Annotated in this window: 57 protein-coding genes (2 of these 57 only partly in view); 47 read left to right on the top strand and 10 right to left on the bottom strand. The window is 62.6% G+C overall.

Annotated elements, in window-relative coordinates; translation table 11 throughout:
* The 5 genes from FKM97_RS14865 to FKM97_RS14845 form a co-directional block, all read left to right on the top strand.
* Window positions 1–917, top strand: partial view of a TonB-dependent receptor plug domain-containing protein gene (locus FKM97_RS14865; RefSeq protein WP_144293214.1) — the 3' portion only. Its footprint begins 1099 nt before the window's first position; 917 of the gene's 2016 nt are visible here — the last part of the coding sequence; its start codon lies beyond the left edge, outside the window; it ends in the stop codon at window positions 915–917.
* Between the two features lie 89 nt (window positions 918–1006).
* Window positions 1007–1756, top strand: a complete 750-nt coding sequence (locus tag FKM97_RS14860) for an ABC transporter substrate-binding protein (protein ID WP_205015041.1) — start codon at window positions 1007–1009, stop codon at window positions 1754–1756.
* A gap of 8 nt (window positions 1757–1764) precedes the next feature.
* A complete protein-coding gene (locus tag FKM97_RS14855) occupies window positions 1765–2775 on the top strand; it encodes a FecCD family ABC transporter permease (RefSeq protein ID WP_246105098.1) in 1011 nt (336 codons plus the stop codon).
* Entirely contained in the window at window positions 2772–3554 is a 783-nt protein-coding gene (locus FKM97_RS14850) for an ABC transporter ATP-binding protein (RefSeq protein WP_144293211.1), read from the top strand. Before FKM97_RS14855 ends, FKM97_RS14850 begins: the two co-directional genes overlap by 4 nt.
* A gap of 11 nt (window positions 3555–3565) precedes the next feature.
* Window positions 3566–4540, top strand: a complete 975-nt coding sequence (locus tag FKM97_RS14845) for a DUF6925 family protein (protein ID WP_144293210.1) — start codon at window positions 3566–3568, stop codon at window positions 4538–4540.
* Between the two features lie 89 nt (window positions 4541–4629).
* On the opposite strand, the gene zwf is transcribed toward FKM97_RS14845, so the two are convergent.
* Window positions 4630–6096: a glucose-6-phosphate dehydrogenase gene (gene zwf, locus FKM97_RS14840; protein ID WP_144293209.1), complete on the bottom strand. Its 1467-nt coding sequence runs from the start codon at window positions 6094–6096 to the stop codon at window positions 4630–4632.
* 185 nt (window positions 6097–6281) lie between these two features.
* Between zwf and FKM97_RS14835 the strand changes: the two genes are divergently transcribed.
* From FKM97_RS14835 to FKM97_RS14790, 10 genes are all read left to right on the top strand, one after another.
* Window positions 6282–7103 (top strand): MurR/RpiR family transcriptional regulator, encoded by an 822-nt coding sequence (locus tag FKM97_RS14835; protein ID WP_170240925.1) that lies wholly within the window; start codon window positions 6282–6284, stop codon window positions 7101–7103.
* Between the two features lie 88 nt (window positions 7104–7191).
* Window positions 7192–8379, top strand: a complete 1188-nt coding sequence (locus tag FKM97_RS14830; protein WP_144293207.1) for an ABC transporter ATP-binding protein — start codon at window positions 7192–7194, stop codon at window positions 8377–8379.
* A complete protein-coding gene (locus FKM97_RS14825) occupies window positions 8376–9302 on the top strand; it encodes a carbohydrate ABC transporter permease (protein ID WP_144293206.1) in 927 nt (308 codons plus the stop codon). Before FKM97_RS14830 ends, FKM97_RS14825 begins: the two co-directional genes overlap by 4 nt.
* Window positions 9302–10153, top strand: a complete 852-nt coding sequence (locus FKM97_RS14820) for a carbohydrate ABC transporter permease (protein WP_144293205.1) — start codon at window positions 9302–9304, stop codon at window positions 10151–10153. The genes FKM97_RS14825 and FKM97_RS14820 overlap by 1 nt, the downstream gene beginning before the upstream one ends.
* A 34-nt stretch (window positions 10154–10187) precedes the next feature.
* Window positions 10188–11468, top strand: a complete 1281-nt coding sequence (locus FKM97_RS14815) for an ABC transporter substrate-binding protein (RefSeq protein WP_144293204.1) — start codon at window positions 10188–10190, stop codon at window positions 11466–11468.
* Between the two features lie 9 nt (window positions 11469–11477).
* Window positions 11478–12215: an HAD family hydrolase gene (locus FKM97_RS14810; protein ID WP_144293203.1), complete on the top strand. Its 738-nt coding sequence runs from the start codon at window positions 11478–11480 to the stop codon at window positions 12213–12215.
* A 27-nt stretch (window positions 12216–12242) separates the two neighbouring features.
* The gene (locus FKM97_RS14805) at window positions 12243–13163 is read left to right on the top strand and encodes a CehA/McbA family metallohydrolase (protein ID WP_144293202.1); all 921 of its coding nucleotides are present in this window, start codon (window positions 12243–12245) and stop codon (window positions 13161–13163) included.
* Between the two features lie 83 nt (window positions 13164–13246).
* Window positions 13247–14263 carry an NADP-dependent oxidoreductase gene (locus FKM97_RS14800; RefSeq protein WP_144293201.1) on the top strand — a complete coding sequence of 339 codons (1017 nt, stop codon included), beginning with the start codon at window positions 13247–13249 and terminating at the stop codon, window positions 14261–14263.
* A gap of 75 nt (window positions 14264–14338) precedes the next feature.
* Window positions 14339–14908 (top strand): thiamine pyrophosphate-binding protein, encoded by a 570-nt coding sequence (locus FKM97_RS14795; protein ID WP_144293200.1) that lies wholly within the window; start codon window positions 14339–14341, stop codon window positions 14906–14908.
* Entirely contained in the window at window positions 14902–15510 is a 609-nt protein-coding gene (locus FKM97_RS14790) for a thiamine pyrophosphate-dependent enzyme (protein WP_246105097.1), read from the top strand. Before FKM97_RS14795 ends, FKM97_RS14790 begins: the two co-directional genes overlap by 7 nt.
* Window positions 15511–15523: 13 nt before the next feature.
* On the opposite strand, the gene FKM97_RS14785 is transcribed toward FKM97_RS14790, so the two are convergent.
* Window positions 15524–16252 (bottom strand): FadR/GntR family transcriptional regulator, encoded by a 729-nt coding sequence (locus FKM97_RS14785; protein WP_144293199.1) that lies wholly within the window; start codon window positions 16250–16252, stop codon window positions 15524–15526.
* A 166-nt stretch (window positions 16253–16418) separates the two neighbouring features.
* Between FKM97_RS14785 and FKM97_RS14780 the strand changes: the two genes are divergently transcribed.
* The 10 genes from FKM97_RS14780 to FKM97_RS14735 all read left to right on the top strand — a co-directional run bounded on the left by FKM97_RS14780 (window position 16419) and on the right by FKM97_RS14735 (window position 27832).
* A complete protein-coding gene (locus FKM97_RS14780; RefSeq protein ID WP_144293198.1) occupies window positions 16419–17600 on the top strand; it encodes a M24 family metallopeptidase in 1182 nt (393 codons plus the stop codon).
* A gap of 104 nt (window positions 17601–17704) precedes the next feature.
* Complete coding sequence (locus FKM97_RS14775; protein ID WP_144293197.1) at window positions 17705–18994, top strand: NAD(P)/FAD-dependent oxidoreductase; 1290 nt, start codon at window positions 17705–17707, stop codon at window positions 18992–18994.
* A 97-nt stretch (window positions 18995–19091) separates the two neighbouring features.
* Window positions 19092–20096: a dipeptidase gene (locus FKM97_RS14770; RefSeq protein ID WP_246105096.1), complete on the top strand. Its 1005-nt coding sequence runs from the start codon at window positions 19092–19094 to the stop codon at window positions 20094–20096.
* A 79-nt stretch (window positions 20097–20175) separates the two neighbouring features.
* Entirely contained in the window at window positions 20176–21264 is a 1089-nt protein-coding gene (locus tag FKM97_RS14765) for an extracellular solute-binding protein (RefSeq protein ID WP_170240924.1), read from the top strand.
* Between the two features lie 56 nt (window positions 21265–21320).
* Window positions 21321–22160, top strand: coding sequence for an ABC transporter permease (locus tag FKM97_RS14760; protein ID WP_144293195.1), 840 nt, complete (start codon window positions 21321–21323; stop codon window positions 22158–22160).
* Window positions 22157–22951: an ABC transporter permease gene (locus tag FKM97_RS14755; protein WP_144293194.1), complete on the top strand. Its 795-nt coding sequence runs from the start codon at window positions 22157–22159 to the stop codon at window positions 22949–22951. Before FKM97_RS14760 ends, FKM97_RS14755 begins: the two co-directional genes overlap by 4 nt.
* Window positions 22948–24090: an ABC transporter ATP-binding protein gene (locus FKM97_RS14750; protein ID WP_144293193.1), complete on the top strand. Its 1143-nt coding sequence runs from the start codon at window positions 22948–22950 to the stop codon at window positions 24088–24090. Before FKM97_RS14755 ends, FKM97_RS14750 begins: the two co-directional genes overlap by 4 nt.
* 10 nt (window positions 24091–24100) lie before the next feature.
* The gene (locus FKM97_RS14745) at window positions 24101–25783 is read left to right on the top strand and encodes a hypothetical protein (RefSeq protein ID WP_144293192.1); all 1683 of its coding nucleotides are present in this window, start codon (window positions 24101–24103) and stop codon (window positions 25781–25783) included.
* Window positions 25764–26384 (top strand): DUF3726 domain-containing protein, encoded by a 621-nt coding sequence (locus FKM97_RS14740; RefSeq protein ID WP_144293191.1) that lies wholly within the window; start codon window positions 25764–25766, stop codon window positions 26382–26384. Before FKM97_RS14745 ends, FKM97_RS14740 begins: the two co-directional genes overlap by 20 nt.
* Before the next feature lie 20 nt (window positions 26385–26404).
* Entirely contained in the window at window positions 26405–27832 is a 1428-nt protein-coding gene (locus FKM97_RS14735; RefSeq protein ID WP_144293190.1) for an aldehyde dehydrogenase family protein, read from the top strand.
* Window positions 27833–27848: 16 nt separating this feature from the next.
* On the opposite strand, the gene FKM97_RS14730 is transcribed toward FKM97_RS14735, so the two are convergent.
* Window positions 27849–28793, bottom strand: a complete 945-nt coding sequence (locus tag FKM97_RS14730) for a LysR family transcriptional regulator (protein ID WP_170240923.1) — start codon at window positions 28791–28793, stop codon at window positions 27849–27851.
* Window positions 28794–29050: 257 nt separating this feature from the next.
* Entirely contained in the window at window positions 29051–29935 is an 885-nt protein-coding gene (locus FKM97_RS14725; RefSeq protein ID WP_144293188.1) for an EamA family transporter, read from the bottom strand.
* Between the two features lie 346 nt (window positions 29936–30281).
* On the opposite strand from FKM97_RS14725, the gene FKM97_RS14720 reads away from it, so the two are divergent.
* Complete coding sequence (locus tag FKM97_RS14720; RefSeq protein WP_144293187.1) at window positions 30282–32006, top strand: catalase; 1725 nt, start codon at window positions 30282–30284, stop codon at window positions 32004–32006.
* A gap of 56 nt (window positions 32007–32062) precedes the next feature.
* On the opposite strand, the gene FKM97_RS14715 is transcribed toward FKM97_RS14720, so the two are convergent.
* Both FKM97_RS14715 and FKM97_RS14710 read right to left on the bottom strand, forming a co-directional pair.
* A complete protein-coding gene (locus FKM97_RS14715; protein WP_144293186.1) occupies window positions 32063–33616 on the bottom strand; it encodes a sensor histidine kinase in 1554 nt (517 codons plus the stop codon).
* Between the two features lie 182 nt (window positions 33617–33798).
* The gene (locus FKM97_RS14710) at window positions 33799–34257 is read right to left on the bottom strand and encodes a BA14K family protein (RefSeq protein WP_144293185.1); all 459 of its coding nucleotides are present in this window, start codon (window positions 34255–34257) and stop codon (window positions 33799–33801) included.
* Window positions 34258–34434: 177 nt separating this feature from the next.
* On the opposite strand from FKM97_RS14710, the gene FKM97_RS14705 reads away from it, so the two are divergent.
* Window positions 34435–35418 (top strand): YihY/virulence factor BrkB family protein, encoded by a 984-nt coding sequence (locus FKM97_RS14705; protein ID WP_246105094.1) that lies wholly within the window; start codon window positions 34435–34437, stop codon window positions 35416–35418.
* Between the two features lie 26 nt (window positions 35419–35444).
* Here FKM97_RS14705 and FKM97_RS14700 read toward each other — a convergent pair whose 3' ends face one another.
* Complete coding sequence (locus tag FKM97_RS14700) at window positions 35445–35774, bottom strand: hypothetical protein (protein ID WP_144293183.1); 330 nt, start codon at window positions 35772–35774, stop codon at window positions 35445–35447.
* A gap of 237 nt (window positions 35775–36011) precedes the next feature.
* Here FKM97_RS14700 and FKM97_RS14695 point away from each other — a divergent pair, with 237 nt between their 5' ends.
* Window positions 36012–36317: a hypothetical protein gene (locus FKM97_RS14695; RefSeq protein ID WP_170240922.1), complete on the top strand. Its 306-nt coding sequence runs from the start codon at window positions 36012–36014 to the stop codon at window positions 36315–36317.
* 27 nt (window positions 36318–36344) lie between these two features.
* Window positions 36345–36767 carry a DUF1810 domain-containing protein gene (locus FKM97_RS14690; protein ID WP_144293398.1) on the top strand — a complete coding sequence of 141 codons (423 nt, stop codon included), beginning with the start codon at window positions 36345–36347 and terminating at the stop codon, window positions 36765–36767.
* Window positions 36768–36880: 113 nt separating this feature from the next.
* On the opposite strand, the gene FKM97_RS14685 is transcribed toward FKM97_RS14690, so the two are convergent.
* Genes FKM97_RS14685 through pxpB form a run of 3 tightly spaced genes read right to left on the bottom strand, consistent with a single transcriptional unit; the run spans window position 36881 to window position 39439 of the window.
* Entirely contained in the window at window positions 36881–37651 is a 771-nt protein-coding gene (locus FKM97_RS14685; RefSeq protein ID WP_144293181.1) for a LamB/YcsF family protein, read from the bottom strand.
* Window positions 37648–38700, bottom strand: a complete 1053-nt coding sequence (locus FKM97_RS14680; RefSeq protein WP_144293180.1) for a 5-oxoprolinase subunit C family protein — start codon at window positions 38698–38700, stop codon at window positions 37648–37650. Before FKM97_RS14680 ends, FKM97_RS14685 begins: the two co-directional genes overlap by 4 nt.
* Entirely contained in the window at window positions 38693–39439 is a 747-nt protein-coding gene (gene pxpB, locus FKM97_RS14675) for a 5-oxoprolinase subunit PxpB (protein WP_144293179.1), read from the bottom strand. The genes FKM97_RS14680 and pxpB overlap by 8 nt, the downstream gene beginning before the upstream one ends.
* A gap of 190 nt (window positions 39440–39629) precedes the next feature.
* On the opposite strand from pxpB, the gene FKM97_RS14670 reads away from it, so the two are divergent.
* From FKM97_RS14670 to FKM97_RS14585, 18 genes are all read left to right on the top strand, one after another.
* Window positions 39630–40160 carry an acyl-CoA thioesterase gene (locus FKM97_RS14670; RefSeq protein WP_144293178.1) on the top strand — a complete coding sequence of 177 codons (531 nt, stop codon included), beginning with the start codon at window positions 39630–39632 and terminating at the stop codon, window positions 40158–40160.
* On the top strand, window positions 40157–40954 hold the full coding sequence (locus FKM97_RS14665) for an enoyl-CoA hydratase (RefSeq protein ID WP_144293177.1): 798 nt from the start codon (window positions 40157–40159) through the stop codon (window positions 40952–40954). Before FKM97_RS14670 ends, FKM97_RS14665 begins: the two co-directional genes overlap by 4 nt.
* A complete protein-coding gene (locus FKM97_RS14660) occupies window positions 40951–41619 on the top strand; it encodes a TetR/AcrR family transcriptional regulator (protein ID WP_144293176.1) in 669 nt (222 codons plus the stop codon). The genes FKM97_RS14665 and FKM97_RS14660 overlap by 4 nt, the downstream gene beginning before the upstream one ends.
* 241 nt (window positions 41620–41860) lie before the next feature.
* Window positions 41861–43123 (top strand): ABC transporter substrate-binding protein, encoded by a 1263-nt coding sequence (locus FKM97_RS14655; RefSeq protein ID WP_170240921.1) that lies wholly within the window; start codon window positions 41861–41863, stop codon window positions 43121–43123.
* 53 nt (window positions 43124–43176) lie between these two features.
* Complete coding sequence (locus FKM97_RS14650) at window positions 43177–43932, top strand: SDR family NAD(P)-dependent oxidoreductase (RefSeq protein ID WP_144293174.1); 756 nt, start codon at window positions 43177–43179, stop codon at window positions 43930–43932.
* A 15-nt stretch (window positions 43933–43947) separates the two neighbouring features.
* Complete coding sequence (locus FKM97_RS14645; RefSeq protein WP_144293173.1) at window positions 43948–44718, top strand: SDR family NAD(P)-dependent oxidoreductase; 771 nt, start codon at window positions 43948–43950, stop codon at window positions 44716–44718.
* 26 nt (window positions 44719–44744) lie between these two features.
* A complete protein-coding gene (locus tag FKM97_RS14640) occupies window positions 44745–46010 on the top strand; it encodes an ABC transporter substrate-binding protein (RefSeq protein ID WP_144293172.1) in 1266 nt (421 codons plus the stop codon).
* Window positions 46011–46027: 17 nt separating this feature from the next.
* Window positions 46028–47671, top strand: coding sequence for an AMP-binding protein (locus FKM97_RS14635; protein ID WP_144293171.1), 1644 nt, complete (start codon window positions 46028–46030; stop codon window positions 47669–47671).
* On the top strand, window positions 47668–48396 hold the full coding sequence (locus FKM97_RS14630) for an SDR family NAD(P)-dependent oxidoreductase (RefSeq protein WP_144293170.1): 729 nt from the start codon (window positions 47668–47670) through the stop codon (window positions 48394–48396). Before FKM97_RS14635 ends, FKM97_RS14630 begins: the two co-directional genes overlap by 4 nt.
* 91 nt (window positions 48397–48487) lie before the next feature.
* Entirely contained in the window at window positions 48488–49684 is a 1197-nt protein-coding gene (locus FKM97_RS14625) for an acyl-CoA dehydrogenase family protein (protein ID WP_144293169.1), read from the top strand.
* Window positions 49685–49735: 51 nt separating this feature from the next.
* A complete protein-coding gene (locus FKM97_RS14620) occupies window positions 49736–50869 on the top strand; it encodes an acyl-CoA dehydrogenase family protein (protein ID WP_144293168.1) in 1134 nt (377 codons plus the stop codon).
* Window positions 50866–51660 carry an enoyl-CoA hydratase/isomerase family protein gene (locus tag FKM97_RS14615; RefSeq protein ID WP_144293167.1) on the top strand — a complete coding sequence of 265 codons (795 nt, stop codon included), beginning with the start codon at window positions 50866–50868 and terminating at the stop codon, window positions 51658–51660. The genes FKM97_RS14620 and FKM97_RS14615 overlap by 4 nt, the downstream gene beginning before the upstream one ends.
* Before the next feature lies 1 nt (window position 51661).
* Entirely contained in the window at window positions 51662–52492 is an 831-nt protein-coding gene (locus FKM97_RS14610; RefSeq protein ID WP_144293166.1) for a VOC family protein, read from the top strand.
* On the top strand, window positions 52483–53364 hold the full coding sequence (locus tag FKM97_RS14605) for a branched-chain amino acid ABC transporter permease (protein WP_246105093.1): 882 nt from the start codon (window positions 52483–52485) through the stop codon (window positions 53362–53364). Before FKM97_RS14610 ends, FKM97_RS14605 begins: the two co-directional genes overlap by 10 nt.
* A complete protein-coding gene (locus FKM97_RS14600) occupies window positions 53361–54359 on the top strand; it encodes a branched-chain amino acid ABC transporter permease (protein WP_144293165.1) in 999 nt (332 codons plus the stop codon). The genes FKM97_RS14605 and FKM97_RS14600 overlap by 4 nt, the downstream gene beginning before the upstream one ends.
* Window positions 54356–55132 (top strand): ABC transporter ATP-binding protein, encoded by a 777-nt coding sequence (locus FKM97_RS14595; RefSeq protein ID WP_144293164.1) that lies wholly within the window; start codon window positions 54356–54358, stop codon window positions 55130–55132. Before FKM97_RS14600 ends, FKM97_RS14595 begins: the two co-directional genes overlap by 4 nt.
* Window positions 55119–55823: an ABC transporter ATP-binding protein gene (locus FKM97_RS14590; protein WP_144293163.1), complete on the top strand. Its 705-nt coding sequence runs from the start codon at window positions 55119–55121 to the stop codon at window positions 55821–55823. Before FKM97_RS14595 ends, FKM97_RS14590 begins: the two co-directional genes overlap by 14 nt.
* 21 nt (window positions 55824–55844) lie before the next feature.
* Window positions 55845–56026 carry the 5' portion of a GMC family oxidoreductase gene (locus FKM97_RS14585; protein WP_205015069.1) on the top strand. 1432 nt of this gene lie beyond the right edge of the window, so only the first 182 of its 1614 coding nucleotides appear in the window; the start codon lies at window positions 55845–55847; its stop codon lies beyond the right edge, outside the window.

Below are 56026 nucleotides of genomic sequence, written 5' to 3'. Positions count from 1 at the left end.
CCACGCCTTCACTCCTGGATGCGAGCCATACGCTGACGTTTGCCGTCGAGCGTGACGAGGACAGAGCGATCTCCAAAAGCATCTGGTCGAGTTTCGACGAGACGATCGGTACAACCGGCTTCGTGGGACAGTATCAAGCGCGTTTCTTCAAGGATCTGTCGATTACCGGCAGTGTCCGGCATGACGACAATGACGTCTTCAAGGATGCGACGACGTATCGAGCGACGGCAGCCTATGTCATCGCACCATCAGGCACGAAGCTCCGAGGCTCGTATGGAACGGGCGTCAAGAATCCGACCCTGTTCGAACTCTACGGGTTCACCAACAATTACCGCGGTAATCCGGACCTGAAGCCGGAGGCCGCCGAGGGATGGGATGCCGGCTTCGATCAGCCTCTGTTCGGCTGGGGGACACTCGACTTCACCTATTTCAACCAGCGGATCACTGACCTGATTACGGGATCCGGCCAGACCTCCATCAATCTGCCGGGCACGTCGAAGATTGATGGCGTCGAGCTCGGAGTCAGTGTCACGCCGATGGCAAACCTCACGGTGCGGGCGTCTTACACCTATACGGATGGTGAGGATGCCAATGGCGACACATTGGTGCGGCGGCCAAAAAACATCGCCAGTCTCGACGTCAATTATGTGTTCCTGGACAACAAGGCGCAGCTTAATATTGGCGTTGACTACAATGGTGAACAGAAGGATTGGGTCTATAACGCTGACTACAGCGAGCGTTACACCATAAATCTCAAGGATTATACATTAGTAAATATCGCGGGTTCCTACAAAATCAACGACAATCTGCAGTTCTATGGCCGTCTCGAGAATATTCTCGACCAGAAATACTATGAGGTTTGGGGTTACGGCACGTTGGGTTTTGGCGGATATGCCGGCGTCAGGCTTACCTTCTGATGGGAACATCAATTCAAAAGCTGTTGGCGGGGCTTGCTCTTATCTGCCTTGCATCGAGCGCCGCTGCGGCTCCGCAACGGGTCGTCTCAATGAACATGTGTGCTGACGAACTGGTGCTGCGGATCGCGGACCCCCGGCAGATCGTCTCCGTGACCAGCCTGGCTCAGGATCCGGCCAGTGCCAATCTGGCGGCGCCGGCGGCGCTCTTTCCTGCCAATCGGGGGCTGGCAGAAGAGGTCATCGCCCTCAGGCCCGATCTCGTGGTCGCGGGGAGATATACGACCCGCACGACTGTTGCCCAGCTTCACCGGAGCGGTATCGCTGTGATGGAGCTCGACGTACCAAGCAGTTTTGCCGAAACGGAAGCTCAGATCCGAAGGCTTGGTCATGTTTTGGGGCAGGGCGCGCGAGCGGAGCAGGTGATCGCCCAAATGACTGATCGCCTCAATGCCCTCAAACCCCCCGCGGAGAGCGGGCCTACCGCCATCGTCTATCAGCCCAATGGATTTGCAGCCGGCAAGGGCTCGCTCATCGATGCGCTGCTGGCGAGGGCCGGGCTACGAAATCTGGCCGCCGAACACAATCTCGAGCAGTACGGCGCCGTGCCGCTCGAAAAAATCGTTTCCATGCAACCGGATATTTTGATCATGAATGCAGAGGCTCACGACCCGGCCCTTGCATTGGAGATCCTGCGTCATCCGGTTCTGAAGGCTGCACCCACGTTGCGGGTCGTGAACATACCCACAAGGCTGTGGACTTGCGCAGGACCGGAAATGGTAGAGGCGGTGACCCTGCTGGCCACTGCCGCCCGGCAGGTTCAGTCAGACCGCCGGCGATGATGGCGGCCATGACGCAACGGCGCCGGGAGCTGCCTTATGCGCTGGTGATCGGTGGGCTCGCACTGGGCGCATTCGCCGTGTTCTGCCTGTCGCTCGAAGTCGGTTATGCCCCGTTGGACGTGGCTCAAGCTGTGGAGGATTGGAGTGCCAATCGAAACAGCCTCACTGCCATCGTGCTTGTGGAACTGCGGCTGCCACGCGCAGTGCTGGGTCTCCTGGTCGGCTTCACGCTTGGCCTCGCGGGTGCCGTAATGCAGGGATTCCTGCGCAATCCTCTCGCGGAGCCGGGCATCATCGGGGTTTCGGGAGCAGCCGCTCTCGGTGCCGTGATCATCTTCTATTTCGGCTTTGCCGCCAATCTGTCGCTGATGGTTCCCGTGGGCGGGATCCTCACGGCACTCGCTGCAGGCGCCATGCTGTTTGCGCTCGCAGGACGGGGAGCGGGCACCACGACACTCATCCTGGCGGGCATTGCCATCAACAGCCTTGGGGGCGCGTTGATCGCTCTGGCGCTCAATCTGTCCCCCAGCCCTTATGCGGCCATGGAAATCATGTTCTGGCTGATGGGCTCGCTCGCCGACCGGAGCCTCGAGCATGTCGCGCTCGCCTTGCCGTTCATGCTGGTGGGATGGGCGCTGCTGTTCTGGACCGGCAGGGGGCTCGATGCGCTCAGCCTCGGCGAGGACACAGCGACAAGTCTCGGCTTTCATCTGCCCTGGCTGCGGGCCGCGGTGGTCGGCGGCACGGCACTCTGCGTCGGGAGCGCCGTGGCGGTCAGCGGAGCAATCGGCTTCATCGGGCTGGTCGTGCCGCATCTCATGCGGCCCTGGGTCGGCCACGAGTCGCGGCGACTGTTGCTGGCGAGCGGTCTGGCCGGGGCGATCCTGACGAGCCTGGCCGATATCGTTGTGCGACTGGTGCCAAGCCAGCCGGAGCTAAAGCTGGGAGTGGTGACGGCCCTCGTCGGCGCGCCGTTCCTGTTTGCGCTCATCTGGCGGCTGCGCGGGGAGCACCCATGAGACTACAGGCCAATGATTTGAGCCTCACGCTCAAGGGCAGGCGCGTGTTGGACGGGATCAACCTGTCCATGGGACCGGGGGAAATGATCGGCCTAATCGGCCCCAATGGGGCTGGAAAATCGAGCCTTCTCTCGGTCCTGGCCGGGCTCCGCTCGCCTGAGAAGGGGACTGTGACCTATGATGGCCGCACAAGGTCGGTGCAAGGACGGCAAGAATTGTCGCGGCGCCTCGCCTATCTTGCACAATCGGCACCTGTCGAATGGGCCTTGAGCGTACGCCAAGTCGTTGCCCTGGGACGCCTGCCCCATCGCGGGCTGCTCGGCCCCCTTGATGCCACGAGGGACGCAGCAGCAATCACCTCGGCCCTGGCGATAACGGAGGTCACGGCGCTTTCGACGCGTCCGCTGCGCAGCCTGTCCGGCGGGGAACGGATGCGGGTGCTGCTGGCGCGCGCCCTTGCCGTCGAGGGCGAGGTGGTGCTGGCCGACGAGCCGACCGCGGGGCTCGATCCCTATCACCAGCTGCAGGTCATGGAGCTTCTGGAGGACACGGCCAAACGCGGTGCCGGTGTCCTCGTGGTGCTTCACGACCTGACGCTCGCGGCACGCTTCTGCAGAAGGATTCTGCTCATGCAAGAAGGGCGGCTGGTGGCCGACGGCCCGCCTGACGAGGTCCTCACGGAAGCCAGTTTGCGTCAGGTTTATTCGGTCATTCCGCTCATCGGACACGCGCATAACGAGCGCTTCGTCGTGCCGTGGCGACGAAGCACAAGACCTTAGAGGAGCTTCCCATGACTGACAGCGATGCGCATTTTCTTCAGATCATGCTCTCGAACCCGCGGACGGGATGGAGCATGGGCACGTTCGGTGCGATCGCGGAGTTCATCCGCGATGAAGCGGAGGCGGTGGAAATCGGGCCCCAGGGGGACTCAGTGGCCACAGCCCGGGGAGCGATCCGTATCGATCGGACGGCCGGGCTCAAGCTCTTTGCCTATGAGCTGCCTGCCAAGGACCCAGCCGGCTGGAACCACGCCGTAGCACTGTGCGTGCCGCAGGATCGCGCGCTCATGAACGGGCGGCAGGTCGTCACCGAACTCGGCGTCGACCGCCAAGCCATCCGAGCCGAGGATCAGGACGCCGTCTTGTTCGATATCGGCCTGGGTACAGCGACAGTCGATGTCTGTGTCCGGTCCGCGGATCCGTCCGTTCAAGCGAGGCTGCGCGCTGAGCAAGGTCGGTCAATCTTCGGAGCTGAAAGCACGCTGATGCGCGATATGCCAGCCTTGTCGCCGGCCCGCGTGTTCATCACCCGAGCAGGCCGAGCGGAGGTCATGCAAGCCGTGCCGGACACTCATGAGCGGAGCCCTGAAGGGCCCCATACCCATGTCCTGCCGCAGCTTCTGAAGCAAGGACGCACTCACAGCGCGAACGACCCCGTTCCCGAAGGCTTTGTTCCGTGTGCTCATCTCTACCCACCACATCCTTTGAAGGATTTGACGGGCGGCGGCACACCGTTCGATGCGAGAGCGCATGAGGCCTTTCAGGACATCCTGCGCGCCTATGGAGATCCATCGCTCGTCGCGCTCAAAACCGAAATCGAGGAACTGGTATGGAGCGGGGCCGGGCCTGAATATCTCGGATCCGTAAAGGGCCGCCACGCGCGTGCGACATTGCGCTGTACGCTGCGCCAACTGAGATATGAATCTCCTGCGGACTGCGAGATCCTGCGCCGCTGGACCGCTCAGTTCGAAGCCCCGACGGTCTAGAGGGTTGATAGAATTCTTGTACCTCCGCCATGACGGCCGGAACGACACTCGCGGATGGAGCGCTCACGCTTAGGGAATCTGAAAGCAGGTCAGGCCGGGGCAGGGGCGGCATCGCGCCAGACCCGCTCGAAGGGCAGGCGCCAAACATGGGGTGCGATCAGCTGGTGGATCGATCGCGGACCCCAATCACCCGGCTGATAGATGCGCACAGGCGGGGGATTCTCCAGGAGCGGCGTCGAGACCTCCCAGAGCCGCTCAATGCCCTCGGCCGTCGTGAAGAGGGTGTGGTCACCGCGCATGGCATCCAGGATGAGCCGCTCATAGGCTTCGAGAACGTCACCCACGAGGCCGGTGTCCGTCATGGCGAATTGCAGGCTCAGCTTATCGAGACGCATGCCGGGACCGGGCCGCTTGCCGTAAAAGGAAAGCGACATCTTCGAGGCATCGGCAAGGTCGAAGGTCAGGTGGTCCGGTCCTTGCGAGCTCACTCCGGACCCCGCCGGAAACATGCTCTTGGGTGGCTCGCGAAAGGCAATGGAGATGATGCGCTGCCCCTCGGCGAGACGCTTACCCGTGCGCAGGTAGAAGGGCACGCCTGCCCAGCGCCAGTTGTCGATCAGGCACTTCAGAGCGATGAAGGTCTCGGTATCCGACTCGGGGTCCACGCCCGCTTCGGAGCGGTAGCCGGCATATTGGCCCCGCACGACATTGCGGGGGTCAATCGGAAGCATGCTGCGGAAGACCTTGTTCTTCTCCTCGCTGATGGGGGCGGGCTCCAGAGACGTGGGCGGCTCCATGGCCATGAAACCGAGGATCTGGAAGAGGTGAGTGACCACCATGTCGCGAAAGGCGCCGGTCTGCTCGTAGAAGCCGGCGCGCTTGCCGAGTTCCAGGGTCTCGGGAACATCGATTTGGACGTGGTCGATGAAGTTGCGATTCCAGATCGGCTCGAACAGGCCGTTGGCAAACCGGAACGCCAGAATGTTCTGGGCCGGCTCCTTGCCCAGGAAGTGGTCGATGCGGAAGATCTGCCGCTCGTCGAAGACTTCGTGGAGACGCGCGTTCAGGCTCCTGGCGCTTTTGAGATCCGTGCCGAAGGGCTTCTCCATGACGATGTGGGAGCCCTCGACCAAACCGGCCTCGGCGAGCATGTGCACGGCGGGCAGGGCGGCACTGGGTGGCACGCTGAGATAATGGAGGCGACGGCTCTCCGTGCCCAGCTCTTCCCCGGCGGTCAGGACCGCCGCTCGGAGCGCTGCAGCACCCGCTGAAAGCGACACATAGTTCAACATCGCCGAGAACTCGGCCCAGACCTCCTCGTTCACCTTGCGGCTCGAGAATTCCTTCAGGGCCTGGCGGGCAAAGGCCCGGAAACCTTCGGCATCCATGTCGTCCAGGGAGACGCCAATGATGCGGCAGCCCGGAATGAAACCAAAACTCACGAGATGAAAGAGGCCCGGCAGCAGCTTGCGGCGCGACAGGTCGCCGGTGGCGCCGAAAAGGACGATCACCTGCGGATGCTGCGGGCCAACTCCGGGTATGATCTTGCGCGCCATTGCGTCCCCTCTTATCGCGTTCCCAGGATCTGGAGGCTGCCGCCGGCCTCGGTCAAGCGCAAATCATGCTCATGCCTAAGGCTTTGGCAGCGCCACCCGCGGCTGATGCCGGATCGGTTGCTGACATTTGCCTCATGATGGCCGATCTTCACGTGAACAGGATGACGACGCCAGGAAGGATGCCGATGCCCACAGATCTGTCGACACGCCCGAAGGTTCGGCCGCGCGACGAACCCTTCGGCACCCCGACGCTGCCCCGCATCCGACGCGCAATCGACCACATGCCGGACGGCCAATCGCGAATCGGCAAATATGTGCTGGACAATCCGGAGAAGATCATCCGCGCCTCGCTGGGGGAACTCGCTCTCCTGGCGCAGAGCGGCGAGGCCAGCATCGTTCGCTTTTGCCAGCAACTGGGTTATGGCGGCTTTCGGGAGTTCAAGATCGCGTTGGCGGCTGAAATCGCCACTTTGCAATCGCGGCCGGAGAGTTCTGGCGGCGATCGTCGAAACATCGAAATGACGGCGACGCGCCTGGCTGATGCTTTGCACGAGACCGCGCGGAACCTGCAGGACCGGCCGTTACGGGCACTGGCGAAACGCTGCAAGGCCAGCCGCCGAATCGACATCTTCGGCGCCGGCGTATCCGGCCTCGTCGCCGGATTTGCAGCCTATCGACTGATGCGGGTGGGGCTGGTCGCGCAGGCGTTCCAGGATGCAACCCTGGTGCATGAAGTCATGAACGGCCTCGATCCGTCCTGCATCGCTTTGGCGATCTCGGAGACCGGTCTCAGCCCTGATACGCTGCGCTTTCTCACCCGAGCCAAGGCGCAGGGTGCCTACACGGTGGCCTTGACCGGCCGACCGAAGAGTCCTCTCGCACGCTCGGCCGATTGCGTATTGGAAGCCAGCCCGGTCGATCCGCCCCCGATCGGCGGAGAAACGGTGGCGGCACCGGCCAAAATGCTGGTCATCGAAGCCCTGGCTGTGGCCATCGCAAAGTTATGACGTGAAAATGCGGAGCTTAGCTCCATTGATTGTCATGGCGATGAAATAAAACTCCTTCATGGTCCCGTCGGTGACGAAAGGGCGGGGCATGACAGCAACGGTATCCATCTCCAGGATCGAGAAGCATTATGGCGGGACACGAACCCTGAAGGGTGTTTCGTTGGACGTCGCCGCGGGAGAGTTTCTCACCCTGGTCGGGCCTTCCGGATGCGGAAAGTCGACTCTCCTGCGGATCATCGCCGGGCTCGTGGCGCAGGATGGAGGGCAGATCGCCATTAGCGGCGCGCCGGTCGACCATCTGCCGCCCAAGTCGCGCGACGTTGCCATGGTGTTTCAGAACTACGCGCTCTATCCGCATATGACGGTGTTCGACAACATCGCGACGCCGCTGCGGGTGCGGCATCTCCCGATCTGGGCGCGGCTGCCGGTTCTGGGATCCTTGATGCGGAAGAGCAGTCCCCGACGTCGCGCCGTCACCGAAGCCGTACACCAGGTCGCCTCCCAGGTCGAAATCGAGCCTCTGCTGGCACGACGGCCGGCGCAGCTTTCCGGCGGGCAGCGCCAGCGGGTCGCCCTGGCACGCGCCATGGTGCGGCAGCCTCGGGTCTTCCTGATGGACGAACCGCTCTCCAATCTCGATGCCCGGTTGCGCGTCCATATGCGCGGCGAGCTGTCGGAGCTGCACCGACGGCTCGGTGCCACCTTCATCTATGTGACCCACGACCAGGTCGAGGCGATGACCATGTCGAGCCGCGTCGCCGTGATGATGGACGGAGAGATCGTCCAGGTCGCAGCACCGCACCGGCTGTACCAGGACCCCGTGGATGTGCGTGTTGCGCGTTTCATCGGCAGTCCGGAGATCAATCTGTTTCCCGGACAAGCCAGCACGAGTGGCCGCATTTCGCTGCGCGGCCGGCTCACGGCCCTGATCGCCGCGGCCTCAGGACCCGTCACTCTCGGGCTCCGGGCGGAAGCCTTGCATTTCGCCCAAGGTCAGGACGAAGTCGCCATCGAGGGCCGGCTCCAGCGCATCGAAACGCTGGGCCATGACGTCCTCGTGCATCTCGCTCATGATTTAGGGGGAGACGGCCGGGCGGTGTTCCGCATCGGTGCGGCCGAGATGGAGCGCAGGCGGCAAGTCCCTGGCTTTGACGGCACGATGCTTCTGGGTGCCCGCGCCGCAGACCTTCTGGTCTTCGATGCCGATGGGCGGCGCGTCACCGCGCGCAGTCATGACTTCGAGGCTGCAGCCCCTGTGCTGCGGAAAGCCGGATGACCGCCGTCACTCTTCCGGAGACCGGAACTGCTACGGGCATGCGCCGACTCGGTGCCACAGTGGCGCCCGGCATTGCCTATTGGTTCGCTGCCCCTTCCGTCCTGCTGCTGATCGCGACATTGCTGGTGCCGATCGTCGTCGTGATCGGGCTGAGCTTCACCGATTACGAGCTCGGCGCCCTCGGCCTGTCCTTCCTCGGTTTCGACAATTACGCGGAGCTGGCAAAGGACCCGACCTTCTGGCGCAGCCTGAAGAACACGGCCTATTACACGGTCCTGGTCGTCCCCGGCTCGGTTCTCATCGCGCTCGCTCTCGCCGTTGTCATCTGCGATCTGTCGCGGGGCCGATGGTTCTACCAGATCGCCTTCTTCCTGCCGGTGACCTCGACCCTCATCGCCATGGCGACCGTCTGGAAATATCTGCTGCACGGGACAATCGGACCGGTGAACCATCTGTTCGCAGCCGTCGGCCTGCCGAGGATGGAATTCTTCGGCGATCCGACCCTGATCATGCCGGCGCTGGCGATCATCGGCGTCTGGCAGCTCATGGGCTTCAACATGGTGCTGTTCATCGCAGGCCTCACCGCCATTCCGGCCGATCTCTACGAGGCTGCTGCAGTCGATGGGATCGACAGGCCCTGGGAGCGCTTCCTGACGGTCACCCTGCCGCTGCTCGGCCCGACCACCCTGTTCGTGGTCGTCACCTCCTCGATCACGGCCTTCAAGGTCTTCGACACGGTGGCGGTGCTCACTCATGGCGCGCCGCAAGGGGCAAGCGACGTCTTGCTTTATACGACCTATCTCGAGGGCTTCCAGTATCTGCGCATCGGCCCTGCCGCTGCCATGACGGTGGTCTTCCTGGCTATCATCATGGTGCTCTCACTGCTGCAGACCCGGATCCTCGAGCGGAAGGTGCATTACTGATGCTGGCCCATCCGCTTCTGCAACGCCTGGGGATCACGCCGCGTGAGATGGTTCTTCATGCGATCCTGCTGACAGGGGTCTTCGTCACGCTCTTTCCCTTCTACTGGATGATCCTGACATCGGTCAGACCGGCTCAGGAAGTCTTCTCAGCAGGCTTTACCTGGCTACCGCAAGCCTTTGTGGGTCTTGATAATTTTGCCGCTGCCCTGGCGCAGGCTCCACTGTTGCGGTTCATGCTGAACGGCGTGATCATCTGCAGCGGCATCCTGGTGGTGCAACTGCTGACCGCCATTCCCTGCGCCTATGCGTTGGCGAAGTTCGAGTTCCGGGGACGCGAGCTGCTCTTCGCCATGACCCTGTTTGCGCTTTGCGTGCCGATCCAGGTGCCGGCGCTGCCGCTCTACGTGACCCTCGCCTATACCGGCACGCTCGACAGCTATTTCGCGCTCATGGTGCCGTTCTTCCTCTCGGTCTTCGCCATTTTCCTGTTCCGGCAGGTGTTCAAATCCTTCCCCGACGAGATCATCCAGGCGGCAAGGCTCGACGGTCTTAGCGAAATGGCGATCCTGTGGCAGATCGTGGTGCCCAGCGCCGGACCCGCCATCGCGGCCTTCGCAGTCTTCTCGGTGACCGCGCATTGGAACGATCTGTACTGGCCGCTGATCGTGGTCACGAGCAAGGAACTCGCACCGCCGCCGCTGGGGATGATGTATTTCGCCGACAACGAGACGGGTGCAAATTTCGGCGCCCTGATGGCGGCGGCCACGCTGCTGACCGCACCGCTGATGATCGCCTTCCTGTTCGCCCAACGCCACTTCATCCGGGGTGTGACCATGACCGGCGTGAAGTGAAATCGACTTCTGTTCAACCGAAGGGAGCTGACGAATGAAGACCCTGTTGCGGGCCGCACTGGTGGGTGCGGCCATGACCCTCGGCGCGCTCGCCGCCCATGCCGAGACCATCGTGCTCGACGTGGTGCATGCTTGGCCGGCGCACAACAAGTTTCACGAGGCGGTGGCTGACGCCTTCATGAAGCAGCATCCGGACATCCAAATCAAGTTCCGCTCCTCGCCGCCGACCTATGACGAAGCGCACCAGGCGCTGCTGCGTGGGGCGATCACCAACCAGCTGCCGGATATCTATTTCTCCGGCTATCACCTGCTTCCGGAAGTGGTGGCGGCGCTGAGCAAGCGGGGCCAAGTGGCAGAGCTCGACGGCTTCATGGCGAAGGAGGGTGCGGATTGGGCCAGCAAGAACTACGAGCCGGCCATGCTGAAGCTCGGTCAGGTGGACGGACGCCAATATGGATTGGCCTTCAACGCATCCACGCCGGTAATCTTCTTCAACGGCGATCTGGTGAAGCAGGCCGGCGGCGATCCTGAGAATTTCCCGACCTCATGGGCCGAGGTCATCGCGCTCGGGGCCAAAATCAAGCAGCTCGGCGACGGCGTCGACGGCATGGCCTACGACGTGCACGCTTGGCCCGACGACTGGCTGTGGCGGGCGCTGATCCTGCAGCAGGGCAAGCCGGTCATGAATCAAGACGGCCTCACCGTGGCCTTCGGCGGAGAGAGCGGGCTCGAGGCGCTGAAGCTCGCCCGCCGCTTCGTCACCGATGGCGGCATGCAGCTGCGCGACTTCGAGCAGTCCCGCCAGCAATTCGCCGCCGGCAAGATCGGCATCCTGTTCTCCTCCACCAATGGCGCGCGCGCCTTCTCCGATCTCGTGGGCGACAAGTTCCCGCTGAAGTCGGCCGTCTACCCGGTGGCAGACAAGGACAAGGGTACGGTGCCGACAGGCGGCAATGCCGGCATGATCCTCACCAAGGATGAAGCCAAGCAGCAGGCGGCGTGGGAGTATATCAAATTCGCCGCCGGGCCCGAGGGCCAGACGATCGCCGTGCTGGGTTCGGGCTACATGCCGACGAACAAGTTGGCCCTGGCTCCTGACCTGCTGGGCGATTTCTACAAGAAGAACCCGAACTGGGAGACGAGCCTCAAGCAGGTGTTCCGCGCCGGACCCTGGGGTGGCTATCCCGGAAATAACGGGGTGAAAATCTGGCGGATGCAGCGCGACATCATCGGCACGGTGATGCGCGGCGACGAGACCCCCGAGGCTGCGCTGGCGAAGATGGTGCAGGACACGGACAGTCTCGTCACCAATTGAGCCAGCCCGATGTCTTACGCCGTGCGCGGTCTTCCCCGCACGGCGCCCCAAACAGGTGACCTCTTGATTGATCTCATCATATTCGACTGCGACGGCGTGCTTGTGGATAGTGAAGTCATCGCCGCACGCGTGACGGCCACCATGCTCGGCGATCTCGGCCTCCCGATCTCACCGGAGGACGTCCTGACGGGCTTGGTCGGCCTCGATGCGGATGCGACGCGCCGGCGGATCGAGACCGAGCATGCCATTACCTTGCCTGCGGATTTCGACGATCGGGGGCATGTCCGGCTGGCCGCTGCCTTCCGCGAAGAACTGCAGCCCATGGCCGGCATCGTCGCTCTGCTGGGCGATCTCCGGTTTCCCTATTGCGTGGCATCCAACAGCGGGCATCAGCGCCTGGCACAGACCTTCGCCAGCGCGGGCCTCGGCCCTCTCGTTGCGGGGCGCGTGTTCAGCGCGGAGGACGTCGCGCGCGGCAAACCGGCACCCGATCTCTTTTTCCACGCCGCACAGACGATGGGCGTCGCGCCCGGTCGTTGCCTCGTCATCGAGGACAGCCTGACAGGCGTCACCGCTGCCCGAGCGGCGGGCATGCGGGTCATCGGCTTCTGCGGCGGCGGCCATATCCGACCCGGCCACGCGAGCCGGTTGCGGGCCCTCGGTGCGGAGGCGATCGTCGGCGATCATGCAAGCCTTGCGGCGATCCTCGCAGACCTTACTCACGAACCCGTCCGCGCGACGGGCTGAACCTCCCTCCGATTCCAGGACACGCTCATGAGCAGTCTCACACCCTTTGCCAGCCCCGGGCGCTTCCTGCGCGGCAATCTGCATACGCACTCGACGCATTCAGACGGGGCCATGGCCCTCGACGCGGTGATCGCAACCTATCGCCATGCCGGATATGATTTCGTCTCCATCACGGATCATTTTCTGGACCGCTACAAATGGCCGGTCACGGATACCCGCTCTTTCCGTGACGGGCGGTTCACGACGCTGATCGGGGCGGAACTCCATGCTCCCCGGACCGAGATGAGCGAAATCTGGCATATCGTGGCTGTCGGCCTTCCGTTGGACTTTGCCCCAACGACGGAAGCGGAGGATGGGCCGGCCCTGGCGCGTCGGGCACGAGAGGCCGGCGCCTTCATCGGCATCGCCCATCCGGCCTGGTACAGCCTGTCGCTGACGGATGCAGCGACCCTCGACGCCGCACACGCAGTCGAGATCTATAATCACGGCTGCCAGCTCATGCATGACAAGGGCGATGGCGCCTATCTGCTGGACGGCATGCTCGACAAGGGCGTGCGTCTGACGACCTATGCCTGCGACGACGCGCATTTCAAGGCACCGGATTTCGGCGGCGGTTGGATCGAGCTGAAGGCGGAGGACAATGAGCCTGAGGCCATACTGGAGGCGCTCAAGGCCGGGCAGTTCTACTCGACGCAGGGGCCGCGCCTCGAAGACGTCGCGCTGGGCGGAGAGACTGTCGACATCCAATGCTCGCCGGCCTCGGGCGTGGTGGCAGTGGGGCAGGGCTATCTTATGAGCACCCGCTTCGGCACGGGTCTGACGCGGGTCAGCCTGCCATTGGAGCCGCTGAAGGCCAGTCCATGGCTGCGCATCATCGTCATTGGTGCCGACGGCAAACGAGCCTGGTCGAACCCGATCTGGAAGGACGAAGTGGCCGGCCTCGACTGATCCACGTCGCTTGCGGATGGTTGCTTGCGGAGAAGGAGCATTCTAGGACTGTGTCCGGACATTACAGACCGGGAGAGACAGGCATGACCAGCGGCAAAGCTCAGCAGATCCTGCTGGTATCGAGGCCGGAGGGGCCGCCGACGCCGGAAAACTTCCGCCTCGAAGACATGGACATGCCGGTGCCGGGTCCGGGGCAGATCCTGGTGGAAGCCGCCTATCTGTCGCTCGATCCCTATATGCGCGGTCGCATGAGTGCCGCCAAATCCTATGCGCCCCCCGTCGAACTCGGTACCGTGATGGCAGGAGAAACCGTCGGCACGGTCCTCGCTTCTCAGCATCCCGATTTTCAGGTCGGCGACTGGGTGGCGGCGCGGACGGGATGGCGCAGCCATGCAGCCGTAAAGGGGACGGCGGCGCGCAAAATCGACGTCGAGGCGGCACCGGCAAGCACGTATCTCGGCGTCCTGGGCATGCCCGGCTTCACCGCCTATTGCGGGCTCATGGAGATCGGCAAGCCGAAGGCGGGAGAGACGCTGGTGGTCGCCGCAGCCTCCGGCCCCGTCGGGTCTTTGGTGGGACAGCTGGCGCGCCGTCTGGAGCTGACAACCATCGGCATCGCCGGCGGACCGGAAAAGTGCAAGGCGTTGACCGAGCTGTTCGGCTTCGACAGGAGCATCGACCATCATGATGCTGACCTCGAAGCGAACCTGGCCGAAGCCTGCCCAAAGGGGATCGACATCTATTTCGAGAATGTGGGGGGAAGGGTGTGGAATGCCGTCTTCCCCCTGCTCAACCAGTTTGCCCGCGTCCCGGTCTGCGGCGTCGTCTCGCTCTATTCCGGTGAGACGCCAAGCGGTTCGGCCACAGTGCCGGAGTTGATGCAGACCATCCTCAGGAAGAGCCTCACCCTGCGCGGCTTCATCAATTACGACCTGATCGCCTATTATCCGGCCTTCCTCAGGGAGGTCGTACCCGCGGTCCAGGACGGATCGATCCGTTACAAAGAGGATGTGGTGGAGGGCCTTGCCGCTGCGCCCGAGGCCTTCATGGGCATGCTGAAGGGCAAGAATTTCGGGAAGCTGCTCGTCAAGCTCGTCTAAGGTGATAGGGTGACATCGGTCTGGTGACGCCATTTCGGTCCCGGAGCGGGCTGGTCACGAGGAGGTTTTCTGGAAATGAGCGAAAGTAATGTCCGGCTTGTGAGCGGCGGGGCGCAGCCGGGGCTGGATGCTGGAACCGGCCGTGGCTGGCCGCGCCGGCTCTACGAGGTTCTGAAGCGCTCCGGAGTGTCGCAGGCCTCCTATGTTCCGGATGCGGGACATGCGGAGCTGATCACGCTGCTGGTGGATGATCCGGAGATCACCGCCACCGTGCTCACCACGGAAGAGGAGGGGCTCGCGATCAGTGCCGGTGCCTGGCTCGGAGGCAAGCGCAGCGTCGTGCTGATGCAGTCGAGCGGCGTTGGCAACTGCATCAATACGGCCTCGCTTTCGGCCATCGGACGGTTTCCCCTGCTGATGCTGGTGACGATGCGCGGCGAATGGGGCGAATTCAATCCGTGGCAAGTGCCGATGTCGCGCGCCACCGAGGCGACGCTGACTGCTATGGGCGTCAAGGTGATGCGGGCCGATGATCCGGAGATGCTGATCGAGATGGTGGAATCGGCGGCGACCTTCGCGCTCGAGGCAGATCAGCAGGTGGCCGTCCTGCTCTCGCAACGGATGTTGGGAGGCAAGAAATGGTAGGGCCCGTTCTCCAGGCGCCAGGACAGGTGATGGACCGGCGGGCAGTCGTCGCAGCACTGCTGGCCGATCGCGGCGAGATGCTGGTTGTCAGCGGCCTCGGCTCGCCCACCTACGACGTGCATGCGGCAGGCGATCATGAGGCCAATTACTATCTGTGGGGCGCCATGGGCAGCGCCGCGCTCATGGGTCTCGGGCTTGCTCAGGCGCAGCCCGAGCGGTCGGTGCTGGTGATCACCGGGGATGGCGAACAATTGATGGGGCTCGGCGGTCTTGCCACCATCGCTGTCGCCAAGCCTTCGAACCTGACCATCGCCGTGCTCGACAATGGCCATTACGGCGAGACCGGAATGCAGATCAGTCATACGGGCGCCGGACTCGATCTGGCGGCCATGGCGGAAGTCTGCGGGTTCACTCAGACCGGGGTGCTGCGCGATCTCGACGCCGTGACGAGCCTGGGCCAGAGGCTGAAGCGACCGGCCAATGGGCCAGCGCTCTATGTCTTGAAGATCAAGGCCGAGAACCCGCCGCGCTCGCTGCCGGCGCGCGATGCGGTGTTCCTCAAGAACCGCTTTCGAGCGCATCTGGGCTTGCCAGTCAGCTGACGCTCGAGACAGGCTAGAGATCGCCCATCATGGACTTGGCAGTCTGCCGAACTCCGCGCAGGTGATCGCCCAAGATGTCCCGGGCCAAACGGGCGTCGCGCTGCAGCAAGGCTTGCGCGATCGCCTCGTGCTCCTGTTGGTAGATGCTCCAGCGCTGAGTCGAAAATCCGTTCTCCTTGAGTTTCGTCCACGGGCCGTTGCCGCGGATGGTCGACACGGTCCGGCCGAGGTTCTGAAAGACGCGATTGGCGGTTGCAAGATAGAGCTTCTCGTGAAAGAGGCGGTCGGCGGCCTCCGCTTGCTGCCACGTCGTCACTCCAGCCCCGCGCTGGGCGATCTCCACGATCTCGCGCAATTGCGTATCGGTGGCGTTGATGACGATCAGGTCGATCATCGAAGGCTCGATGGTTGCCCGAAATTCCATCAGTTCACCCGGAGTGACGGGGTCTGACGAAATCGTCGCTGCCGGTCCATTCCCGTCTGCGACATAGGTGCCGCGGCCTACATGGCGGGACAGCCACCCCTCACGCTCAAGCTCCGCCAGCACGCCGCGGATCGTTGTGCGCGAAAGGCCGCTCTCCTCGGAGAGCTGACGCTCATTGGGAAGGCGATCCCCCGGCTTCAAGGCTCCGTCGGTCAAGAGCGACCGCAGCTGTTGCATCAGCTCAGCGCGCATGCGCACAGGCATGAGCAGGCCGTGTCTTACGACGCGCAATTCGACGCTTTCCCCCGATGTCGCCATACCAATTCACCCAATTGGACCAATTCTCATCAGTATTGCCTAAGATTCTTGCTTTACTCAACCGTTGCCTCGTGCTTCGATTGGCAAATACAAAGTCACTGATCCCGTACATTGGTTTGAATGGTATGAACCAAGAGGGTCTAGTTCGGCATAGAGGAGAGGCTTGATGGTCGTGACAAGGCCCAGCATACCGGCCGAGGAATTTGCCCAGCGACGAGCCCGCGCGGTGGCCGGTGCGAAGGCTGGGGGCTTCGATGCGCTGCTGGTGTGCTCCCGCGGCGGCGGGACCGTGGATCGCTTTGCCGACGTCATGTATCTCACGAATTTCTACACGTCATTTCCGTATACGCCCGACCATGCGGGTGCCTGGTCCGGACGTGCCCATTCGTTCCTGGTGCTTCCAACCGGAGGCCGGCCACGCCTCGTCATCGATATCCCGAACAACGGATCGGTGCATCTCGACGATGGCGAGATCATCTATACGGACTTCGTCATCGAGGCGGCGATCCAGGCGCTCAAGGATGCCGGGCTGGAGCGTGGCCGCATCGGTATCGTCGGAGAGGATACGCTTCCGGTGAGTTTCCATCGGAAGATCGTCACGGCACTGCCTGAGATGGTGCTGCTGCCCGCCGACGACATCCTCACCCGACTGCGATCGGTGAAATCCGCCGCGGAGATCGAGATGCTGCGATATTCCTCGCAGATCGGCTCGCGAATGATCGAAACCATGATGGCGGCAGCGGAACCCGGGGCCAGCCATGCGGAGATCGTCGCCGCGGGCATGCAGTCGCTGGTCCCGGCGGGCGGCATTCTCTACAATTCATTCATGGCATCCGGACGCGGCGGGGAAAATCCGAAGGCTGTGCGCCATGCCTTTCCCACCTGGGGGGCAACCGAGCGGCTCGACTCCGGCGACTGGATCCGGCTCGGCATCTCCGGCATCGTCGGAGGCTATGTGTTCGACCTGTCGCGATCCAAGGCGGTCGGGCCTGCCAGCAACCGGCAGGTCGCCCTGTTCGAAGCCGCAATTTCCTGCATCGAGGCCGGCATCGGCGCGATCCGTCCGGGGGCGACTGCCGGCGATCTGGCAAAGGCGGGGCTCGGCAAGCAGGAAGAGCTTGGATTCAAGCTGGAGGGCGTGTTTCCGGCGCTGGGCCACGGGATCGGCTTAGGCTGGGATTCGCCCTGGCTCTCCATCGGCGAGCCGACGCCGATCACTCCTGGCATGGTCCTGTGCTTCGAGCGGACAGTCACACAGGATGGTTATCTCGGCGACTTCGAAGAGACGGTCCTGGTGACCGAGACCGGCATCGAAATGCTCACCGACGCCACGAAGCGCTTCTGGTAGAAGGCGATGAGTCCGCTCCGGCTGCAGGCGACGATGGACAAAGAGACAGGCCAGGGACGGCTCCGTCTCGGCCGCGACGCCTGGTCCCGGCCTATGGGGGCTGCATGAGCGAAGGGGTCGACAGTCTCTGGATGGCGTCGAGCCGGACAGCTCCGTTTGCCGGCGAACCGTTATCCGGGACAGTGAAGGCAGATGTGGCGGTGGTGGGCGGGGGCTTTACCGGTCTCTCCACGGCGCTGCACCTGGCGGAAGGCGGCCGAGACGTGGTTGTGCTCGAGGCCGAGGAGATCGGCTTCGGAGCCAGTGGTCGCAATGGCGGGCAGGTCAATCCCGGTCTGAAGCATGACGAAGCCGCGCTGACGGCGCGATTTGGTCCGGAGGGAGCCAAATTCTACCGGCTTGGCCAGGAGGCGCCGGATTTCCTCGCCGCCCTGGTTGACCGGCTCAAGCTGAATTGCGGGTTCGAACGGCCTGGGCTGATCCGGCTTGCCCATAACGCCCGCGCCTTGACGGTGATGAACGCCGCCGGGGACAGCATGGAGAAGGCAGGGATCGCCGTGGAGCGGCTCCAAACTCCGTCAGCGGTGGCGCGTCGGACCGGCACTGAGCGCTATCTCGGCGGCCTCGTCGACCCGCGCGGCGGCAGCGTTCATCCCCTGGATCTCGCACGGGAAATGGCGCGGGCCTGCATGTCGGCCGGCGTGCGCATCTTCACCAGAACCCGTGTGTCGGCGCTGAGCCCGCAGAACGGGGGCTGGATGCTCGCGGCGGCCGGTGGCAGCGTGGCTGCGCGCGAGGTGGTGGTTGCCACCAATGGCTATACCGACGGGCTGATCCCCGGGCTTGCCGCATCGCTGCTGCCGGTCAACAGCTTCCAGGTCGCAACAGCGCCGCTCAGCGGTAACCTGGCAGAGACGATCCTCCCAGGACGCAACACGGTCTATGACAGCCGGAGACTGGTTCTCTATTTCCGGAAGACGCAAGACAACCGGGTGATCCTGGGCGGACGGGCATCTTTCAGCTCGGCCATGGGGATCGGCGGCGGGCGCGAGGACTATTCCGTGCTCGAGCGTGTCTTGAACGGCATTTTCCCACAGCTCGATGGGCAGAAGATCACCCATCGCTGGACTGGGCTCGTATGCATCACCGCTGACCATCTTCCGCATTATCATCAGCCGGCCCCCGGGCTGCATGTGGTGCTCGGCTTCAATGGCCGCGGCGTGGCGCTGAGCCATCGGGTAGGGGCCTGGATGGCGCATAAGCTGGTCGGTGAGGACGACAGCGGGGCCCTCCCGCCCAGCCCGATCCGACCCATCCCGTTTCATCGGTTCCGCGAGCCATTGCTCAATGTCGCCATGCACTGGAATCGCGTACTTGACATCTTCGGTCGCTAAATCGAGTTCAGGAAAACTGAAACAAACGTCAGAATTACGTGATTGATTTAAGTGGCGGCCTGACCACACCATTGGGCCTCACCACAGGGAGACTGAGATGCTGTTTGTTGACGGCTTGAATTGCAGCCGGTTTGACCGTGAGGTTTTCGAAGAGCTCCGCGATGGCGGCATGAGCTGCATCACGACGTGCCTCGGTTTCTGGGAAGACACGCTCGAGTCGATGGATGCGCTGGGCCGGTTCCGCGACATCGTTCAGGCCAATGCCGATCTCGTGGCCATTGCGCGTTCCGGTGCGGAGGCGGAGAGCATCATCGCGTCGGGTCGCTGCGCATTGATCGTGGGCTATCAGAACACGAACGCGCTGGCCGGGCGCCTACGCTTTGCAGAGATGTTCGCCGAGATGGGCGTACGCGTCATGCAGCTCACCTACAACAATCAGAACGAATATGGCGGCAGCTGCTACGAGCCCAATGACAGCGGGATCAGCCGGGCGGGTCGCGAATTGGTGCTCGAGATGAACCGCGTGGGGATCCTCATCGACCTGTCGCATGTGGGCGAGCGCACCAGCCGCGACGTCATCGCCGTCTCGGAGAAGCCGGTAGCGGTCACCCATGCCAATCCGTCCGCCCTCATCCCGCATGTGCGCAACAAGTCGAATGCGCTGATGACGGAACTGGCGGCGAAGGGCGGGGTCATCGGCCTTGCGACTTATGCGAATATCTGCGGCGACTACACGGCTACGGCCGAGAAATGGTCGGAGATCGTGGCATTCGCCGCCGATGTGATCAGCGTCGAGCACATTGCCATCGGGACGGATCATGGCCGCAATATCGGCATGCCAGAGCTCGAATGGATGCGCATGGGCCGGTGGTCACGGGTGACCAATTTCGGTGCCGGCAATGCCGCCCGGCCCGGCAAAGTGCCCGAGCCGGCCTGGCTGCAGTCGATGCGCGGCTTCGGCAACATCGCAGACGCGCTTCAGCGTCGTGGCTTCAGCACCGCCGATGTCGAGGCCATCATGGGAGGTAACTGGATCCGGCTCTACAAGCAGGTCTTCGACCAGTCGGCGCTCGCTGCACCGGCGTCGGCGAAAGCTGCTTGAGGGCCATAAAAAGAAGAAGCGCGGGACCGAGCGTCTCACAGGGGAAGTGATCTTAGATCGACAATTGGAGGGAGACATCATGAGCGACACGTTGAAGCCTGCGACCGGCCTTTCGCGCCGGACCTTTCTGACGACAAGTGCGGTTGCAGGTCTGGGGCTCAGCCTGGGCTTTCCCGCGGTTCACGGCGCAAAGGCACAGAACGCCGGCAAGGTGATCTATGCGACATGGGGCGGCTCCTGGGAAGCTGCCATCAAGAAGGCCTGGTTCGAGCCCTTCACGAAGGCGACGGGCATCGAGGTCGTGACCGCGCAAGACAATAACTACGGCAAGTTCCAGTCAATGGTCGAAAGCGGCTCCGTCGAATGGGACGTCGTGGAGACCAATCCGGACTTCCAATATATCGGAGCCGAAAAAGGCCTGCTCGAGCCGCTCGACTTCAGTGTGATCGACAAGTCCAAGATCATGAAAGGCGAGGGCTTCGTCACCGAATATTCGGTGCCCCAGGTGCTGTGGTCGAGGCTCATGGCTTATAATACCAAGGCGCTGGGCGACAAGGTGCCGATGGATTATACGGCGATCTTCAACGACGTGGCGGGCTTCCCAGGCAAGCGTGCGTTCCAGAGCGAGCCGAATTCCGGGGCCTTCGAGGCCGCACTCCTGGCCGCCGGCGTTGCACCGGACAAGCTCTATCCGCTCGATATCGACAAGGCGCTGGAGAAATGGACCGAAATCAAGGACCACATCTCCTTCTATGAGACCAACGCCCAGGCCCAGCAATATATCTCCGATGGCCAGGCCTCGCTGTCGATCATGCCCGACGGTCGCGCCATGGCGGCGATCAAGGACGGATCTCCGGTCGGCATCCAGTATAATCAGAGCATCATGACCTGGTCATCCATGGTCGTGCCGAAGGGTGCGCCCAACAAGGCCAATGCCATGAAGTTCCTGGCCTATACCATGACCCCGGAAGCCCAGGCAGCGATCGCCAATGAGTACACTTACGGCCCCGTGGTTCCGGACGCCTTCAAGTTTATTTCGCCTGAACGCGCGAAAATCCTTTCTGGCGGCCCACAGCAGCAGGGCAAGTTCATCATGGCGAACGAGGAATGGTGGGCTAAGAACCTGGAAGAGGCGACCGAGCGCCTCACCGAGTGGCGCTTGAGCTGAGGCTTACCCGTCGGGAGGGGGCTTCGGCTGCCTCCCGACAGCAAAGATCGTGATCCATGTCCGTGCTGATCCGACGCCACGCATCGTTTCTGCTGCTGTTGCCGGCGATTTTGCTGCTCGCGGCCTTCTTCATCCTGCCGACGTTGCAGCTGGTGGGGCTGAGCTTCGAGGGCGATGCCGGCGCAATGACCCATTACAGCCGCATCTTCGACCGGCCCGTCTATGTCCAGGTGTTGCAGCGGACGTTCCTCACCAGTGCGGCGACTGCCGTGCTGTGCGTGCTGATCGGCTACCCCGTCGCCTATCGGCTGGTCACCGGCTCCAACCGCACCCGGCTCGTCCTGCTCGCGCTCATCCTGGTGCCGTTCTGGACCAATTTGCTGGTGCTCTGTTATGGCTGGCTCATCGTGTTGAATCCGCAAGGTGCGGTGAACACGTTGCTGCTCGACATCGGTCTCATCAATACTCCGCTGCCACTGAGCGGCGGCATTGTCGCGGTGCTGATCGGCATGGTGCAGACGATGATGCCTTATCTCATTCTGCCGGTCGCCGCGAACATGGCGCGCATCGACAATCGGGTTCTGCAGGCGGCCAGAAGCCTTGGAGCTCCTCCGCTGCAGGTGTTCTTGCGGGCCTATCTCCCGATGACCCTGCCTGGTGTGATGGCGGGCGCTCTGCTCGTCTTCATCATGAGCATCGGCTTCTTCATCATCCCCGCCATTCTGGGAGGTACGCGGGATATCTTCATCGCGCAGTTGATCGAGATGAATATCAACAAGGTGCTGAACTGGGGGTTCGCCGCGGCACTGTCGACCATCGTCTTGGTGACAACCTTGGCCCTCTATGCCATCGGCGTCCGGTGGTTTCGGCTCGGCTCGATCTGGGGGCAGGCATGACCTCGTCGCGAAAGCTGGATCACGCCGTCACGCTCGTCGTCATCCTGGCGATGGTGATGATGATCCTGCCGAACGTGATCATCCTGCCCGCATCGTTCGGGGGGGAAGACTACATCATCTTTCCGCCACGCTCGTTCTCGACAAAGTGGTATCACACGTTCTTCGAGACCCCTGCCTGGCAAAGCGCAACGGTGAACAGCCTCATCGTGGCGGTCTGCTCGATGATCGCCGCGACCATCGTGGGGACGCTGGCCGCGCTCGGCATGGTGCGGCTGTCGCAGCGGTCGCGCGGGTTGATGATGAGCTTCTTCCTGCTGCCCACCATCGTGCCCACCATCATCACCGGCGTCGCTCTCTACGGCCTCCTCGCGCGTACCGGCCTGCGGGGCGGCGTCTTCGGCATCGTTCTCGGCCATACGATCATCGCCACCCCCTTCGTCATTATCAATGTAGTCGCGGCGCTGCAGCGGATGGACATGCGCCTGGAGCACGGCGCACGCAGCCTTGGTGCATCGCCGCTGAAAGCGTTCTATTACGTGACTCTGCCGATCATCTGGCCGGGCATTGCCGCCGGAGCGGCCTTCGCCTTCCTGACCTCGTTCAGCGAACTGGTGCTGGCGCTGTTTCTGACAAGCGGGGCCACGACGACCCTGCCTGTGCAAATGTGGAGCGGCATCCGCTTCGAAATCAATCCGACGGTGGCTGCGGCATCGACCCTGTTCGTGGTCGTCTCCTGCGTGATGCTGCTGGTCGTCGGACTGTTGCGGCGCAAAGGAGAGAGGACGGCATGAGCAGCGACATCTCCACAGTTGCGCCGTCATGGGATGCAGTCGGGGCAAGGCACGTCGTCGAGGAGGGGCATTCACGGATGGCAGCTGCGACAACAATCGACAATGCGCATATCGGCTCGAGCATCCAGGTCAAGGGCCTGAGCAAAATCTATAATGAGACTTATGCCGTCGATGATGTGTCCTTCACCGTCCGGGAAGGCGAGTTCCTCACGCTGCTGGGTGCGAGTGGCTCGGGCAAATCCACGACGCTGATGATGATCGCGGGATTCGTGGAGCCGACTTCCGGCACCATCCAGATCGCGGGTCAGGACATCGCCTCGCTGCCGCCGGAGAAACGCAATCTCGGCGTCGTCTTCCAGAATTATGCACTGTTCCCGCATATGAACGTCTTCGACAATGTCGCCTTTCCGCTGAAGATGCGCGGGTGGGACCGAAAGAAGATCGAGGCGAAGGTCAAGTCGGTCCTCGAACTGGTCGAACTGGACAGCCGTCGAGACTTTCGCATCTCCCAGCTTTCCGGTGGCCAGCAGCAGCGGGTGGCCTTGGCGCGGGCCCTCGTCTTCGAGCCTCCGGTGCTGCTCATGGACGAGCCCATGGGCGCTCTTGACCGCCGTCTGCGCGAGCAGTTGCAGCGCGAAGTCAAGCGCATCCAGCTCCGGCTTGGTCTCACCGTGATTTCGGTCACCCATGACCAGGAGGAGGCGCTGTTGATGTCGGATCGCATCGCCATCATGTCCGAAGGCCGCATCCAGCAGATCGATACGCCGACGAGGATTTATCGTGCGCCGAAGAACAGGTTCGTGGCTTCCTTCCTGGGCGATTCCAACTTCATCATGGTGAGCCCCGTTGACGGCAGGATGACACCGGTGGAGGAGGGGGCCGCAGCTCACGGCGCGCGCCACGCCATGGTGCGGCCGGAAGACATGCGGGTCGTGAAACCGGGTGAGGCCGCCGAGGTGATGGTCCAGGGAACGGTCACGTCGATCGAGTTTCCTGGCTCAGCCATGCGCGTCGCCGTGCAGACGCATGCCGGATCGGTTGAGGCGAGGCTGCATCGGGAGGATACGGAAGGGCTCTCCGAAGGCGCGCCGGTCACGCTCGGTTGGAAAGCCGACGACATGGTCCTGTTCGAGGAATGAGCGTCACCCCATGAGCCTGGCCGAGATCGAGAACACAACAGAAATCGCCCTGCGTCCGCCGGAGCACGTCATGCGCCTGCGCCGGCTGGGCTCCATGCATCTCTCGCGGTTGAGCTTCACGCGCAACCTGATCCGCACCGCGCGGCGGGAGCGCTGGAACGTGCGGCGCCACTTGTTCGATCTCGATGAAAACGGCTTTGGCCGCGCCGTCTACACCGTCTCGATCCGCGGTCGAGACTACAGTCTCGTCGCCTTCTCGCAGTATCTGGCGCCGGAAGACCGCATCGACCGGGTGATCGCCGTCGCTTGGGACACTTGTTATGTCCTCTATGATGGTATCCCAGACCAAGCGGAGCTCGACCGGCTGGCCGCCGCCGTGCCCTATCAGGAGGCGCGGCGCTATAGCGAACGAGAACTGGTGCTGGCGAGAGCCAACAAGAGCGAGCGATTGTTCGACCTGGTGAAGTCGGCGCTCGCGGCCGGGCAACAGCCAGAAGAGTCCGCGATCCAAGAGATCGGCTACCTGCTGCGCACCAGTGCCGTTTACGGAAACGGGAAATTCGGGATCGCCGACTACTCCGTGCTGGCGCAGCGCCCGGAGTTCAGCGGCTCCTTCGTCGCCGAGATGCTGACTGTCTGGCTGATCCGCAATTTCACCGTGGATCTGGTCGAGCATTGCGCGAAAATGGCGGCCCCCGACACGGCGGTGCGCCTCGATCCCCATCTGCGTCGGCAAGTCGGCGTCGGCAATTCGACCGGGCTCGGGATGGCGCCCTTCCTGGTCCGTCATCCGGCCTTGATCCACCGCTGGATCCATGCGCGCGAGGTTGCATTGGCGCGGGTTCGCGCGGTCCAGAGCCTCGATCCCGCGGTCCAGCGGGTGATCGTCGACCTGCTGGATGGCGCCCAGGACAAGCTCCGCCAATGGGTGACGGTCGATTTCCTGCAGGGCGAACGGATCGAGACGCTGAAGGGAGATCTCGTCCAGGTCCGGGAATGGGCCGCCGACCTTACGGCACAGGTGTTCCAGCCCTGGGACCTCCTTTATCGCCGAGCTGAGGCGACCCTCAGTCTCGAGGCTCAGGAATATCTCGTCTCCATCCTGCTTGAGCCGCATGGTGCGCTCGTCGATGAGCTGTGCAGCGCAATGGCCGTCCCCGGCGAGGAGATGCAGCGGTTGGTCGGCTCGATGAGCTGCGGCAAGCTGATGGGGCATATCAAGGCGCATTATGAGTGGGCGCTGGCGCTCGACTTCACCGACAGCGATGCCATGGCGCGCTTCTGGTATACCTCCCAGGAGAAACTCGAGCCCCGACTGGGGTGGCGCGGGGATGACGAGGGGGATGCCCTGGAACTGCCGCTCGGCTTCGCCCGGGATGTCTCGCGACTCGCAGCCATTCTGAGAGACTGGCCGGAGGATGCGCCGGTGAGCCGGGTGGCCATCGCACATCCTGAGCTGCGCCATGCAATCCGCCGGGTGCAGGTGGTGGCGGACCATCCCTATGGCGAGATCCACGACAACCTGCTGGGATCGACGATGCGGCCCATCGACCTGATGCGCTGCAAACTCGCCTTTTTCGGAGCCGAAGCCTTCGATCCCCGATCCGATCTGAGCCTCAGGATCCGGTTGTTTCAAGGGGCGCCCTTTGCTGACGAATTGCAGGAGGAGGGCGATGACGGCATCGGCTGGTGAGATGATCGACCTCTCGATGAATGAAATCGAGATGATTGCCTACAAGGCCGCACGCGGGGCAGGACTGTCCTGGGGCATTGCCGAGGATGTCGGGCGGTCGGCCCGCTGGCTGGCGGCGCGCGGCGGAGACTGGGCTCCATGGCTGTTGCGGGCGTTGGAGCCGGAGATCGCGCTGGACCGCGTTCATTCGCCGTTTTTTGTGGGGGCTGAACTCTGCGATCAGCTCGATGATCTTGCTGCTTTGCGGACCCTGGATCCTGTCCAGATCGAGAGCCCGATCTGGTCCACTGCCATGCTGGCGGTCAATACACCGGACGGCATGGCGTTCGACCTGGCTTTGGCCGCGGAGCGGGTCGCCTTCCGCGGCGATACCGTCTCAGCAACCACGGCGCTTTCGCAGCTAGGGGCACTCCCGACGGCGCAGTTGAAGATCTTGCCGCAAGCAGACGTCCGTGCCGGGCCGCTCATCGGCCTCTTAGCCAGCCGCTCGAGCATTGCAGTCGACGACCATGCTGCGCTCGACCTGCTGGTCTACAAGACCTATGTGCCGAACAGCGAGAAATCGCGCCTGCGCGGCGCAGGCGCCCGGCCCAGCCTTTAGCTTCTTCCAGAGGTGTTTTCGTGAAGCATGCAACGAAGTTCTATATCGATGGCGCGTGGGTCGAGCCCCTCAGCGCCGACCGGATTCCCGTCATCGATCCGTCGACCGAGGAGGCGTTCGGGGAGATTGCCGCCGGCACGGCTGCGGATGTTGAGTCTGCAGTCGCGGCCGCCAGTCGCGCCTTCCCCAGCTTTGCCGCCACGAGCAAGGCGGAGCGTATCCGCCTGCTGGGCCGCATCTTGGAATGCTACGAGGATCGCCGCAGGGAGGTCGCGGCTGCCTTAAGCCAGGAGATGGGCGCGCCAATCCGTTTTGCCCTCGAAGGCCAGGCGCAGACCGGTATCAACCATCTGAAGCACATGATCACCACGCTGGAGGCCTACGAGTTTCAGCATGCGAAGGGCACGACCCTCATTGTCCGCGAGCCCATCGGCGTCGTCGGGCTGATCACGCCTTGGAACTGGCCTATCAACCAACTGGTGCTCAAAGTCGCGCCGGCGCTGGCGGCGGGCTGCAGCATGGTGTTGAAGCCGAGCGAGATCGCGCCGTTCGGAGCCATGATCTTTGCCGACGTCATGCATGAGGCCGGCGTTCCGCAGGGTGTGTTCAACCTGGTGAATGGCGATGGGCCGACGGTGGGTCATGCCATTGCCTCGCATCCCGATGTGGCCATGGTTTCCATCACGGGCTCGACACGAGCCGGCAGAGCGGTTGCCAAAGCCGCAGCCGATACCGTGAAGCGGGTGGCGCAGGAACTGGGTGGAAAAAGCGCCAATATCCTGCTGGAAGGCGTCGACCCCACCTCCGCGGTGCCGCGGGGCGTCATGAATTGCTTCCGCAACACCGGACAATCCTGTACCGCGCCGGGGCGGATGCTCGTCCCGGCGAGCATGCTGGCTGAGGTGGAAGCCATCGCCCGGGACACGGCTCTGCAAATGAAGGTGGGAGACCCCGCCCAGGAGGAGACCGATCTCGGACCGGCGGTGAGCAAGGCGCAGTTCGACACGATCCAGCACTATATCTCCGTGGGGATCGAGGAGGGCGCGACCCTGATCGCCGGCGGGCCCGGTCGCCCCGAGGGCTTCAATCGCGGGTATTACGTGCGGCCGACGGTGTTCTCCAACGTCACACCGGACATGGTCATCGCCCGAGACGAGATCTTCGGACCGGTGCTGACAATCATGCCCTATCGGGATCTGGACGAGGCGGTCGCGATCGCCAACGACACCGTCTATGGGCTGTCCGGCAATATCCAAGGCGACCGTGAAACGGCGGTGAAGGTCGCCGCACGCCTGAGGACCGGTCAGGTTCTCATCAATTATCCCGCCTATGACGGAACAGCGCCCTTCGGCGGCTATGGCCAATCCGGCAATGGGCGTGAGCAGGGGATCTTTGGGCTTGAGGAGTTTCTGGAGATGAAGGCGGTGGTCGGCGCTCTCGCCGGCTGATCACTGGGCTGGAGCCTCAGGCCGGCCGCTTCGAGCCGGTGGAGCGCGTGCCGAGATATTCATAGCGCAGGTCGGCGGCGCGCTCCTCGATCACCTCCTGCACTGCGGCGGCAAAGATTGCGGTGCCCGGAAGCTGCCGACGGTCGCGCTTCGACAACATGCCCACAACCCGGTGGGCGCTGCCATCGGCTAAGGGAAGAAACGTCACGCCCTCTGCACCATGGACGCTGCAGAGGCGGGGGAGAACGCTGACTCCCAGACCTTCACGCACGGCTGCCAAGACGGCCGAAATACTGCGGACCCGAAGCGTCGAGCGGCGGATGATGTCGAGGAATTCAGGCGCCTCGATGGAATTGAAGCTGTCGTTCAGAATGAAGACCCGCTTGGCGATCATGGACCACGTGACCGGCTCCTGCTCCTGCACCAGGGGATCCGCATTGGCGCAGACGAGGTCGAGGCCATCCTTGAAGAGAGGATCGAATTGAAGCTCGTCGGAGAGCGAGAGGCGGGCGACGAAGGCGATGTCGACGACGCCATCCAGCACCGCGTTCGGGGCGCGGGGGGATTCGAGCTGATGGACCTCGACACCGAATTCCGGCATCCGCTGCTGCACCAGGCGAATGGCTCGCGGCAGGAAAGCCATGGATACGGACGTCACGCTGCCGACATCGCAGCGGCCGATCTGGTTGCGGGCATAGGTGTCGATGGTCGCACAGGCGCTGAGAAAATGTTGCAGGACTTCACGCGCCTGATCGAACACTACCCGGCCAAAGGGGGTGAGATGAGCCTTGCGCTCCTGTTCGAAGAGCGGCGCTCCGAGCGTCGTCTCGAAGTTCTTCAGCGCCATCGAGATCGCGGAGGGAGAACGGCCAAGCCGCTCGGCGGCAGGCTTTATGCCTCCCATTTCGGCGACCGTCACGAAGACGCGGAAGGCCCGCAGATCCGGAAGGTTGGTGTCCATGGCGACCATGATTCTACCCGCCCGCGAATGCTGAGGAGACGGCGGGCTCGGCGGTGCGCTCCCCTGATAGGGGACAGGCTTTGAAGCGGGCGGTTTTGGCAGGAGCCATCATGCGGTTCATGTCGCGCCGGTCTTTCCGGTATCCTGCAGCATGGCAGATCTCCTTGATGCACAGGATAGCATACGCTCCTCGTCGTCCCGCGAACCACCTCCTTCTGCGCCGCACTTCGGGCCGGCCCGCTTGGCCGGTCCGGAGATCAACTCTTCTGGAGCGAGAGGGTTACGCCGCCAAGGGTGAGCGCCAGGGCTCCGACCTGAACCCAACCAAAGGGCTCGCCGAGAAAGAAGGCCGCTGCGACCACTCCGGTCACCGGAACCATCAGAATGCCGGTCGAGGCCATGGCGGGCGGCAAATACCGCAGGGCGGCGAACCAGGCGAGATAACACACGCCCATCGGCACCAATGACATGTAGACCATGATCCACCAACTCCGCGCCGTGAGGGATGCCAAAGAGGGGTTCTCATAGAGCAATCCCGCAAGGACGAGAGCGAGGGAGCCAAGACCAACCTGCCAGGCTACGGACACAAGCGGCGTTAACGGAATGGGCTTCCGGTTCAGCACAGAACCGAGAGCAAAACAGATCGCCGCCGCGAGAGCGAGGAGAATTCCCCAGATCATGTCGGGCTCCGGAACGACGTTCTCGGCACCGAGGAGCAGGGTAATGCCGCCGACGCCCATCACCAGAGCAAGCGTGCTGCGCACTGTCGGCCGCATGCCGAGGACCGGCCAGGCCAACAGAGTCGTCCAGATCGGCATCGTGTAAACCAGCAGCGCACATTCGGCGACGGTGAGCCACCGCATGGCAATGGTGGAGAAACCCATCCAGGCAAAGACATTGGTGAAGGCCGACGCGCCGATCGCCGGCAGGGCCCGTGAAGGGGCGACGACTCGCTCGCCGCGGAACAGGGCAATGGCGAGCAGGATGAAGGCGGCCGCGATCCCCGTGATCCCGCGGCTCAATAGTGGGGGCGCTTCCAGCAGCAACACCTTGATCGCCGGCCAGTTCATGCCCCATCCAAGGCCCGTGACGGCGAGACACACAACGCCCTTCCAACGCGGGCTCAGATGGGACCAGAACATGACAGCCGGGAACTTCACGCAGAATGGCAGGGAGAAGGCATCGGCGTGTTTAGGACATTCCCAGCACTGTGACCAGCCCAGAGGCTGCCGCGGCGTGCGTGTGCGTGTGAACTCGAAAAGAGAAGCCGCCGTCGTATCTTCCCAGGTCCACCGCCGACAGGCTGGTGCAGCGATGAGGGAAACAGCAAGGTCTGGTTTGAACTCCGTTTGCATGTCGCAGGGGTCGGTTCTGCCGGGATGTGAGATGTTTATTCGCGATGCCGGGAACCGTGATGCGCTGGCATCATTACTCTTGAGACGAGCTTTGGCCGCACTATGGGCCACTTTCAGCACCGGAGGGATCAGAATGAGCCAAGAGGACACTCCGAAAGGAGCGGCGCCACAGGGTGGGCAGGACCAGATCCTGACCAACAGGCAAGGGCACGAAATCACCAACAACCAGTCGCAACGAACTGTTGGCAGTCGAGGACCCGCCACGTTGGAGAACTATCAGTTCCTCGAGAAGATTACTCATTTCGATCGTGAGCGGATCCCGGAGCGGGTCGTTCATGCGCGCGGATTCGTCTGTTACGGAGAGTTCGAAGCGACAGGGAAGATCGGCGACGAGCCAGCCTCAAAGTATACGCGAGCGAAGCTCTTCCAGCAGGCGGGAAAGAAGACGCCGCTGGCCATCCGCTTTTCCACCGTCATCGGTGGACGCGACTCCTCAGAGGTCGCCCGGGATCCGCGTGGCTTTGCCGTCAAGTTCTATACAGAAGACGGAAATTGGGATCTCGTCGGCAACAATCTTGCGGTGTTCTTCATCCGCGACGCCATCAAGTTTCCAGACGTGATCCATTCACTCAAGCCCGACCCGATCACCTTTCGTCAGGAGCCCAATCGGATCTTCGATTTCATGGGCCAGACTCCTGAATCGATGCACATGCTGACGCATCTGTTCAGTCCGCGCGGAATTCCAGCCAGTTATCGGCATATGGAAGGCTTTGGCGTCAACACCTACAAGATGGTCAATGCCTCGGGCGAGACCGTGCTGGTGAAGTACCACTTCCATCCACATTGCGGCGTCGCCAGCCTCACCGCGGCGGAGGCGGCAAAGGTGCAGGGGCAGGACCTCGGCTCCGCCTCCAAAGATCTGTTCGAGGCGATCGAGCGCGGCGATCATCCGAAATGGGATATGTTCGTGCAAATCATGGATGACAACGAACATCCGGAGCTCGACTGGGATCCTTTGGACGACACGAAGATCTGGCCGGAGAAAGACTTCCCGCTGCGCAAAATCGGCGTGATGACGCTCAACCGGAACGTCGGGGACCATTTCAACGAGAACGAGCAGATCGCCATGGGCACCGGTGTCCTGGTCGACGGCCTGGACTTCTCGGACGACAAGATGCTCGTCGGCCGCACTTTCTCGTACTCGGATACACAGCGGCACCGGGTCGGCACCAACTATCTGCAGCTGCCGGTAAACCAAGCCAACAATGCCAAGGTCGCCACCAATCTCAGCGGCGGTCAGATGTCTTTCCAGCGGGATTTAGCGCCCGGGCAGAATCCGCATGTCAATTATGAGCCGTCCATCCACCACGGCTTGAAGGAGAGTGAGCGCGAGGCGCCAAACAATCCGCCAGAGATCCATGGGCGGCTGACGCGAAGCGTCCTCGAGAGGCGCAATGACTATGTTCAGGCGCGAGCACGCTTCTGCACCATGATGGATTGGGAGCGCGATGATCTCATCCACAACATGATCGACCTGTTGGGCCAGTGCGAGCGGGACGTGCAGGAACGGATGCTCTGGCACTTCTTCCTCATTCACGACGAGTACGGCAGTCGAGTGGGTGAGAAGCTGGGGATTCGCGCCGAAGACGTGAGCCGTCTTTCACCCCTGCCGAAACAGGTGCTCACCGAGGAAGACCAGAAGCGGTTGCGCACTCTCGGCCGCAACGGTGACACGATCGATCCGTCCGTCTGGGGGCAGTGGACAGGATCGGTCAAGAACCGGCAAACCAAGGCCGAAGAGATCCTCGGCGGGCAGCTCGACGGTCAGTCGATGCGGAGCCACCAGGCCGCGGAATAACGACGCTCGACTGCCGGATGGCATAGCCGTCCGGCAGTTGATCAATCTCGGCCGCCTCAGGCGGTGCCGAGGTTCAGCTTCGCTTCGAACCGGGTTCCGTGGTCGAAGTCATATTCCCATGTGCCGTGAAGCTGGGCGACCATCGCGCGCATCAGTCTGGTTCCCAGACCCTGCCTATCCGCGGCAGGGTCGAAGCCCACGCCGTCGTCAGAGATGGACAATATGAACTCACGCGACCCGGTTTGCTTGAGCGCTATGACAATGCGGCCGGCACCGGATCCGGGAAATGCATATTTCAAGGCGTTGGTCACGGCTTCGTTGACCAGCAAGGCAAGCGGCGTCGCATGATCGCGATCCAGGATGAAGGGATCGACGTCATAGGCGATGGTGACTTGATTGTCGAAACCCTGCTTCAAAGGCTCGACAATTGCGGGGATCAGCGTCTTGGCCTCTACTTCCGCGAATTGATCGAGCCGATAAAGATGCTCATGCACAGCCGCCATGGCGAAGATACGTGTCTGAAGATCGGCCTTTAGACGTTCGGGGAGGGCGTGCATCCGGATCAGCGACACGACCGACTGAAGATTGTTCTTCACGCGATGATGGGTGTCCATGACCAGCATCCGGTTCAGCTCCAAGGCTTCCGCCAATTGCAGACGCCGGCGTTGATCGTCGCGCAATAGACGCAGGATCCACACAATCGCACCCAGCAGAGCGAGTGCGGTCGGCAAGGCGAACGCAAGAGTGAGCAGCGTATTGCGGCGGAAGGAGGCGAAGGCAGCGTCCTTATTGACCGACGCCAGTGCCACGAAATCCGTAGCGGGAACCCGGCGGTAACCGACGATGCGCCTGTAGCCGTCAACGGGTGATCGCGCAGCCTCATACGTCCCGGTCTCGGCGCGCTTGAGGTGCTCGGTGAACAGGACATAATTGCTGAGGTCGACAGGACCCTTGGCGAAGGGATATCGGGCCACGAGTTGCCCATCGCTGCGAACTAGACTGACGGTGGATATTTCGTCGAGCTCGACTGCTTCCCAGATCTCTTTGAACAGGCCGACGTCGAAAGACAGCACCGCCACGCCGACGAATTCTCCATTGCGCTCCAGGCGTTTGCTGAAGGAGAAGATCTGCGTCGCGCCGTCATTTTCGAGCATCAAAGATGAGGCGTACCAAGTCGTTCCGCTGGCGAGGGAGGCGAAATATTCACCCTGGCTTGGATCCAGTAACGTACCGCCCGGATCCGTCGAGAACACGGTGCGGCCTTCAGCGGAGACGACAGTGGCCTTCGCATCACCGGGAAGACTCGCGATGGCCTCCCGGATCAAGGCCCCGGTCTCCGCGGCTCGACTATTGATGTCGGGACCAAGAGCCTCGTCAACACGGCCAAGGGCCTGACGCGACAGCTCGACGATCCAGCGTGCATTGGTTGCCACGACCTGGGAGGCCGCAAGCGCTCGATCTTCAGTACGTTTCTGCGTTTCCGCCTGTTCTCTCAAGATGGAGAAAGTAAGAACGATCAGAAAGAGACCGAAGAGGAAGAAGATGAGACCCGTCGCGGCCTTCAGCGAGAATGTGCTGCTGTCGTCCCTCGACGGAGAAGTTTTCGTCACATCGCGCTCACTGAATAACGACGATGGACATTATCGCCGTCCAGAAGGCGTTGCTAGTAGAGCCATCAGCCCTACGCGCAAGATTAGATTATGGGGAGTTCGTACGCACTAGAGCGCGCCGAAGCGCGCCCTAGTGTCAGTTTTGGAATCACGAGCCAGTGGATGCTCGGAGCCGCTCAAGATCAGTATGGGCTATAGCAGCGATGCCGCTGACCGTCATAGCCCATGTAGCTGTCAGTCGCGGGATTGTAGGAGCGGTAGCGCTGATTACACCAGGCGACATGATTGCCGCTGTTGGCGGCCGCGTTGGCTGCCGCACCAGCGGTGGCAAGGCCACCAATGATCGCCGCCCCTGCGGCTGCGCCCACCCACCATGGCGTCGAATAGTAGTAGCCGCCGTGATAATAGTTGTAACCGCGCCGCTTATGGCGATAGCGAGGTCCATGGTGGCCGCGATTATAGCTGCGGCTATAACGATGCTTGCGGCTCTGAACCTCGTGGATCATGGAATTGGTGCCGGTCACCTGACCGACCGCGCTGCCGGTGAGGCCAGACATGCTGGCGGAGGCGGGGCTCGTCATGCCACCTGCCAAAAGGCCAAAGCCCAGGGCCGCTGCGCCCAATGGAATTTTGAAGTTCATGGCGATATCTCCGTTGCGAACTAACTGAAGGGCCAACGACTTCGCGCCCCAGTCGTTCCCTGCTGCGGGGATTCTCGCAGGATCGTGAGCGCGGATTGGCAATTGTGCAGGCTCCGCACTTTTTCCCAATGGAACCGCGGCTCTTTTGCGTCATTTATGTGGCAAAGGCGGTGCGGGATGACGATGGAAGAGAGCGCAGAAATCGGCCCTATCCTCGAGCCCGGCCGCGGCCGAGACGCCCGCTCGCCCCAAGACATGCCGCTCAAGGGGTGGAAAGACGTCCTTATCCGGGTCTTCTGGGAGATCGATAATGACCGGATCCTGGCTGTGGCGGCGGGCGTCACATTCTACGCGTTGCTGGCCCTGTTCCCAGCCCTGACGGCGCTGATCTCGCTCTATGGTCTGATCGCCGATCCGGCCTCCGTGCAGCAGCAGATCAATCTCATGCAGATGATCCTGCCCGACGGGGCCATCACCATCATCTCCGACCAGCTGGCGGCGATCACCTCGCGCGAACAGACCACCTTAGGGCTGAGCTTCTTCTTCGGTTTGGCGATCGCACTGTGGAGTGCGAATGCGGGCATGAAGGCGCTGTTCGACGCGCTGAACGTCGTCTATGGCGAAAAGGAAAAGCGCAGCATCCTGATGTTGAATGGCGTTTCACTCCTGTTCACAGTTGGAGCGCTGGTGCTGGGCATCGTCACGATCACGGGCGTCGTGGCCATTCCGATCGTCCTGCAATTCGTGGGGTTGGGATCTCGATCGGAGATCATTTTGTCTCTCATCCGATGGCCGATCCTGGCTGTGATCTTCATCGGTGCGATTTCCGTCATCTATCGCTATGGACCCAGCCGCAGTCGCGCCAAATGGCGGTGGGTCACTGGCGGCGCCGTCTTGGCCGCCGGTCTCTGGCTCGGGGTGTCGGCCTTGTTTTCCTGGTATGTGGCGAGCTTCGGGTCCTATAACGAGACCTATGGATCACTCGGCGCGGCCATTGGCTTCCTGACCTGGATCTGGATCTCGACGATCATCGTCCTCGTCTGCGCCGAACTCAATTCCGAACTGGAACATCAAACCGCCGTGGACAGCACCACGGGTGCGCCATTACCCATGGGTGAGAGAGGGGCACGGATGGCCGACACCATAGGGCCGTCGCAATAACGTAACCGCGGGCTGCGAGACAGTCCTCAGGCTGCCGTTGCTTCGTTTGGCCATTCCACGTGACTGCGGATCATGACAGGACTGCCGTCACGGACCCAGCCGTGCTTTGCGGCGTAGCTCAACATCCCCTCGAAGCCGCTGGCCCATTCGGAGTTGTCGGCCAGTCCACTCTCTGACTTCAGCCAGTCGGCGGAGATCCACACCGCATCCTTGGATTCCACCTCGCCCGCTGTCTTCAGCGCGGTCTTGAGATCTTCGAGCCTGTCAGAACCAAACTCCACCACCGTCTTGAAGCGCTTGAGATCATCGGGTGCCACGAGGGTGACGGCGAGCGCGGGAGAGACGCGAATTTCCATTGACTGTACTTTCTGTCGGAAGATTTGCACTAGAGCGGTGCAAAAGGATTATACTTGTCGACACTCGTCGAGGCTAGTCTCAGCGGATCACCCTGCCGTCATCCTCGCACATTCGGGCCGAAGCGCCTGTCACCACTTGTTAATCATCGCACTAAGCCAACATAAAGCGCGCTTCGGAAATTGGTGTAACTGTTTCATCGGAATCCCGTTCATTATGCAAGTAGTAACGGGCTCCGCATGGTGGAGATGCAGATGAGAGTGCAATATCTTTTAGGGGGCTGCGCGATGGCTCTCGTCGCAGCCGGCATGACGCCTGCTGTGGCGCAGACCACGCCGCCCGGCGTTACCTATGACGATGGACAAGTCATGCCGGCGCCAGGTTCGGGAATCACGCAGCAAGAAAACGCCAATGAAAATGCCGCCAGCGAGCTCAACGCCCCGTCCGGCCTCGTCAAGGACGTAGAAGACGGACCGGGTTCTGTGATCAAGCGCCAGAACATCGAAGCCGACGATACGGGGACCGAGGGCGAGGCGCCGAACTGATCAACACGGTCGGACTGTCTCCGAATGATGGATGATCCTTACGACTTGTCGCTGTTTCGCGAGGCGCAGGAACCCGTCATCCGACGCGTCCTCGATGAACTCGCTGAGGGTCGCAAACAGAGCCATTGGATGTGGTTCGTGTTTCCGCAGATCGCCGGCCTGGGCAGGAGCGCGATGGCGGAAAAATATGCATTGCACTCTGCCGCAGAGGCCTGCGCCTATCTCGCCGATCCGATCCTCGGGCCGCGGCTGCACCGATGCACGGAGCTCGTCTGCGCCGTCGAAGGGCGAACGGCGCGGGAGATCCTCGGTGTTCCCGACGATATGAAATTTCGCTCCTGCATGACGCTCTTTACCGAAGCCGCCCCGCAAGAGCCTTTGTTTCGAGCCGCGCTCGCGAAGTTCTTCAAGGGCGAACCCTGCCCCCTAACCCTCGAAAAGCTCGCCTGATCGGGCAAGCGCCTCAAACTTCGCCGCCGCGACGGTGGGAGCCGAGAAAGTGCTCCAAAACATCGCAAGGATGAAGCCGGACTTCCACCCCGTATCCGGAGAGTAGGCAGCCGTCAGAGCCAGCCGGCCATCGGGGCGACGTCGATGCCGGCGGCCTCCAGGCGCTCGCGGACGCGGCGGGCCATGGCCACGGCGCCTGGCGTGTCGCCATGGACGCAGATCGTATCGACGCGCAAGGGGAGGCGCTTGCCCCCTGCGGTCACCACCTCCTGGGTTTCCACCATGCGCAAAACGCGATCGGCGGCGGCCTCGGCATCGTGGATCACCGCCCCCTCCAGTTTGCGCGACAGTAGGTTGCCATTCTCGGCATAGGCGCGATCGGCATAGATCTCTCGCGCCATGCGCAGACCCTGCTCTTCGCCGGCCCTTTCCGTCGGCAGGCCCGGCATAACGATGAAAATATAGTTCGGATTCACCGCCTTGATCGCCCGGGCAACCGCGCGGGCAAGCTCGATATCCTCATTCGCCATGTTGCCCAGCGATCCATGGGTCTTCACATGGGTGAGCTCGTGACCCCCTGCATGAGCGAGGGCCTGCAAAGCGCCAATCTGATAGATGATCGTCTTCTCGACATCAGCGGGGCGCTCCCCCTGGATCGGTCGCCGACCGAAGCCCCAGAGATCGAGAAAACTCGGATGAGCGCCGACGCCCACATTGCGCGTCTTTGCAGCGGCGAGGGTGCGCGCCATCACCAGGGGATCGCCGGCGTGGAAGCCGCAGGCGATGTTGGCGGATGTCACAACATCGAGCATGGCTTCGTCATCGCCCAGCTCATAGACGCCGAAGCCTTCTCCCATGTCGCAATTCAGGTCGATCTTGGTCATGAGGACTGGCCCTCCGGATGTGTCAGCTGCGTAGCGTGGTGAACACCGCTGATGAGATTGCTGGAAAGAAGCCTCTCGGTGGTCAGGCCGTGGCTCCCCTCGACGACCGGGGCCAGGCGCTGCGGAAGGGCGGCCAGGCTGGACCGATAGCGGGCTGCGATCGCCACGGCCTCTTCCGGCGTCACTCGCTCGAAACGCAGAGTTTCACCGGGACGGCACTGGGCGAGCCGAGACAGATCGGGCTCGATGACGGTGGCGATCTTCGGATAGCCGCCCGTGGTCTGGCGATCCGCCAGGAGGATGACCGGTCGCCCATGGCCGGGGACCTGAATGCTGCCATTCATGATGCCATCGGAGATGATGTTGTAGCCGTCGCGGTGCTCGATGGCCGGTCCGTCAAGCACACAGCCCATACGATCGGTCTTCTGAGTCATCCGGTAGTCGCTCGACAAGAGTGTGTCGATTCCCGCTGGCGCGAACATGTCGTCCTGTGGACCCAGAATGATGCGGATGGTGCTCTTGGTCAGAGGCAGGGACGGGGATGGCTGGGTGAGACGCGGACCAGAGGGGAGGGGCGCGCGCAAGGGCAGGCGATCGCCCGCCGCCAGGGCCCGGCCTTCGAAACCGCCGATGCCGGAACGGGTGTGGGTCGACAGGCTGCCAAGGGTCGCAGCAATATCGAAGCCGCCGAAGACGGCCAGATAGGCTCGCATCCCCGTCGTGAGTGGGCCAATGTCGAGCTTGTCGCCGGGCTCCAGATCCAGCGCTGTGAGGCCGGGCTGAACCCGGCCGTTTACCGTCACCTGAACCTCGCCGCCGGCCACTGCCAGACGGCATCGGCCCGCTTCAAGTGTGGCAGCCAGGCCAATGAGGGTCATCTCGATGGCCGCCATCTCAGGAGGGTTGCCGACCAGGGCATTGGCAAGGGCGAGGGAGGCCATGTCCATGGCTCCGGAGGCAGAGATGCCATAGCGCTGGAAGCCGAAGCGGCCGCGATCCTGAAGCGTCGACAACAGACCCGAGCGGGTGAGCAGGAGATGGCTAGGCATCCGCCGGCTCGCTCAGGGCTATCTCGCGTCCCGCTTCCGCTGCGGCGCTCATGGCATCATACTCCGCCTCGGAAATGGGGACAAAATGAACGAGATCGCCAGGTTCGAAGAGAAAGGGGCGATCTGTGCGACGCGGATCGTAAGAGCGAACCGGTGTCTGCCCGAGCAACTGCCAGCCGCTGGGTGCTTCCATAGGCGGGGCGACGGCCGCCTGCTTGCCGCCGATCGAAATGCTGCTCGGCGGCGTCACCTGGCGCGGTTCATGACGGCGGCTGGTGTGGATGGCGTCGGGCAGTCCGCCCAGGTAAGCAAAACCCGGGCTGAAGCCGAGCATGTAGACCCGGTACTCGGCCTGCGAATGCACTTCGATGAGGCGCTCGACGGAGATCCGATGCTGCTCAGCAACCGCTTTGAGGTCGACGCCGTGCGCACCGCCATAGCAGACGGGGATGCGCCAACGGGTCGCCCGTCGAACCACTCCAGCGGCCGGTGGCCAGAGATCGAGCACGGATGCCTTCAGCCGCTGCCGGTCAAGGACCAATGGATCGAAGCTCACCAGCAAGGAACGATAGGTCGGAATGATATCGCGAATCGAGGGAAGGTCGAGCGCGGCCAGGGCCTCGGCCAGGCTGATGACATCCCCATTCGTGATCTCGCAGATCTCGTTGCCCAGTTCGACCACCAAACCTGTGTCGCCGGCATCAAGGAAGCGAGGCTGATGATAAGCGGCGTCGGACATGCGCTCCTGACAGTGATGGTGCAGAGCCCCCACTTTCCTAATGGTCTAGCGCGGGCGGGCGACAGTGGACAAGGGATTCCGATTGCGCGAAAATCGAATTTCAATTCTAAAACGTTGACGAGGGCTGGTAATCAACTTAGCCGAAACGCAGAACAGTGTCGTCGAGGCGGCCATAGAGGAGCGAAAATCCATGGATGCGGCTGCCAAGATCATGATTGCAGATCCCCGGCTCCCGCAGTTCCGACTTCAAGTCCCGGACACTTGGATCGACGGCAACAACCACATGAATGCCTGCTTCTATCTCGCCGCCGTCAAGGACGCGGCGATCGCCGTCCATGAAAGCTGGGACTATGCCGACGCCTTTCGAGCGCGCACTGGTGAAACAAATTTCGTTCTCGAATCGCAAGTGGTGCATCTGCGCGAGCTGATGCTGGGTGACCACCTGCTGGTGAGCGCGCGCATTGCCGAGATGGATGATCGGCGCATGCGGCTGGTGTTCGAGATCTTCAATGAAACAGAGGCCTATCTGGCTGCGCTGGCGCAGTTTATCGTCGTCCATATCCGATTTGGTCCGCCGCCCAAGACCGCAGCCATGCCAGAAGATTTGCGGCGCAGTCTCGAAGGGGTCCATGCCATGCATAGACAGGTGGCCGAGCCGGAGGGGTGGAGGCAGCTCAAGACGCTGGACTTGGCGCGAAGCATGCGGGGAGCACGGGCATGACCTATGAGATGATTGCGGTCGAAGACCTGGGCCCGGTGCGCCGGATCAGCCATGACCGGCCGGAATTCCGCAACGCCGAAAGTCGCCAGTTGCTCGATGAGCTTGACGATGCGGTCACCGCCGCCATTGCAGAGGAGGCGGTGCGGGTGCTCGTGTTGGCCGGCACCGGCGATCATTTCTCAGCCGGCCACGACCTCAAGGAGGCGCAGCGGGAACGGGCCCAGTTCACTGTCGAAGAGCGGTGGGCGTATGAGGAACAGCGCTATTTCGACTATTGCCTAAAGCTTTTCAATGCGCCCAAGCCCGTCATCGCACAGGTCCAGGGCGCTTGCATCTCCGGCGGCTTCATGCTTGCCAATATGTGCGACATCATCATTGCAGCGGATGATGCCTTCTTTGCCGATCCCGTGGCGCACTCCCTGGGGGCCGCCGCCGTCGAAGTCCTTGTGCACCCTTGGGTTCTCGGACACCGCAAAGCGCGGGAACTGCTCTATACGGGGGGTCGTTTGTCCGCCGCCGAGGCAGAACGAGCCGGCATGGTCAATCACGTGGTCCCGCGCAGCGAGCTGGAGGCCAAAACCCTGGAGATCGCCAACCGTATCGCCGCAGCACCGCCCTTCACCCTTAAGCTGCTGAAGCGTTCGCTCAATCGTTCATTGGAAGCGCAGGGGTTCGGAGTTGCGCTCGCCGCGCATTTCGACACTCATCAACTCAGCCATGTGAGCGAGGCGTTCAAGTCCATCCGAGACAAAGGTCTCGCCGGAGCCATCGACAAGGGCAGGGAGCTGAAATGAATTCGGTTGCTGTCGAGAAACCGTCTCGGCCACCCAAGCGCACCGCTCCGGCGCGGCGCCAGCCCAAGAAGTCAGAGGTTACGCGGGCAAGGATCCTGGATGCAGCGGCCCACATCTTCTACCATAAGGGCTATGCCCTCACCCGGCTAAGCGACATCGCCAAGCGGGCACGTACGCAGACGAGCAGCATCTATTACTATTTCGAGTCGCGCGAAGCGATCGTGGCGGAAGTGCTGCGCATCGCCAATGAGAAGACGTCCGCCTTCGTTCTCGGGGCCATCGCGGAGATGCCGCCCGATACCAAGGTGCGCGACAAGATCAAGGCGGCAATCCGGGGGCATTTCGAGATCGTGCTCTCGGGGGATCAATACACTTCTGCCCACATGCGCATCTTCGATCAGATTCCGCCCAAATTGCGCGAGCATTTCCTGAGGGTCCTGGATGAAAATGCCGGGGTCTGGCGCCAGCTCTTTGCGGAGGCGAAGGCCACCGGGGAGATCCGCGAAGATCTCGATCTCTCGGTGGTCCGGCTGCTGCTGCTAGGCATGATGAACTGGTCGATCGAGTGGTACAAGCCAGGGCGGATGACGCCCGAGCAGATCGCCGACCAGGCGGCCATATTGCTGTTTGAGGGAATTGGAAAGCCCTGGGATGAGACTCGGTGAACGATGGACGCCACAGAGCCGATTTGGATCATGACGAGACTTGAGGGTCTTTTTCTGCGAAGGAGAAATTGAGACAACATACTGAAATACAGAAGAAATTTTTTAGAACTCGAATATGATTTCGAAAATTATTGACGGGTCTTTCGGACTGTGATGAAGTCCTCTCAACGGCTGATTGATGTCGGCCGTAATGAGCTGGACCGCGGGAATACCCGCGGCCTTCGTCTTCGGGAGGAGACCCATGACCCTAGACATTTCACGTCGTGCCGTTCTCGGTGGTGGGGCTGCAGCCCTAGGAGCGCTGGCGACGGGGTTGCCGCGCCGCGTGCACGCGCAAAGCAGCGAGCCGATCCGCATCGGGATCCTGCTGCCGCTCACCGGAACGCAGGCGAGCTATGCACCAGACTGCAAGCTTTCCGCAGAAATCGCCGCAGATCAAATCAATGCCGCCGGCGGCATTCTCGGCCGCAAGCTCGAAATCGTGTTCAAGGACGACAAAGCCAATCCCAATGCCGCCATCGCTGCGGCTAAGGAATTGATGGGTGAGGGGATCAACCTCTTCATCGGCGGCCTCAACACCCCGTCGGCGCTGGCGATCGTCGGCATCATGCCCGACTCCAAGAGCACCCTCATCACCATCGGATCGGTTGCGGATTCGCTCACGCATGAGAGCTTCAACCGCAATTTCTTCCGCATTACCGACAGCGCCTACAGCCGTGCCCAGGCCCAGGCCCATCTGGCAGCTGAAAAATATGGCAACGTCACCCAGTGGAGCGGCATCCTTCCGGATGTGGAGTTCGGGCACGCGCTGTGGCGTTCCTACAGCTCGGGGCTCAAAACCTTCTATCCCGAGCTTGCCAAGACGCAGGCCGAGATCAGCGATCCGGTCCTGTTCAAGTGGGGCTCCATCGATTTCAAGAACCAGATCTCGAGCCTGATGCGGCAGCCGGTCGAGGCGGTCTACCAATCGCTCACCGGGGAAGACTTCCTCACCATGATCAATCAGGCGCGGCCCTTCGGGCTCACCAAGAAGATCAAGGTGTTCATGGATCTCTCGGGCGAGTTGATCTTTGCCAAGATCCTGAAGAAGAACCTGCCGGAGAATTTCTGGTCGGGCAGCCACTGGTATTACGGCTCCTATCAGGACATCCCGACCGGCAAGGCACTTTACGATGAATATGTGAAGCGCACTGGGGACAAATACCCGACGGGCTATATCGGGCCCGCCCATATGGCCCTGTACGCCTATGCCAATGCCATCAAGGCTGCCGGCAGCACTGAAACGGATGCCGTGATCAGCGCCCTTGAAGGTGTGAAGTTCGAGAGCGCCAAAGGTGAGCTGTCCTTCCGCAAGGAAGACCACCAGGTCATCTCGGACATCAACATCAAGCTCGGTCCCGCAGATGACGAGTTGGGCTGGAAGGTCTCGGATGCCGTGAAGGTGCCCGGCGAGAAGCTCCTCGGGCCTGCCACGCCGGGCAAGGCCCTGGTGATCGGGGGATAGTCTCCCGCCCCTCCGGTCGCAAAAGAGACGGTCGCATAGTCGAGTGAGACCCCATGAGTTTCCGAGGGCTTGAAGGCAAAGTCGCGATCGTCACCGGCGGGGGAGGGGCGATCGGGAGCGCGATCGTCAAGGAACTGATCGACCATGGCTGCCGGGTTCTGGCCGTCGATCTCGACCCGGCGGCGCTGGAGCGGCTGGATGGGGCGCAGGCAAGCCCGCATCTGGCGACGCTCGCAGCGGATTTGTCGGCCGAAGCGGGCGCAGCGCAGATGGTGGCCGGTGCCCTAGAGCGTTTCGGGCGGATCGACAGGCTCGCCAACGCAGTGGGAATTCTGGGGAGGTCCGGGCCGATCACCGCGTTGTCGGCCGAGGACTTCGATCTGGTCTATGCCGTCAATGTGCGCGGCATCTTCCTCGCCATGCGGGACTGCCTGCGCCAGATGATCGCTCAGGGAGAGGGCGGGGCGATCGTGAATTTCGCCTCGGTCGCGGCGCTGCGCGCCCGGGCCGACCGGGCACTGTACGGTGCATCAAAACGGGCCGTGGTGGCGCTGTCCGCGTCAGCAGCGGTCGAAAACGGCCAGTATGGGATCCGGGTCAATGCCGTGGCACCGGGGGCCATCGACAGCCCCATGGTGCGATCGCTTGCCCAAACGGCGGGCATGGGCGCCTGGGGGGCTGCGGCGCGGCCCATCGAGCGAGAGGGGCGGCCATCGGAGGTCGCGGCCATGGTGGCGTTCCTCCTATCGGATGATGCGAGCTACTGCACCGGCGGCGTCTACGCTGTGGATGGCGGCCTGGTGGTCTAAAGGGAAGAGGGATCGATGCAGGCACCAGCGGCGACAGTAACGGATCTTTCTGGCAAGCTCGCCGTGGTGACGGGGGCTGCCAACGGCATCGGCAGAGCGTCCGCCATCCATCTCGCCCGCAACGGCGCGGATGTCGTGCTCATCGACATCCAGGAAGAGGCCCTGGCCGCGGTCGCCGAAGAGGTCGGACAGCAGGGGCGCAGGGCGCATCCCATGGTGGTGGACTGCAATGAGCGGGTCGCCATCGAGGAGGCCTTCGCACGGATCGAGGCGGATGTCGCGCCGGTCGAAATCCTGCTCAACAATGTCGGCCAAAGTGCGCGCGAACGCGCCTCCGAATTCTGGTGCTCGGAGCCTGAGACCTGGGACTTCATCCTCAAGCTCAATCTTTATTCGACGCTTTACTGCTCCCGCCAAGTCGTCCCCGGCATGCGCGAACGCGGTCGCGGCAAAATCGTGTCGATCGCCTCCGAAGCGGCCTATATGGGATCGCAGGGGGTTGCAGATTATGCCGCGGCGAAAGCAGGGGTCATCGGGCTCACCCGGTCGCTTGCCCGCGAGCTTGCCCCCTTCCATGTGAACGTCAATGCCATCTGCCCAGGTCCGATCCGGACCGCGGCGGCAGACCGGCTGCCGATCTGGTCGCAGTATCTCAAGGAAACGCCCATGGCCTTCGCTGGCGAGCCACAGGACATCGCCAATGTGGTGGTGTTCTTCGCCAGCGATCAGAGCCGCTACATCACCGGCCAGTCGCTGATCGTCAATGGTGGGCGGTGGTGGAGCTGAGCAAGAGAAATCAGGGGAGAAAATTCATGAAGAAGTCGATGACGCGACGCGGTTTGCTGACAGGGGCAGCGGGTTTCAGCCTTGCGGCCGGACTGGGCGTGTGGCCGGCACTCGGCCAGGCTGCTGATCCGATCAAGCTTGGCTTTCTCGGCCCGATGAGCGGCGCGCAGGAGATCTTTGGTGCACCGATGCTCGCCGGTGCCCAGATCGCCGCCGCCCAGATCAATGCCCAAGGGGGGGTACTTGGGCGCCAGATCGAAATCGTCGCCCGGGACGACAAGGCGACAGGCGCCGAGGCCGTCACGCAGGCGCAAGGATTGTTCGGCGAAGGCGTGAAGCTGATCTTCGGGGCGATCCAATCCTCCGTGGCACTTGCGGTGGGGCCCTTGCTGCAGCCCTCGGATGCGGTTCTCATTTCCTGCGCCGCGATTGCCGACAGCTTGACCCATGAGAGCTTCAATCCGAATTACTTTCGGATCAGCGACAATTCCTATATGCGCTACCGGGCGCTGGCACGGGTGATGGCCGAGAAATATCCGGACATCACCAGTTGGACCGGCATCTTTCCCGATGCCGCCTACGGGCATCAGTCCTGGGCTGCCTTTGTCGACGGTCTCAAGGAATATTACCCCTCCATCGCCAAGAAGCAGGTCGAGATCGTCGAGCCGGTGCTGACCAAGTTCGGCGCCACCGACTTCAAGCCGCAGCTCACGACACTCATGCGTTCGCCGGCCCAGGGGCTTTTCAACAACACCAATGGCGCCGATGCCGTCACCCTGATCGCCCAGGGCGCGAATTTCGGTGTCGCGCGAAAATTCAAGGCGATCGCCGACGGGGCCAACGAGTTCAACGTTCCGAAAGCGCTGGGCAAGCGCATGATCCCCAACTTCTGGACCGCCATGCACTGGTATTATGGCGGCTACCAGGAGAGCGCCATGGGCAAGGCGCTTTATGACGACTATGTCGCCAAGACGGGCGAGAAATTCCCGATTGGCTATGTGGAGCAGGGTCATGCAGCGGTTTACGCCTATGCGGCGGCGATCGGCAAAGCCGGCTCGACGGACGGTGCCGCGGTGGTCAAGGCGCTGGAGGGCATGACCTTCGATACGGCGAAGGGCACGCGCACCTTCCGCAAAGAGGATCACCAGGCGATCCTCGATCTCAACTTCATCACCTTCAAGCCGGAGGAGACCGAACAGGGCTGGACGGTCTCTGAATTCGTGAAGTATCCGGGCGCCGAGATGATCGAGCCCCCCTCTCCGGGTCAGCCGATCCAGCTCAAGTTCAAATAAGCGGACGGGCTCGAAAGATGCGTCAGGATGTGAGCGGTTGGCATCTGCGCTGGGATGACGATCGCGCGCGCAGACTGAAGGCGGAAGGCGCCTGGGCGGACAAGACCATCGCCGATTATTGTGCCGAGATGCTGGCGGCCACTCCCGACCGGGTGCTGGTCGTCGACCGCGATCGTCCGTTCACGGTGCGGGAGCTCCACGCGCAGGCCGAAAGGCTTGCGCGTGCTCTCGTGCAGCGTGGCTACAGGCCCGGCGACACGCTCTCCTTTCAGCTGCCCAATTGGTCCGAAGCGGTGGTCATCAATCTGGCTGCCGCCATGGCCGGTCTGGTCGTTCATCCGCTGGTGCCGATCTATCGCGATATGGAGGTGAGCTTCATGCTGCGCGACAGCCGCAGCAAGCTGATCTTCATCCCTGGCACGTTCCGCAATTTCGACTATCGCGAGATGATGCGCCGGGTGATGCCCAGTCTCGACACCCCCGTTGATGTGGTCGTAGTGCGCTCGGAGGCGGCCGAATTTGCCGATTATGAGAGCCTGCTCGGCGAAGCGGAGGCGACCACCATCCTGCCGGGGGCGGACCCGGATGCGGTGAAGATGATCATGTATACGTCCGGCACAACCGGACGGGCCAAGGGCGTGCTTCACAGCCACAACAGCCTGCAGGCGGAGAACCGCGCCCGCCTCACCCACCTGAAGCTCACTCCGCAAGATGTGATGTTCAACCCGTCTCCGGTCACTCATGTCACCGGCGCGCTCTATTCCCTCTGCCTGCCATTCACGGTCGGGGTCACGACGGTCATGCTGGACGTGTGGGAACCCGCCCTCGGCCTCGGGATGATGGCCAAGTGGAAGGTCAATGGCATCGTCGCTGCGACCATATTCCTTCAGGGCTTCGTGGATGAGGCCAAGAAGACGGGCGAGCGGCTGCCGGATCTGCGTTTCTTCCTCTGTGGCGGTGCCCAGGTTCCGCCGGACCTCATCCGCGAGGCGTCGCGCGTCTTCCCAAATTGCGTGGCCTCGCGCATCTACGGCTCGACGGAAGTCCCCTGCATCACCGCCGGTGTGAATTCCAAGGCGCTGCAGGAGATGGGGGCCGTGACTGACGGACAGATCTGGCTCGCGGATGCAAGGATCGTCGATGCGGCTACGGGCGCGCCCATTCCCGAGGGTGACGAGGGCGAGATCATCGCGACGGCGCCGCAAATGTTCCTGGGCTATGCCCATTCCGCCGATAACAAAGACGCCTTCGATGAGAATGGCTTCTTCCGCATGGGTGATTTGGGCCGCATCGTCGATGGTGAGTTCATCGTCGTCACCGGACGCAAGAAAGATCTCATCATTCGGGCGGGGGAGAATATCAGCCCGAAAGAGATCGAGGACATCCTGTTCAATCATCCCGCCATCGCCGACATCGCCATTGTCGCGATGCCTCACAAGCGCACGGGCGAAGCGGCCTGCGCCTTCGTCATCTGTCGCGAGGGACAGACCATCGACCTCCCCGAGATCAAGCGCTACCTCATGAGCATGGGTACGGCGATGCAGAAGATCCCCGAGCGGCTGGAGATCGTGAGCGAGTTGCCGCGCACCAGCGTCGGCAAGGTGCGAAAGGACGTTTTGCGGCAGACGGCGCGCGCGATCGCCGAGGCGGAGGGCTTATGAGCGGCCGGCTGAAAGGGCGGCGGATCCTCATCACCGGGGCCGCCTCGGGGATCGGACGGGCCACGGCTGAGTTGTTCGCCGCGGAAGGTGCTGGTCTGGCGCTCCTCGACCGGGACCAAACAGGCCTCGCCGGACTGTCGGGGACCGCCGTCGCGGTGGATGTGGCGGATGAGGTCTCCGTGCGCCAAGCAGTGGCTGCTGCCGCGGATGCCCTGGGCGGCATCGACGGATTGGTGAATGCGGCCGGCATCTTTCCCGTTGCCAAGCTGCAAGACACCGATCTGGCGCTTTGGCAGCAGACGATGGCCGTGAACCTCACCGGGCCCTTCCTGATGACCAAGGCGGTGCTCCCGCATCTGCGGGCAGCTGAGGCTGCAACCATCGTCAATCTCGGCTCCGGTTCTGCCCTCCTGCCTTATGCCGAACTCTCCGCCTATGGTGCCACAAAAGGCGGAGTTGCCGTGTTGTCAAAGGTTTGGGCGGCAGAGCTCGCTCCAAAGATCAGGGTGAACCTCGTCTGTCCCGGGATGACCCGCACGCGTATGGTCTCGGACTGGCATCCTGATCCGGAGAAGCTCGCAGACCGGGCGAAGCAGACCTATGCCCTGCAACGGATCGCCGAGCCGGAGGAAATCGCACACGCCATCCTGTTCCTGACCTCGGCCGAATCGAGCTTCGTCACAGGAACGACACTGGTCGTAGACGGCGGCAGGACGTTTCACTAATGCAAAAAACAAAATCGAATTAGAATTCGAAAATTATTGACCCGCTGACGGTGCTTGGTTAGCGTTCTCGGCAAGGGCAGGGCAGCAGACGATGGATCTCACATTCTCCTCCGAAGACGAAGCGTTCAGGGCTGAAGTCCGGGCCTTTGTGCGGTCAGCGGTGCCGGCCGACATGGCGCGGCGCACGCGCCAGGGTTATCATCCGACCAAGGCCGATCTGAAGCTCTGGAACGAAATCCTCTACGAGAAGGGCTGGGTCGCACCGCATTGGCCGAAAGAGTATGGCGGGACCGGCTGGAGCCCTTTGCAGATCTTCATCTTCGAAGAAGAGTGCGCCGCGGCTGATGCGCCGTTCCTCAGCTATTTCGGCCTGAGACTCATCGGCCCACTGCTCTATACATTCGGCTCGGAAGCGCACAAAAAGCGGTTCCTCGACGACATCCTTGCGGGCCGGACCTTCTGGTGCCAGGGCTTCTCCGAACCGTCATCGGGGTCGGATCTCGCCTCCGTCAAGACGACGGCCATCCTGGAGGACGACCATTATGTGGTCAGCGGCCAGAAGATCTGGACCACGGAAGCGCATTTCGCCGACAAGATGTTCTGCCTTGCGCGCACGGACGCAAGCGTCAAACCGCAGAAGGGCGGATTGTCGATCCTCATGTTCGACATGGATGCGCCCGGTGTGACGGTCAGGCCGATCATCACCATCGATGAAGGCCACACCGTCAACGAGGTCTTCCTCGATGCCGTGCGGGTGCCGGTGGAGGATGTGCTGGGTCGGGTGGGCCAGGGATGGGACCAGGCGAAATTCCTGCTCGGCAACGAGCGGGTCTCCAACGCCCAGGTGCCGCGTTCAAAGCGCGACCTAGCGCTGCTGAAGCGGATCGCCTTGGCCGAGACTGCAGGGGATGCTCCGGTTGTCGACCTGCCGGATATTCGCCAGAAAATCGCCCAGCTCGAGATCGATCTCTACGGTCTCGAATGGTCGGTCTTGCGAGAATTGTTCAGCGGCGGGGGCGCAAAGAGCCAGTCGGTCGCGTCGGGTCTCAAGATCCTCGGCAGCGAAATTCAACAAAGGCTGTCGGCGCTTGCGGCTGATCTGATCGGCGCCAAAGGCCTTGCAATGATCGAGGAGGGCACGGCGCAAGCCAACGACTTGCCCGGGGATTCGCCCGATTACGTGGCGGGACTCGCAGCGCGCCAGCTGTTCCTCAAGGCGGCGTCAATCTATGCCGGCGCCAACGAGATCCAGCGCAGCATCATCGCCAAGCAGGTCTATGGCCTCTAAGAGCCGGCGCTGCAGGCGGCGCCCACGAAAAGATGAATCAGGGACGGAACTTTGGAATTCGCACTGACAGACGAGCAGATCCTGCTGCGCGACAGCGTCCGCCGCTTCGTAAGCGAAGAGCATGAGTTCTCCGTTGCGCTGGCGGCCGCACGAAGCGAAGATGGTTTCTCCCGCGCCCATTGGCAGATCTTTGCGGAGCTCGGGTGGCTCGCGCTGCTGATCTCGGAGGAGGGCGGGGGGCTCGGTGGACGTCTCGAGGACGCAGCGATCATCGCCGAAGCGTTGGGACGGGGGCTGGTCTCTGCGCCTTTCCTTTCGACCGCAGTTCTGTGTGCGGGCATCGTCGATGCGGCCCATGACTTTGCAGCACGGTCTTCAGTGCTGGAGAAGATCGTCGCCGGCGAGCTTTTGGTCGCCCTCGCCAGCGAAGAGCAGCAGTCGCGGTACGAGCTGGCCTCCGTGACGGCGAGGGCCAAGGCACATAGCGACGGCTTTGTGCTGTCTGGGCGCAAGATCATGGTCATTGATGGCGCATCGGCGGATGCGTTCATCGTCTCGGTGCAGATGGATGAGGGCATCGGTCTGTTCTTCGTCACGGCGGACGCACCGGATCTGGATATTCGACGGTATCGAACGATCGACGGCCGCAAGGCGGCCGATCTCGGGCTCGACGGCGTCAGACTCGCAGCCGACGCTCTGATCGCTTCTCCAGAGCATGGACTCGATCTGCTGGAACGGATGCGCGACCGCGCCAGCCTGGTGATGGCGGCCGAGGCGCTGGGCGTCATGGAGGGCGCGCTCGACCTGACGGCTGAGCATCTGCGCACGCGACACCAGTTCGGACGGGCGCTGGGCACGTTCCAAAGCCTCTCGCATCGCTTGGCCGATATGTTCGTCGCCCATGAGAATGCACGCTCCATGGTCTTTCGCGGACTCGCCTTCAGCGACGCCAGCGCCACGGCGCGGGCCGGCGCCGTTTCTGCGACCATGCTGGCAGTGGAGCAGGCGGGCGAATTCGTCGGCGGCAATGCCATCCAGCTTCATGGCGGCATCGGCATGGCGAATGAAAATGCGGTCGGGCACCATTACAAGAGGCTCAGAGCCATCTCAAAAACCCATGGCGACAGAAGCTGGCATCTCGCCCGCTACATGCGCCTCAACGACAAGATCGAGGGAGCAGCATGAACCTCCAGGACTTCAAGGAACTCACCGTCACCACCAAAGACCGGATCGCAACCATCACGCTGAACCGGCCAGACACGCTGAATGCCGTCAATGCCGGGCTGCACACGGAGCTGAAGCATGTGTTCCGGCTGATCGCCGATGACAAGGACAGCGACATCGTGATCCTCACAGGCGCTGGTCGTGCCTTCTGCGCCGGCGGCGACCTCGCCTGGCTGCAGGGCATGATCGACGTGCCGGCGCGCTTCAATGACATCATCGAAGAGGCGAAGGCCATCGTCTTCTCGATGCTGGAGCTGCCCAAGCCGATGATCTGCCGCATGAATGGCGACGCGATCGGGCTCGGGGCGACGCTGGCGCTGGGCTGCGACATCATCGTTGCAACCGATACGGCCCGGTTCGGGGATCCGCATGTCCGGGTGGGGCTGGTCGCGGGCGACGGAGCCGCCGCGATCCTGCCCTATGTAGTGGGATTCATGCGCGCCAAGGAGCTGTTGCTGACGGGTGATCTGCTGACCGCCGACGAGGCAAAGCAGATGGGGCTCATCAATCACGTGGTTCCGGCAGCCGAACTCGACGCGAAAGTCGACCAGATCGCCGGTCGGCTGGTGCGCGGCGCCACCCAGGCGATCCGCTACACCAAGATCGGCATCAATCGCGGCTTGCGCAAGTTCGCGCAGGAGAACATGGACGCTCTCCTGGCCTATGAGTCCCTGTCGAACCAGACCGAGGATCATGCCGAAGCGATCGCTGCGCTGCGCGAGAAGCGCAAGCCCATCTTCACCGGGCGCTGACATGGCCGATCGGATCCGCCTGCGCCAGATCTGCCTCATGACGGCCGCGCTCGAACCTGCGATCGATACGCTGATGGAGGTCTTCGGGCTCACTGTCTGCTACGGCAAGGCCGATCTCAGCCGCTACGGGATCGCCTATGTGCCGCCACCGCCCTTCCAGGCCGAATTCTTCGCCAAACACGGACTTGTCAGCGCGCAGCTGCCGATCGGCGAGACGTTCCTTGAACTCGTCGCCCCGACGCGCGCCGACACACCCGCCGGCCGGTTTCTGGAACGGCGCGGGCCGGGGGGCTACATGGTCATTACCGAGGTGGAGGATACGCGTCTCTATGCGGCCCGGATCGAGGCTGAAGGGGTGAGGCTCGCCGGTACGGTCGATTATCCCACTTATCACGAACTGCAACTCGACCCCCGGGACATGGGTGCGGCGATCCTCTCCTTTTCCATGCAGCGCGAGGGCAGGCCCTTCGACGGCGGCTGGTATCCGGGCGGGCCGGATTGGCAGAGGCGGGCTGCCCCCGGCTTCACTGCGATCCGTGTTGCAGAACTGGCCGTCAAGGCTCCGGCGGACGTCGCCGCCAAATGGGGCGCCGTGATCGGACGTCCCGTGGTCGAGCAGGACGGCATTGCGCGGATTGGGCTCGAAGGCTCCGAAATCCGCTTCGTCCCAGATGTGTCGGGTCGGCCCGACCGGCTGGACAGTCTTCATATCGAAATGGATGATTTCCGGGCGGCGCAAGAGCGGGCGCGCGCCAAGGGGCTCTGCGTCGAGCATGGCGGCATCGGCTGCAACGGCGTCACCTTCAAGCAGGTCTCCGCGCCATGGCAATGATCGACATCGTCTTCACCCTCGTCAACGGTCTTGCTACGGGCATGGCCGTGTTCCTGGTGGCGGCCGGCCTCACCTTGATCTTCGGCATCCTCAAGATCCTGAACTTCGCCCATGGGGCGTTCTTCATGATCGGTGCTTATGTTTCGTATTCGATCATCGGCAGCAATCCGTCCTCACTCTGGCTCTTCGTCGCTGCCGCATTCGCCGGCGGGATCGTGGTGGGCGCCCTCGGCTATGTCGCAGACAAGATTGTGCTTCGGCGCCTGCGCGATGTGGACGAAGCCTATATGCTGATCGCAACCTTCGCGGTGCTGCTCGTCTGTTCCGGTGTAGTCAAGCTGATCTGGGGCGTCGACTACGCCTCGGTCAATCCGCCGCCGCTGCTGGACGGGGCCGTGGAAATCGGCCAGTTGTTTATTCCAACCTATTCAATTTTCGTCATTATTTCCGGCCTCATCGTCTTCATCCTGCTGGATTTCGCGATCCATCGCACCTGGCTCGGCAAGCTCCTGCAATCGGTCGCCAATGACAGTTGGATGTCGGGGCTCCTCGGCATCAACGTGCCGATCGCCCTGACCGCCACGGTGATCGTGAGCTTCATGCTGGCGGGGCTCGCGGGAGGCCTCTTGCTGGCCAACCAGACCCTGTCGCCGATCCTGGGCGAGAGCTATCTGCTGCTCGCCTTCATGGCGGTGATCATCGGAGGACTCGGCAATGTGCGAGGCGCCTTCATCGCCGCCGCATTGCTCGGCATCATCGAGAGCGGCAGCTCGCTGATCCTGCCCAACATGCCGGGCATGGCCACCTATATCTTCGTCATCGCCTTCCTGCTGGCCAAGCCGCAAGGGCTGCTCGGAGCGCATCGGATATGAAAGCGGCCAAGATACTCGCCCTGGTCGCTGCCGCCCTGGCGTTTGCGACCCTGCCGCTGTGGGCGGATCAGGGCATCATGTTCCTCGCCGGCCTCGTGCTGATCGAGGCTGTGTTTGCGCTGTCCTGGAACCTGCTGTTCGGGTTCACCGGACTTGCCAGCTTCGGCCATGCCGCCTTCTTCGCCATCGGCGCCTATCTCACGGGCTATGCCCTGCGCACCGCCCTGGGCGTGCCCTTCCTGCTGCTGATCATGGGCTCCGGGATCCTGGGCGCAGCGGTCGCGGTGCTCACCGGCCTCGTTCTGCTGCGCCGGACGACCGGCATCCATCTCGCGATCTTTACTCTGGCCTTAGCGGAAGTGCTGCGCATCATCATCGGCTACAGCACGGTGCTGGGCCGAGAGGACGGGCTCGCCTCGATCCCCAGACCCGCTCTGGACTTCGGTTTCGCCACCATCAATCTGGCTTCGGGGACTGCGTATTACTGGTTTCTGTGCGTTGCGGCGAGCCTCCTTGCGGGCCTGCTCTGGCTCGTCTGCCACGGGCCCTTCGGCCGCGTCCTGGTCAGCATCAGGCAGGATCCGGAGCGCGCGGCGTTCATGGGCGTCAACGTTCCGGCGTACCGGCTGCTGGCCTTCACCATCTCCGGCGGCGTGGCCGCCATGTCGGGCGCGCTTTATGCGCCCTGGGCGCAGATCGTGACGCCGGAATCGGCCCATTGGATCCACTCGACACAGCCGATGTTGGCCTCGCTCCTCGGTGGCGCACATTCCTTTTACGGTCCGATCATCGGCACGGTCCTGTTCTCGGTCATCAACTATCTGACACGCGACCTCGTCGGGCTTGCCGAGCTCGTGATCGGCCTGATCCTGCTCGTCATCGTTCTGGCCGCTCCCAATGGGGTCGTCGGTCTCCTGCAGGCCGCCTGGCGCCGGGCGACGCGGTCGTCCCGCACTCCAGAGGCGATGCCCCAGTCGGTGGGGGACGCCACATGAGCACGCTTCTCAAGGTCGCGGACATTCACAAGCATTATGGATCCCATCACGTCCTGAAGGGCATCAGCCTCGAAGTGGAGGAGCGCGAGACTTTCGCCATCATCGGCCCCAATGGGGCGGGCAAGACAACGCTGTTCCGGGTGATGACGGGGGAAGTGCGCTGCGAACGCGGCCGGATCGAATATGCCGGCCACGACATCACGGCAACGCTTGCCCATAGGCGGGTCCAACTCGGCATCGGCCGCACCTTCCAGGTGGCTCGGGTCTTTCCGGACGTGACAGTCGCAGAGAACATCGTGGTGACCATCGAGGCGCGCCGCCGCAACCGCGGGGAAAACGCTCCGGCCTGGTACCAAGTCGCCCCTTCGCGGCAGACGATGGAGGAGGTCGAGCGTCAGCTGCTTGATCTGGAACTGTGGGGCAAGCGGGACATTCAGGCGAAATTCCTCTCGCATGGGGACAAGAAGCGCCTGGAACTGGGGATCGCGCTCGCCGGCAATCCGCGCATCCTCATGTTGGACGAGCCCACCGCAGGCATGTCGCCCTCGGACCGGATCGCCACCACCGAGCTGATCATGCGGCTTCGGGCCCAAAACGGCATGACGGTGGTCATGACAGAGCACGACATGGACGTGATCTTCGGTCTGGCAACGCGCATTCTGGTGATGAACCAGGGAGAGACCATCGCGGTCGGGACCATCGAGGAGGTGCGCGCCAATCCCACCGTTCGCGATGTCTATCTGGGTAAGGAAATGTACGGTGCTGACAGTTGAGAACCTGAACGCCTTCTACGGCGACAGCCAGATCCTGCACGGCATCACGATCAATGTCGAGGATGGGGGACGGGTCGCGGTGGTGGGCCGCAACGGCGCAGGCAAAAGCACCCTGTTCAAGTCGATCATGAATGCCGGTCCCCGGGTGCAGGGTCGCGTCTCCTGGAACGGAGAGGATCTCGGCCGCTCGCCGAGCTTCACCCGCGTGAGGAAGGGCCTCGCCCTGGTCCCGGAAGATCGCCGGATCTTCGGTCATGTGACAGTGCTGGAAAACATCGCCATGTCCCGCTACGGCGTCGCCAACGGTGAGACCGCGCTGGATCCGGAGGCGGTGGTCAACCGCTTTCCCATGCTGGTCCCCATCAAGGATCGGCTCGGCGGCCAGCTCAGCGGCGGACAGCAGCAGATGGTGGCCGTCGCGCGGGCGATCGCAGCACGGCCCAAGCTGATGATGCTGGATGAGCCGACCGAGGGGCTCGCCCCGGTGATCATCGAGCAATTGGCGCGCGACGTGGTTGCCGTGTGTAACGAGAACAAGGCGGGCCTGCTTCTGTCGGAGCAGAATCTATGGTTTGCCAAGCAGTGCACCGACAGGCTGTATGTGATCGACACGGGAAGAGTGGTATTCGAAGGCGACTGGGCGACGCTGGATGCCAATGCGGATGTCAAGCAGCGTTACCTCGCCCTTTAGGATCCCCTCATGGCCAACGCGATGCGTGACCTCGGCTCATTCGACTACATCGTGGCCGGCGCCGGCTCGGCCGGCTGCGTCGTGGCCAATCGCCTCTCCGCAAACCCCCGCAACAAGGTCCTGGTGCTGGAGGCGGGCGGCCATGACCGCTGGATCTGGTTCCACATCCCTGTGGGCTATCTCTTCGCCATCGGCAACCCTCG

This window comes from Rhodoligotrophos appendicifer (assembly GCF_007474605.1).
Taxonomy (GTDB): Bacteria; Pseudomonadota; Alphaproteobacteria; order Rhizobiales; family Im1; genus Rhodoligotrophos; species Rhodoligotrophos appendicifer.
The sequence above is the reverse complement of the archived record's forward strand: the minus strand, read 5'-3'. Positions and strand labels throughout refer to the sequence as shown.

Coding starts and splice junctions, on each gene's coding strand:
- FKM97_RS14860 (WP_205015041.1), top strand. CDS start 1,007: ATGAACATGTGTGCTGACGAACTGGTGCTGCGGATCGCGGACCCCCGG.
- FKM97_RS14855 (WP_246105098.1), top strand. CDS start 1,765: ATGACGCAACGGCGCCGGGAGCTGCCTTATGCGCTGGTGATCGGTGGG.
- FKM97_RS14850 (WP_144293211.1), top strand. CDS start 2,772: ATGAGACTACAGGCCAATGATTTGAGCCTCACGCTCAAGGGCAGGCGC.
- FKM97_RS14845 (WP_144293210.1), top strand. CDS start 3,566: ATGACTGACAGCGATGCGCATTTTCTTCAGATCATGCTCTCGAACCCG.
- zwf (WP_144293209.1), bottom strand. CDS start 6,096: ATGGCGCGCAAGATCATACCCGGAGTTGGCCCGCAGCATCCGCAGGTG.
- FKM97_RS14835 (WP_170240925.1), top strand. CDS start 6,282: ATGCCCACAGATCTGTCGACACGCCCGAAGGTTCGGCCGCGCGACGAA.
- FKM97_RS14830 (WP_144293207.1), top strand. CDS start 7,192: ATGACAGCAACGGTATCCATCTCCAGGATCGAGAAGCATTATGGCGGG.
- FKM97_RS14825 (WP_144293206.1), top strand. CDS start 8,376: ATGACCGCCGTCACTCTTCCGGAGACCGGAACTGCTACGGGCATGCGC.
- FKM97_RS14820 (WP_144293205.1), top strand. CDS start 9,302: ATGCTGGCCCATCCGCTTCTGCAACGCCTGGGGATCACGCCGCGTGAG.
- FKM97_RS14815 (WP_144293204.1), top strand. CDS start 10,188: ATGAAGACCCTGTTGCGGGCCGCACTGGTGGGTGCGGCCATGACCCTC.
- FKM97_RS14810 (WP_144293203.1), top strand. CDS start 11,478: ATGTCTTACGCCGTGCGCGGTCTTCCCCGCACGGCGCCCCAAACAGGT.
- FKM97_RS14805 (WP_144293202.1), top strand. CDS start 12,243: ATGAGCAGTCTCACACCCTTTGCCAGCCCCGGGCGCTTCCTGCGCGGC.
- FKM97_RS14800 (WP_144293201.1), top strand. CDS start 13,247: ATGACCAGCGGCAAAGCTCAGCAGATCCTGCTGGTATCGAGGCCGGAG.
- FKM97_RS14795 (WP_144293200.1), top strand. CDS start 14,339: ATGAGCGAAAGTAATGTCCGGCTTGTGAGCGGCGGGGCGCAGCCGGGG.
- FKM97_RS14790 (WP_246105097.1), top strand. CDS start 14,902: ATGGTAGGGCCCGTTCTCCAGGCGCCAGGACAGGTGATGGACCGGCGG.
- FKM97_RS14785 (WP_144293199.1), bottom strand. CDS start 16,252: ATGGCGACATCGGGGGAAAGCGTCGAATTGCGCGTCGTAAGACACGGC.
- FKM97_RS14780 (WP_144293198.1), top strand. CDS start 16,419: ATGGTCGTGACAAGGCCCAGCATACCGGCCGAGGAATTTGCCCAGCGA.
- FKM97_RS14775 (WP_144293197.1), top strand. CDS start 17,705: ATGAGCGAAGGGGTCGACAGTCTCTGGATGGCGTCGAGCCGGACAGCT.
- FKM97_RS14770 (WP_246105096.1), top strand. CDS start 19,092: ATGCTGTTTGTTGACGGCTTGAATTGCAGCCGGTTTGACCGTGAGGTT.
- FKM97_RS14765 (WP_170240924.1), top strand. CDS start 20,176: ATGAGCGACACGTTGAAGCCTGCGACCGGCCTTTCGCGCCGGACCTTT.
- FKM97_RS14760 (WP_144293195.1), top strand. CDS start 21,321: ATGTCCGTGCTGATCCGACGCCACGCATCGTTTCTGCTGCTGTTGCCG.
- FKM97_RS14755 (WP_144293194.1), top strand. CDS start 22,157: ATGACCTCGTCGCGAAAGCTGGATCACGCCGTCACGCTCGTCGTCATC.
- FKM97_RS14750 (WP_144293193.1), top strand. CDS start 22,948: ATGAGCAGCGACATCTCCACAGTTGCGCCGTCATGGGATGCAGTCGGG.
- FKM97_RS14745 (WP_144293192.1), top strand. CDS start 24,101: ATGAGCCTGGCCGAGATCGAGAACACAACAGAAATCGCCCTGCGTCCG.
- FKM97_RS14740 (WP_144293191.1), top strand. CDS start 25,764: ATGACGGCATCGGCTGGTGAGATGATCGACCTCTCGATGAATGAAATC.
- FKM97_RS14730 (WP_170240923.1), bottom strand. CDS start 28,793: ATGGACACCAACCTTCCGGATCTGCGGGCCTTCCGCGTCTTCGTGACG.
- FKM97_RS14725 (WP_144293188.1), bottom strand. CDS start 29,935: ATGTTCTGGTCCCATCTGAGCCCGCGTTGGAAGGGCGTTGTGTGTCTC.
- FKM97_RS14720 (WP_144293187.1), top strand. CDS start 30,282: ATGAGCCAAGAGGACACTCCGAAAGGAGCGGCGCCACAGGGTGGGCAG.
- FKM97_RS14710 (WP_144293185.1), bottom strand. CDS start 34,257: ATGAACTTCAAAATTCCATTGGGCGCAGCGGCCCTGGGCTTTGGCCTT.
- FKM97_RS14705 (WP_246105094.1), top strand. CDS start 34,435: ATGACGATGGAAGAGAGCGCAGAAATCGGCCCTATCCTCGAGCCCGGC.
- FKM97_RS14700 (WP_144293183.1), bottom strand. CDS start 35,774: ATGGAAATTCGCGTCTCTCCCGCGCTCGCCGTCACCCTCGTGGCACCC.
- FKM97_RS14695 (WP_170240922.1), top strand. CDS start 36,012: ATGGTGGAGATGCAGATGAGAGTGCAATATCTTTTAGGGGGCTGCGCG.
- FKM97_RS14690 (WP_144293398.1), top strand. CDS start 36,345: ATGGATGATCCTTACGACTTGTCGCTGTTTCGCGAGGCGCAGGAACCC.
- FKM97_RS14685 (WP_144293181.1), bottom strand. CDS start 37,651: ATGACCAAGATCGACCTGAATTGCGACATGGGAGAAGGCTTCGGCGTC.
- FKM97_RS14680 (WP_144293180.1), bottom strand. CDS start 38,700: ATGCCTAGCCATCTCCTGCTCACCCGCTCGGGTCTGTTGTCGACGCTT.
- pxpB (WP_144293179.1), bottom strand. CDS start 39,439: ATGTCCGACGCCGCTTATCATCAGCCTCGCTTCCTTGATGCCGGCGAC.
- FKM97_RS14670 (WP_144293178.1), top strand. CDS start 39,630: ATGGATGCGGCTGCCAAGATCATGATTGCAGATCCCCGGCTCCCGCAG.
- FKM97_RS14665 (WP_144293177.1), top strand. CDS start 40,157: ATGACCTATGAGATGATTGCGGTCGAAGACCTGGGCCCGGTGCGCCGG.
- FKM97_RS14660 (WP_144293176.1), top strand. CDS start 40,951: ATGAATTCGGTTGCTGTCGAGAAACCGTCTCGGCCACCCAAGCGCACC.
- FKM97_RS14655 (WP_170240921.1), top strand. CDS start 41,861: ATGACCCTAGACATTTCACGTCGTGCCGTTCTCGGTGGTGGGGCTGCA.
- FKM97_RS14650 (WP_144293174.1), top strand. CDS start 43,177: ATGAGTTTCCGAGGGCTTGAAGGCAAAGTCGCGATCGTCACCGGCGGG.
- FKM97_RS14645 (WP_144293173.1), top strand. CDS start 43,948: ATGCAGGCACCAGCGGCGACAGTAACGGATCTTTCTGGCAAGCTCGCC.
- FKM97_RS14640 (WP_144293172.1), top strand. CDS start 44,745: ATGAAGAAGTCGATGACGCGACGCGGTTTGCTGACAGGGGCAGCGGGT.
- FKM97_RS14635 (WP_144293171.1), top strand. CDS start 46,028: ATGCGTCAGGATGTGAGCGGTTGGCATCTGCGCTGGGATGACGATCGC.
- FKM97_RS14630 (WP_144293170.1), top strand. CDS start 47,668: ATGAGCGGCCGGCTGAAAGGGCGGCGGATCCTCATCACCGGGGCCGCC.
- FKM97_RS14625 (WP_144293169.1), top strand. CDS start 48,488: ATGGATCTCACATTCTCCTCCGAAGACGAAGCGTTCAGGGCTGAAGTC.
- FKM97_RS14615 (WP_144293167.1), top strand. CDS start 50,866: ATGAACCTCCAGGACTTCAAGGAACTCACCGTCACCACCAAAGACCGG.
- FKM97_RS14610 (WP_144293166.1), top strand. CDS start 51,662: ATGGCCGATCGGATCCGCCTGCGCCAGATCTGCCTCATGACGGCCGCG.
- FKM97_RS14605 (WP_246105093.1), top strand. CDS start 52,483: ATGGCAATGATCGACATCGTCTTCACCCTCGTCAACGGTCTTGCTACG.
- FKM97_RS14600 (WP_144293165.1), top strand. CDS start 53,361: ATGAAAGCGGCCAAGATACTCGCCCTGGTCGCTGCCGCCCTGGCGTTT.
- FKM97_RS14595 (WP_144293164.1), top strand. CDS start 54,356: ATGAGCACGCTTCTCAAGGTCGCGGACATTCACAAGCATTATGGATCC.